Raw genomic sequence first — 56,247 nt, forward strand, 5'->3', positions numbered from 1 at the left:
CGTAACAAGGTAGCCGTAGGGGAACCTGCGGCTGGATCACCTCCTTAAAATAAAGCACGACAACATTAAAGCGCCCACACAGTTTGTTTTCTTAAGATGTCTTTTGGCTCGCAATCACGCAGAGCTGCTCGGGTCTGTAGCTCAGTTGGTTAGAGCGCACCCCTGATAAGGGTGAGGCCGGTGGTTCAAGTCCACCCAGACCCACCACCGCAAGCGCGAGCAAGATTGTTCAGATGAAAGCATTTGGTTGAATGTTTTCATCTGGGAAATCCGGACGTTCATTAACAATTTGGTAGATATTAAAGAGGCAGTTTTACGGACTTAGGTCTGTAAGACGACACAAGCGTCGTAGTCTGAGCTTTAGGGTTCAGGAGAAAACTACGAGAAACCTGGATTGTATGATCTCAAATTATTGAGGTTATATGGTCAAGAAGAGAAGCGCAAACGGTGGATGCCTTGGCAGTAAGAGGCGAAGAAGGACGTGGAATCCTGCGAAAAGCTCTGGTGAGCTGGAAACGAGCGTTTAACCAGAGATGTCCGAATGGGGGAACCCGGCCGCACTTGTGCGGTCATCCATAGCTGAATACATAGGCTATGGAGGCGAACTTGGGGAACTGAAACATCTAAGTACCCAAAGGAAAAGAAATCAATTGAGATTCTCTCAGTAGCGGCGAGCGAACGGAGAGGAGCCTGGTGTGATTTATGATGAGACGAAGTAGAACGGACTGGAAAGTCCGACCATAGGGGGTGATAGTCCCGTATACGGAAGTTTCATGAAGAACTAAGCACACGAAGAAGTAGGTCGGGACACGTGTAATCCTGATTGAAGATGGGTGGACCATCATCCAAGGCTAAATACTCCTTACTGACCGATAGTGAACCAGTACCGTGAGGGAAAGGCGAAAAGAACCCCGGAGAGGGGAGTGAAATAGACCCTGAAACCGTTTGCGTACAAGCAGTGGGAGCATGTTTTCGGACATGTGACTGCGTACCTTTTGTATAATGGGTCAGCGAGTTACTTTCAGTGGCGAGGTTAACCGTTTAGGGGAGCCGTAGAGAAATCGAGTCTTAATAGGGCGCGAGTCGCTGGGAGTAGACCCGAAACCGGGCGATCTAGCCATGTCCAGGATGAAGGTTGGGTAACACCAACTGGAGGTCCGAACCGGGTAATGTTGAAAAATTATCGGATGAGGTGTGGCTAGGAGTGAAAGGCTAATCAAGCCCGGAGATAGCTGGTTCTCCCCGAAAGCTATTTAGGTAGCGCCTCGTGAATGATTACCAGGGGTAGAGCACTGTTTCGGCTAGGGGGCTGTCATGGCTTACCAAACCGATGCAAACTCCGAATACTGGCTAATTGAATCACGGGAGACACACGGCGGGTGCTAACGTCCGTCGTGGAAAGGGAAACAACCCAGACCGCCAGCTAAGGTCCCGAAGTTATGGTTAAGTGGGAAACGATGTGGGAAGGCATAGACAGCCAGGAGGTTGGCTTAGAAGCAGCCATCCTTTAAAGAAAGCGTAATAGCTCACTGGTCGAGTCGGCCTGCGCGGAAGATGTAACGGGGCTAAAACCATACACCGAAGCTGCGGATGTGCACTATGTGCACGTGGTAGGGGAGCGTTCTGTAGGTCTGCGAAGGTGAACTGAGAAGTTTGCTGGAGATATCAGAAGTGCGAATGCTGACATGAGTAACGATAAAGAAGGTGAAAAACCTTCTCGCCGTAAGTCTAAGGATTCCTGCACGACGTTAATCGGAGCAGGGTGAGTCGGCCCCTAAGGCGAGGCAGAAATGCGTAGTCGATGGGAACCAGGTTAATATTCCTGGACTTTTTATAAGTGCGATGTGGGGACGGAGAAGGCTAGATGAGCCAGGCGTTGGTTGACCTGGTACTTGCATGTAGGCGGGAGAGTTAGGCAAATCCGGCTCTCTATTAACGCTGAGGTGCGAAGTGGTCCGGGCATTTCGGTGCACCGGGAAGTCATTGATGCCCTGCTTCCAGGAAAAGCCACTAAGCTTCAGCTTATAAGGAACCGTACCGCAAACCGACACAGGTAGACGAGTAGAGAATACTAAGGCGCTTGAGAGAACTCGGGTGAAGGAACTAGGCAAAATGGTACCGTAACTTCGGGAGAAGGTACGCCTTTTCTGGTGATATGCTTTACGCATTGAGCTGGGAGAGGCCGCAGAGACCAGGTGGCTGCGACTGTTTATTAAAAACACAGCACTCTGCAAATTCGTAAGAAGACGTATAGGGTGTGACGCCTGCCCGGTGCCGGAAGGTTAATTGATGGGGTTAACCGACCACCAGATTTTTTGCTAGACGAGGCGGACGACGATGAATCGAAGGAGCATACATCAGGTATGTGACTGAGATGAAGAGGAGTCCAACGAAGTATAGCGAGAAATGTGGTGGTCGGTGAAGCTCTTGATCGAAGCCCCGGTAAACGGCGGCCGTAACTATAACGGTCCTAAGGTAGCGAAATTCCTTGTCGGGTAAGTTCCGACCTGCACGAATGGCGTAACGATGGCCACACTGTCTCCACCCGAGACTCAGTGAAATTGAAATTGCGGTGAAGATGCCGTATACCCGCGGCTAGACGGAAAGACCCCGTGAACCTTTACTACAGCTTTGCACTGGACTTTGATAATGACTGTGTAGGATAGGTGGGAGGCTAAGAAGTGATGACGCTAGTTGTCATGGAGCCGACCTTGAAATACCACCCTGTGATTGTTGGAGTTCTAACTTGGTCCCCTAATCGGGGATGAGGACAGTGTATGGTGGGTAGTTTGACTGGGGCGGTCTCCTCCCAAAGAGTAACGGAGGAGCACAAAGGTACCCTCGGTACGGTCGGACATCGTACCAAGAGTGTAAAGGCACAAGGGTGCTTGACTGCGAGAGTGACGGCTCGAGCAGGTACGAAAGTAGGTCTTAGTGATCCGGTGGTTCTGAATGGAAGGGCCATCGCTCAACGGATAAAAGGTACTCCGGGGATAACAGGCTGATACCGCCCAAGAGTTCATATCGACGGCGGTGTTTGGCACCTCGATGTCGGCTCATCACATCCTGGGGCTGAAGCAGGTCCCAAGGGTATGGCTGTTCGCCATTTAAAGTGGTACGCGAGCTGGGTTTAGAACGTCGTGAGACAGTTCGGTCCCTATCTGCCGTGGGCGTAGGAAAATTGAGAGGAGCTGCTCCTAGTACGAGAGGACCGGAGTGGACGAACCTCTGGTGTACCGGTTGTGACGCCAGTTGCATTGCCGGGTAGCTAAGTTCGGACGGGATAACCGCTGAAAGCATCTAAGCGGGAAGCCTCCCTCAAGATGAGTTTTCCCATGAAGCCCGTTGAAGACGACGACGTTGATAGGCAAGGTGTGGAAGCACAGTAATGTGTGAAGCTAACTTGTACTAATTGGCTGATTGTCTTGACCATATAACCTGAATGATTTGCGTGTTTAGGTTGAAAAGAATTTAGGTGCGCTTGTGTAAAAGCCTTTTAATATCTACCAATGGGAATGAAGAACGTCCTTAATTCCCAACCCGTTTTCCTGGCGACCATAGCCGTTTGGAACCACCTGATCCCATCCCGAACTCAGAAGTGAAACAGACGTACGCCGATGATAGTGTGGGGCTTCCCCATGCGAAAGTAGGTCATCGCCAGGGTTTTATTCCGAAGCCAGATTAACCTCTGGCTTCTTTTGTCTGTAGTCATGAAAATATTTTATTGTCCAAGTGGAATCAGGGCAACATGTTTGGCTAGATAGGCAACTGGCTAAAAACAAAAAAAAGAAGTACAGTAGCAGTCCGAGAAGTATTTCGCTGGCATAGCTCAGCTGGTAGAGCAACTGATTTGTAATCAGTAGGTCCCGGGTTCGACTCCTGGTGCCAGCACCACCTAAAACATTGCTAAATACCTAAAAAGCTATTGACTTTAATTGTCTCATGAAAGAAAATGGCGTTCTTTTTGGAGGGGTTCCCGAGCGGTCAAAGGGATCAGACTGTAAATCTGACGGCTCAGCCTTCGAAGGTTCGAATCCTTCCCCCTCCACCATGCTAGATAGAAGGAACTAGAAATAAAATGCTAGAAAGAGTGAATGAACGTTTATCTAACTCTGGTTGTGGTTTCTGAGTTCTGGAGATTGCGGGTGTAGTTCAATGGTAGAACCTCAGCCTTCCAAGCTGATGGTGTGGGTTCGATTCCCATCACCCGCTCCAAATATTGAGAGAAGTAAGGCTGTAGAAGTCCTATGTTACTAAAGCCCACATAGCTCAGGGGCAGAGCACTTCCTTGGTAAGGAAGAGGTCGCTGGTTCAATTCCAGCTGTGGGCACCATGAAATCAATCACTAAATGTAATGGGGGAGATTTTCCGATGGCAAAGGAAAAATTTGAACGTAAAAAGCCGCACGTAAACGTAGGCACGATTGGTCACGTAGACCATGGTAAGACGACACTTACTGCTGCAATTACAACGATTATGGCGAAGAAGTATGGCGGCATGGCAAAAGCTTATGACCAAATTGATGCGGCTCCAGAAGAGCGCGAGCGTGGTATTACCATATCGACGGCTCACGTTGAATATGAATCAGCTGCACGCCACTATGCACACGTAGATTGCCCAGGCCACGCCGACTATGTGAAGAACATGATTACGGGTGCGGCCCAAATGGATGGCGCGATTTTAGTTGTATCTGCTGCTGACGGTCCTATGCCACAGACACGAGAACATATTTTACTATCTCGCCAAGTTGGTGTTCCTTATATTGTGGTCTATCTGAATAAGGCCGATATGGTTGATGATCCGGAGCTGTTAGAGCTAGTAGAAATGGAAGTAAGAGATTTATTGAGCTCGTACGAATTTCCTGGTGACGATATTCCAATCGTTGTTGGCTCAGCTTTGAAGGCTTTAGAAGGCGATACAAGTGATATTGGTGTACCTTCGATTGAGAAGTTGGTTGAGACGATGGACTCATACATACCTGAGCCAGTTCGAAACATTGATAAAGATTTCTTGTTGCCAATTGAAGACGTGTTCTCAATTTCTGGACGTGGAACGGTAGTTACCGGCCGGGTAGAAAGTGGAATAATTCACGTTGGTGATGAAGTTGAGATTGTAGGAATTAAAGACACCACTAAAACGACTTGCACCGGAGTTGAGATGTTCCGCAAGTTGCTTGATGAGGGCCGTGCGGGGGATAACGTTGGTGTTCTACTACGTGGTACGAAGCGCGATGAAGTTGAGCGTGGTCAAGTATTGGCTAAGCCAGGCACCATCAAGCCACACACAAAATTTGAAGCCGAAGTATACGTCTTATCAAAAGAAGAAGGTGGACGTCATACCCCATTTTTCAACGGCTATCGCCCACAGTTTTACTTCAGAACCACCGACGTAACTGGAACATGTGATTTACCAGAAGGTACAGAAATGGTAATGCCAGGAGACAACGTTCAAATGACCGTTAGCCTGCATGCTCCAATTGCAATGGATGAAGGCTTGCGCTTTGCTATCCGTGAAGGTGGTCGTACCGTTGGTGCGGGTGTTGTCGCTAAAATCATCGAGTAATCGTTTTGCTTGATGAATTGATGGCCTTCTTTAGTATAAATTGCTGAAGAAGGCATAATAAAGTTAGGCCAGTAGCTCAATTGGCAGAGCGGCGGTCTCCAAAACCGCAGGTTGGGGGTTCGATTCCCTCCTGGCCTGCCAGCTAAATGATAAGTATGAAAAAAATTGAAAATTCTACTTCTAAGATAATGGATATATTCTCGTGGTTGGGCATAGCGCTTATAACTGCGGCTGCGTTTATTGGAACTTATCATTACCATTTTACCGCACCGATTGTTGCGTTAATTTGGGTATGTTGGCTCGTTTTAACGTTTGTATTTGGCTATCTTACAAGCACTGGTAAAGCGGTGTTTGCATTTGCAAAAGAGTCGAAAGTCGAGTTACAAAAAGTCGTTTGGCCTACTCGCCAAGAAACAATTCAAACCACATCGATTGTTATGGCTATGGTAGCTGTGACTGGATTAATTCTATGGGGCATTGACGCCGCATTGATGTGGGTGATTGGTAAAATAACTCATTTAGGTTGACCAAGGTGGAAGAACATAAATCCAAACAGTGGTACGTTGTTCATGCCTATTCAGGGTATGAGAATTTTGTTATGCGCGAAATAAAGTCGCGTGCGCAGCATCATAATCTTGAAGATAAAATCGGTGAGGTGGTTGTTCCTTCCGAAGAAGTGGTTGAAATGCGCGCCGGCCAAAAGCGAAAGAGTACACGAAAGTTCTTTCCTGGCTACGTGCTGGTTAGCATGATTATGGATGATGAAACCTGGCATATGATACGGGCAATTCCGCGTGTATTAGGCTTTATAGGCGGAACAAGCCAAACTCCTACGCCTATTTCAGATAAGGAAGCTAATGCTATCCTTCAGCGCGTAGAAGAAGGCGTGACTAAGCCCAGGCCAAAAGTTCTATTCGAGCCGGGTGAGGTCGTACGCGTTAAAGAAGGCCCCTTTGTTGATTTCAACGGCGTAGTAGAAGAAGTGAATTATGAGAAAAACCGCTTAAGAGTGGCGGTGCTAATATTTGGGCGTTCAACACCTGTTGAGCTAGAGTTTAGCCAGGTAGAAAAAACCTAATTGACATTAATTTGGTGTCCCACTTGCTTGCAGTCGGATTAACATCAACGTGTTTGAACAATATAGCCTAGTAGCTTTGCTACTAGGCTTAACGTTATTTTGAGCGAAAACGCTCAGTTAACCGGGGAGCTTAAGTAACACGTAAAGTGTGAAATAGCGCGATACCCAAACGAGGAGTAAATATGGCTAAAAAAGTAGAAGCTTATATTAAATTGCAAATTCCTGCAGGAAAGGCTAATCCTAGTCCACCAGTTGGTCCCGCTTTAGGTCAACGTGGTGTGAACATTATGGAATTTTGTAAAGCATTTAATGCGAGCACACAAAATCTGGAACAGGGTCTTCCGATTCCTGTAGTAATTACTGTGTACTCAGATCGCAGTTTTACCTTTATTACAAAGACACCACCTGCCTCGGTTCTTTTAAAGAAAGCAGCTGGAATAAGCAGCGGCAGTGGAACACCCAATTCTAAGAAAGTAGCTAAGCTTCATCGTACTCAACTCGAAGAAATTGCTAAGACCAAAGAGCCAGATCTTACCGCTGCAAGTTTAGATGCGGCAGTTCGCAGCATCGCTGGTACGGCACGCAGCATGGGTATTGAAGTTGAAGGCTTGGAGGAGTGAGGTTTACCATGGCTAAATTAAGTAAAAAGCAACAGCAAATTAGAGAAAAAATTAAAGCGACCCACCTATATAAGGCAGAAGAGGCGGTAAGTCTTCTTAAGGAATTTGCTAGCAAGAATTTTAAAGAGGGTGTCGACATCGCAGTAAATTTAGGCGTCGATCCACGTAAATCCGATCAAATGGTTCGTTCATCAACTAACTTACCAAATGGTACTGGAAAAACCGTTCGCGTTGCCGTATTTGCACAGGGTGATAACGCACAGAAAGCAAAAGATGCCGGTGCAGATGTAGTCGGTTTTGAGGATTTAGCTGAACAAGTTAAAAATGGACAGCTTGATTTTGATGTGGTTATTGCTACACCGGATGCAATGCGTGTTGTTGGACAGCTAGGTCAGATTTTAGGTCCTAGAGGCTTGATGCCAAACCCCAAAGTTGGAACAGTTACAACCAACGTAGAGGGTGCCGTTAAAGATGCTAAGTCAGGTCAAGTCCGTTACCGTACGGATAAGAACGGTATTGTACACTGCACCGTTGGTAAGGTCGATTTTTCAGCAAAAGACATTATTGAAAACGTCGAAGCGTTAATTGCTGATTTGAAAAAAGCTAAGCCTTCCTCAGCAAAAGGCGTTTATATTAAGAAGATTACGTTATCTTCTACAATGGGTCCTGGATTAACTATTGATCCTGCTTCTATATCCGTGTAGAATTACCACCCATTTTTAAGTATTCACGGCATAGACATTGGTTCAATGCCGTCGAAGACCGCAGGTGCGAATGCTTAATTTCCTGCGCAGACGGTGAACCGGCTCTGGGATCTTTCCGAGGCGGCCACCATAACTGTCAAATCAATACGATTTGAACAACTTAGGAGGTCAGTAACGTGACATTGACATTAGCTGCAAAAAAAGCCGTTGTTGAAGAAGTAACTGGTGTTGCTTCGAAGGCTATTTCAGCAGTAGTTGCTGATTATCGCGGTTTAACTGTTAATCAAATGACTCACTTACGTGCAGAAGCACGTAAAGCGGGCGTATATCTGCGTGTTGTACCCAATACACTAACTCGCAGAGCATTTGAGAAAACAGATTTTGCCTGCCTCAATGACGTATTAGTTGGTCCTTTATTTATTGCTCTATCAATGGAAGCTCCCAGTGATGCAGCAAGACTATTAAAGGAATTTTCTAAAACGTATGACCGCTTAGAAATTAAAGCTTTATCCATTAGTGGGAAAGTCTTTGGCGTTGAGCAACTTGACTCGATTGCAAGCTTACCTACACGTGATGAAGCAATATCTAAGCTGATGTATGTGATGAAAGCACCAATTGAGAAGTTTGTTCGTACTATAAAAGAACCACATGCAAAACTGGTTCGTACGATCGCTGCCATTAAAGACAGCAAAGCAGCATAAACCGATAATCTTAAAATATTTTTAACTTAGGAGCTAGAAATGGCTGTATCAAAAAACGAGATCCTGGACACAATTGCTAATATGTCCGTAATGGAAGTGGTTGAATTAATCGAAGCAATGGAAGAGAAGTTCAACGTTTCCGCAGCTTCTGCTGCTGTAGCTGTTGCAGCCCCTGCTGCTGGCGCCGCTGCCGCTGCCGAAGAAAAGACAGAGTTTGACGTTGTAATGACAAGCTTTGGCGAAAATAAAGTTGGCGTTATTAAAGCAATTCGCACAATCACAGGTTTAGGCTTAAAAGAAGCTAAAGACTTAGTAGAAGGTGCCCCTTCTACCGTTAAAGAAGGCGTTGCTAAAAATGAAGCTGAAGAGATTAAAAAGCAACTTGAAGAAGCTGGTGCTGCAGTCGAAATCAAGTAATCTCAAGACTACATTTAAAATTGACCCAGCCATGGCTACATGGCTGGGTTTACGTGTTTGAAGACTTCACTAAAATTAAGAGGAAACACCATGGCCGAAGCAGTTGCTAACCCTCATTATTCGCATGCTGAGAAAAAACGATTTCGCAAGAGCTTTGGTAAACAAGCCGAAAAGATGGAGATCCCAAATCTCCTTGATATTCAATTGAAATCCTATCGTGATTTCATCGATGCTGACTCATTATCTAATCAGCAGCAGAATACTGGTCTACATGCTGCTTTTTCATCCGTATTTCCGATTGAAAGCTTTTCTGGTAACGCCCGCCTAGAATATGTTAGTTACAGTCTCGGTGAGCCTGCCTTTGATGTTAAAGAGTGTAAACTACGCGGATTAACCTATTCCGCACCCTTGCGTGTAAAAGTCCGATTAATCGTATTAGATAAAGACGCATCTGGCTCTGAAAAACCAATTAAGGACATTCGAGAGCAAGACGTATTCATGGGGGAAATTCCTCTCATGACAGATGTAGGTACATTTGTTATCAATGGAACAGAGCGCGTTGTCGTTTCACAGCTCCACCGCTCTCCTGGTGTTATTTTTGAACACGATCGCGGCAAAACCCACTCTTCAGGAAAATTACTTTACTCTGCTCGAATCATTCCCTATCGTGGGTCGTGGTTGGATTTTGAATTTGACCCGAAAGATTTAGTCTTTGTGCGTATTGATCGCCGACGTAAACTGCCCGTAACTATATTACTGAGAGCATTGGGTTATAGCACAGAAGAAATTCTTGCCGAATTTTTTGAAGCTACCCATGTCAAGTTAAAAAATGGTGAGTTTCATATTAATTTAATTCCAGCGCGTTTGCGCGGTGAAATTGCATCATTTGATATTAAAGCACCGAAATCAGACGAAGTTATCGTAGAAGAAGGCCGCCGTATTACTTCTCGTCATATAAATATGATGGAGAAGAACAAAATGACTGATCTGGTCGTGCCGCGCGACTATCTTCTAGGAAAAGTTCTTGCAAAAGATCTCGTTGATAAATCAACGGGTGAGGCTATTGCGCTTGCAAATGATGAAATCACTGATGAATTGTTGGATTCAATTATTGATCATGGGATTCATGAATTAGAGACAATTTATACCAATGAATTAGATCACGGCTCTTATATCTCAGATACATTGAGAATTGACCCTACATCAAATCAACTTGAGGCATTAGTCGAAATTTATCGCATGATGCGACCTGGTGAACCACCTACTAAAGAAGCGGCAGAAGCCCTCTTTAAAAACCTATTTTTCGCGGAAGACCGCTATGATCTATCCGCCGTTGGTCGCATGAAGTTTAATCGTCGCGTAGGTCGTAAGGATGACGAAGGTCCAGGCACACTAACACAAGAAGATATATTAGCCGTTATTAAGACTTTGATTGATATTCGTAACGGCATTGGCATGGTTGACGATATTGATCACTTAGGAAACCGACGCGTTCGAAGTGTTGGTGAGATGGCTGAAAATCAATTTAGAGTAGGACTGGTGCGTGTAGAACGTGCTGTAAAAGAGCGTTTAAGTCTTGCGGAATCTGAGAATTTGATGCCTCAGGATTTAATTAACGCAAAACCTGTTTCAGCAGCCGTTAAGGAATTTTTTGGTTCAAGCCAGCTCTCGCAGTTTATGGATCAAGTTAATCCACTTTCTGGCGTAACCCATAAGCGCCGTGTATCTGCACTTGGCCCAGGCGGTTTGACGCGTGAGCGCGCAGGATTTGAAGTCCGTGACGTTCATACCACCCATTATGGTCGTGTGTGTCCAATTGAAACTCCTGAAGGTCCAAATATTGGTTTAATTAACTCATTGTCCGTATACGCGCGAACAAACGAGTATGGCTTTATTGAGACCCCGTGTAGAAAAGTAGCAGATGGTCGCGTGACGGATGAAATTGAATACATATCGGCTATTGAGGAAGTTGATCAATACATTGCACAATCAAATGTGCCCGTAGATAAGAACGGTAAGATTAAAGCAGATTTAGTTCCTTGCCGTCACCAAAATGAGTTCTCGCTTACTACGCCAGACAAAATTAATTATATGGACGTTTCTCCCAAGCAGATCGTTTCAGTTGCTGCCTCATTGATTCCATTTTTGGAGCACGATGATGCGAACCGCGCATTGATGGGATCAAACATGCAACGTCAGGCTGTTCCAACCTTGCGTGCCGAGAAACCTTTGGTGGGTACTGGAATGGAGCGTGCTGTGGCTTCTGATTCTGGGGTTTGTGTGGTTGCGAAACGCGGCGGGGTGATCGATCTTGTAGATGCTGCACGCATCGTGGTACGAGTCAATGATGATGAGACCAAAGCCGGTGAAACTGGGGTCGATATCTACAATTTGACCAAATACTTTAGGTCGAACCAGGATACCTGCATCAACCAAATTCCAATTGTGTCTAAAGGCGATCGCATTACTAAAGGCGATATTCTAGCGGATGGTCCTTGTACCGATATGGGTGAGTTAGCACTAGGTCAAAATCTTTTAGTCGCATTCATGCCCTGGAACGGCTACAACTTTGAAGATTCCATTCTTATTTCAGAGCGCATTGTACAAGAAGATCGCTTTACGACGATTCACATTGAGGAACTGACTTGTATCGCTCGTGATACCAAGCTTGGAACTGAAGAGATCACATCTGATATTCCAAACGTAGGTGAAGCGGCTTTAGCTAACCTTGATGAGTCTGGCGTTGTTTATATTGGAGCGGAGGTTACAGCCGGCGATATTCTGGTCGGTAAGGTAACGCCAAAAGGCGAAACACAGCTTACACCAGAAGAAAAATTGTTACGCGCAATTTTCGGTGAAAAAGCTTCGGACGTGAAAGATTCTTCTTTACGCGTTCCTTCTGGAATGAATGGTACCGTTATTGATGTTCAGGTCTTTACTCGTGATGGGTTAGAAAAGGACGAGCGCGCTAAAAGCATTGAAGAAGAACATCTTGCACGCGTTCGCAAAGACTTAATTGATGAGCGACGAATTCGTGAAGAAGATATTTATCAGCGTGTCTATAATCTTTTGCTGGATAAAACCGCTACAGGCGGACCTGCTTCATTAAAGTCTGGGTCAAAAATCACAGCAAGCTACCTAGATAAACTAGAGCGCGAGAAGTGGTTTGATATTCGACTCAAAGATGATGATGCGAGTCAACAATTAGAGCAATCCTCTAAGCAGCTTGAATCACTAGAAAAAGAGATTGAGAAGCGTTTCAATGACAGCCGTAAGAAAATAGTTCAAGGCGATGATTTAGCTCCTGGTGTTTTAAAAATTGTGAAAGTTTATCTCGCTGTTAAACGCCGCATTCAACCCGGTGATAAAATGGCTGGGCGTCATGGTAACAAAGGGGTTATTTCAATTGTTGTTCCCGTAGAAGACATGCCTTATATGGAGGATGGTACACCGGTTGATATCGTCTTAAATCCATTGGGTGTACCTTCACGAATGAACATCGGCCAGGTACTAGAAACCCACTTAGGCCTGGCTGCTAAAGGCTTAGGTCTAAAAATTGGCAAGATGCTCGATGCGGATACTTCTTTGTCAGAAGTTCGTGATTACGTAAACAAAATCTACAACCACGACGAAGAGACTCGTGTAGCAATTAAAGATTTAAACGATGATGAGTTTAAAGTACTTGCTAATAATCTCAAAGGCGGCGTGCCAATGGCTACTCCAGTATTTGATGGCGCGAGTGAGTCTGAAATTAAAGCCATGCTTAAACTGGCTGATTTACCGCAAGATGGTAAGACCACATTGTTTGACGGACGTACTGGCCGTAAATTTGATAACCCAGTTACGGTCGGCTACATGTATATGCTTAAGTTAAATCACTTAGTCGATGACAAAATGCATGCCCGTTCTACCGGTTCCTACAGCCTTGTGACGCAACAGCCTCTAGGCGGTAAAGCACAATTTGGTGGACAGCGCTTTGGAGAGATGGAAGTCTGGGCTCTAGAGGCGTACGGTGCAGCCTACACATTACAAGAAATGTTAACGGTTAAATCAGATGACGTTGGAGGAAGAACCAAGATCTATAAAAACATTGTTGATGGTGATCATCGTATGGATCCAGGAATGCCTGAGTCATTCAACGTATTGTTGAAAGAAATCAGAGCATTAGGAATCGATATCGAACTCGAGCACGACTAAACAATACTGACTATTGACCAATTTTGGAGGCATTAACTTGGCTAATCTAAACAACGAATCAATTAAAAACGCCCCTGTCATGAGCGATCTGCTCGGTATGCTCAAGCAACAAGGTCAAAGCGAAGAATTTGATGCGATTAAAATCGCATTAGCATCGCACGATTTAATTCGATCCTGGTCTTATGGGGAAGTCAAAAAACCTGAGACAATTAACTATCGTACGTTTAAACCAGAGCGTGATGGATTATTTTGCGCAAAGATATTTGGACCTATTAAAGACTATGAATGCTTGTGTGGTAAGTACAAACGCTTAAAGCATCGCGGCGTAATTTGTGAAAAGTGTGGAGTTGAACTTGCACTTGCCAAAGTGCGTCGAGAGCGCATGGGGCACATTGAATTAGCAAGCCCTGTTGCGCACATTTGGTTTTTAAAATCACTCCCATCCAGAATCGGTTTGCTGTTGGATATGACACTGCGCGACATCGAACGGGTGTTGTATTTTGAGGCATTTGTCGTAGTAGACCCTGGCATGACAGAATTAGAGCGAGGTCAATTATTAAACGATGAGGCTTATCTCGATGCAATGGAGCAATATGGTGATGAGTTTGATGCGCGCATGGGGGCTGAAGCAATTCGCGATCTACTGCGTCAAATTGATCTTGACGAAGAAATCAAAATGCTTCGTGAAGAACTGCCTACCACTAATTCTGAAACCAAGATTAAAAAAATTACAAAACGGTTGAAATTGCTTGAGGCGTTCCATGAATCTGGTAACAAGCCAGAATGGATGATTATGAGCGTGCTACCGGTATTACCCCCAGATTTGCGGCCACTTGTTCCGCTAGATGGTGGACGGTTTGCAACGTCTGATCTTAATGACTTGTATCGACGTGTGATCAACCGGAATAACCGTTTAAAGCGGCTTTTAGACTTAAATGCACCCGATATCATTGTTCGTAATGAAAAGCGTATGCTGCAAGAATCCGTTGATGCACTACTCGATAATGGTCGTCGCGGGCGAGCCATTACGGGTACTAATAAGCGTCCATTAAAATCATTGGCGGATATGATTAAAGGTAAGCAAGGTCGTTTTCGTCAAAACTTACTGGGTAAACGCGTTGATTATTCAGGTCGTTCGGTGATTGTGGTTGGACCAACCTTGCGGTTACACCAATGTGGATTGCCTAAGAAGATGGCGCTTGAGCTCTTTAAACCGTTTATTTTTAGCAAGCTAGAGTTTCGTGGATTAGCCACCACCATTAAAGCAGCTAAGAAGATGGTTGAGCGCGAGGAGCCCGTGGTATGGGATATTCTCGAAGACGTGATCCGTGAACATCCAATTCTATTAAACCGTGCGCCTACTCTGCATCGTCTCGGTATCCAAGCGTTTGAGCCTGTCCTGATTGAAGGAAAAGCAATCCAGCTTCATCCCTTAGTTTGTACTGCTTATAACGCGGACTTCGATGGTGACCAGATGGCAGTACACGTGCCATTAACGATTGAAGCCCAATTAGAGGCTAGATCACTTATGATGTCTACCAATAACATCCTGTCTCCTGCTAGCGGTGAACCCATTATTGTTCCTAGCCAGGATGTTGTACTTGGTTTGTATTACTTAACGCGAGAAAAGGTAAACGCTTTAGGTGAAGGCAAAGTGTTTTCGAGCATACAAGAAGCTCAAAATTTCTATGAAAATGACTATTTAGATATCCACGCAAAGGTCAAAATTCGTATGCCAGCGGATAAAGAAACACACCCATCCGGCTATGAATTAGTAGAAACCACTGTAGGACGGGCCATTCTTGCTCAGATATTACCCAAAGGGATGCCCTTTTCTAGTGTTAATAAGCCTATGACTAAAAAAGCTATTTCACGAGTTGTGGATAGTTGCTATCGAAGCTTTGGTTTAAAGGAAACGGTTATTTTTGCAGATCAGCTGATGTACATGGGCTTTAAATACGCTACCCGTGCAGGTGCTTCAATTGGTATTGAAGATATGGAAATTCCAGATGATAAGGCTGATATTATTGAACAAGCAGACAATGAAGTTCGCGAAATCGAAGCACAATATCGCTCAGGCTTATTAACGAACGGTGAACGTTACAATAAAGTAATTGATATTTGGTCGCGGACCAACGAAATGGTTGCTAAGTCGATGATGTCTAAAATTGCGACTGAAGAAGTCATCGATAAGGAAGGCCACACTATTAGACAAGATTCATTTAACCCTATCTTTATGATGGCGGATTCAGGCGCAAGAGGATCGGCAGCACAGATACGTCAGCTAGCTGGTATGCGTGGTCTGATGGCCGCACCTGACGGTTCGATTATTGAAACGCCAATTACCGCAAATTTCCGGGAAGGACTAAACGTATTCCAATACTTTATTTCGACTCACGGAGCGCGTAAAGGTTTGGCGGATACCGCATTAAAAACAGCAAACTCTGGGTATCTGACAAGACGATTGGTTGACGTTGCTCAAGATGTAGTAATCACTGAAGATGATTGTGGCACAGAGCACGGTATTTTAATGCAGCCTCTCATTGAAGGAGGCGATATCGTAGAGCCGTTACACGAGCGTGTTCTAGGTCGCGTGGTCGCTATGGATGTTTACATTCCAAATCAAAATGAACCGGTTGTTACAGCGGGTACCTTGTTGGATGAGGAGTGGGTCGAACGTTTAGAGAAGATCGGTGTGGATCAAGTATACGTGCGCTCACCCATCACATGTGAAACACGCTTTGGACTATGTGCTAAATGTTACGGACGCGATTTGGCTCGTGGTCATATCGTCAATACTGGAGAAGCAGTCGGAATTATTGCAGCGCAATCAATTGGTGAGCCAGGTACTCAGTTAACCATGCGTACCTTCCATATTGGTGGTGCTGCATCTAGAGCAACTGCGGCGAATAATATCCAGGTTAAAAACAAAGGGGTTATCCGGCTCCACAATATTAAGACAGTGACCAATGAAAACAATAACTTAGTCGCTGTATCACGATCAGGCGAGGTAACGGTAGCCGATGAGTTTGGACGTGAACGTGAACGTTATAAGCTACCATACGGTGCTGTGTTAACCGTTCATGATAATTCACAAGTCGAAGCAGGCCAGGTCATCGCAACTTGGGATCCTCACACTCATCCTGTGATTTCAGAAGTAAGCGGTAAACTTAAATTCGTTGATTTGATAGAAGGCTTAACCATGAATCGTCAAACTGACGAATTAACTGGTTTAAGCAATATCGTCGTCATTGATGCTAAACAAAAGGGAACTGCAGGACGCGATTTACGGCCTATGGTCAAGTTGGTATCCGATAAGGGCGAAGAAATTTACTTAGCGGGTACGAACGTGCCAGCCCAGTATTACTTGCCGGTCGATGCAGTCATCAACTTTGAAGACGGTCATAAAGTGGGTGTGGGTGATGTGATTGCGCGTATTCCACAAGAGCGGTCAAAAACGCGTGATATTACCGGGGGTCTGCCAAGAGTAGCCGATCTGTTTGAAGCTAGAAAGCCGAAAGATTCTGCAGTTATGGCAGAGATATCGGGTGTTGTGAGCTTTGGTAAAGAAACCAAAGGTAAGCGCCGCTTAATTATTACTTCTTCAGAGAATCAAACACATGAAGAGCTAATTCCTAAATGGCGTCATATCTCGGTGTTTGAAGGAGAGCATGTCGCTAAGGGTGAGATTGTTGCTGATGGACCACCAAATCCACACGATATTCTCCGTTTACTTGGTGTCGGTGCTTTGGCAAACTACATTGTTAACGAAGTACAGGATGTTTATCGCTTACAAGGTGTAAAAATTAACGATAAGCACATCGAAACGATTGTACGACAGATGTTAAGAAAACGACTGATCACAAGCACTGGGGATTCCAAATTCTTAGTCGGTGAACAAGTTGAAGATACGGTGATGATGCAAGAAAACGATAAGTTAATTGCCAATGACAAAATGCCTGCTCAAGGTGAGCCTATACTATTAGGGATAACCAAGGCATCGTTGGCAACCGAATCGTTTATCTCTGCCGCATCATTCCAGGAAACAACCCGCGTTCTCACTGAAGCTGCAGTAAGCGGTAAAACCGATGAGTTACGTGGTCTAAAAGAAAACGTGATGGTGGGAAGACTTATCCCCGCAGGGACTGGTTATGCTTATCATCAAAGCCGCAAGGCAAAACGAGGTAAGAGTGGCGCTGGTGATCAAGCGGCACATACCGTTTCAGCAGTTGATGTAGAGCATGCACTGAGCGAAGCATTAAACGCTGATAATAATGATCAATAAATATTGATCGCAGGAGAGGTCGGATAAAAAATTCTGAATAGGAAAAATGCTGGTGTCCTATGACACCAGCTAATTCACTAAATCTTCTTAATGTGCGGTAAAACACGATTTCACTGAACACCTTAGGAAAAGTAATCAGGATTATACTTGACAAATTGGTCGTACCTTTATAGAATCCGGCCTCCTTATGCATACGAAATAATCTCAAGCTACAGTTTGGAGTTAAGAATAAATGGCTACTATTAATCAGTTGGTAAGAAAGCCTCGTGTGAACGCAAAGCGTAAAAGCAACGTTCCCGCATTGGAGTCTTGCCCACAGCGTAGAGGGGTATGCACCCGGGTTTACACAACAACACCAAAGAAGCCTAACTCAGCTATGCGTAAGGTTGCGCGTGTTCGTTTAACTAATGGGTACGAAGTAACCTCATATATTGGTGGTGAAGGCCACAATCTGCAAGAACACTCGGTTGTATTAATCCGCGGTGGTCGTGTTAAGGACTTACCAGGTGTGCGATACCATACGGTTCGTGGAAGCTTGGATACCTCCGGTGTGAGCGATAGAAAACAAGGTCGCTCTAAGTACGGTACCAAGAAACCTAAAGATAAGAAATAATTGATTGTAGGAATTTGCTATGCCAAGAAGAAGAGAAGTACCTAAAAGAGAAATATTGCCGGATCCAAAATATCATAGTGATTTACTGGCAAAATTTATTAACGTCCTTATGGTAGACGGCAAAAAATCAATTGCTGAAAAAGTCGTCTATGGCGCTTTAGCGCTATTAGAAGATCGCGTTAAGAAGATGAAAAAAGACGCGGATGAAGACGGAAGTGAAGGGTCATCAACCGGCGGTTCAGTGTTGAGACACTTTGAACAAGCGCTTGATAACGTGCGTCCTACTGTTGAGGTGCGCTCACGTCGCGTGGGTGGTGCTACCTACCAAGTTCCCGTTGAAGTGCGTGCTGAGCGAAGCATTGCTTTAGGGATGCGCTGGATTGTTCAAGCAGCACGATCTCGAGGCGAGCAAGGCATGATGTTGAGATTAGCCGGTGAGCTTTCTGATGCTTTTGAAAGCAAAGGTTCAGCCGTTAAGAAACGTGAAGAGACTCATAAAATGGCGAAGGCGAACCAAGCTTTTGCACATTTTAGATGGAATTAATAGAGAGGTAGCCGTGTCAACCACAACTACACCATTAGAGCTATACAGAAATATTGGCATTGCCGCACACGTTGATGCGGGTAAGACCACCACAACCGAAAGAGTATTGTACTATACAGGCCGCTCACATAAGATCGGTGAGGTTCATGAAGGTGCTGCGACAATGGACTGGATGGTTCAAGAGCAAGAGCGAGGCATTACGATTACATCGGCTGCTACAACTTGCTACTGGCCAGGAATGGATAAGCAGTACAAACCACATCGCATTAATATTATTGATACTCCTGGGCACGTTGACTTCATGATTGAGGTTGAGCGCTCATTGCGCGTATTGGATGGTGCTATTGTGGTGTTTGACTCCGTGTCTGGTGTTGAGCCTCAATCAGAAACGGTCTGGCGCCAATCAGACAAATACGGCGTTCCAAGAATCGTTTTTGTCAATAAAATGGACCGTATGGGCGCAAACTTTTTGCGCGTTGTGAAACAAATCAAAGAGCGTCTAGGTTCTAACCCAGTTGTTCTTCAGCTTCCAATCGGCGCAGAAGAAGAATTTAAAGGCGTTATTGATCTTGTAAAAATGAAGTCCATTTATTGGGATGAAGAAAGTCGTGGAATGACCTTTGAATACAAAGAAATTCCTGAGGCAATGCGATCTCAGTGCGAAGAGTTGCGCAGTCAAATTGTGGAAGCAGCAGCTGAAGATTCAGAAGAATTAATGGAAAAATATCTTGAAGGTGAAGAGCTTACTGAGGCAGAAATTAAAAAAGCACTTCGCAACCGAACGATTAATAATGAGATCGTTCCAGTATACTGCGGATCCGCCTTTAAAAATAAGGGTGTGCAAGCGGTGCTTGATGGTGTAATTGATTACTTGCCTTCACCTTTTGATGTGCCGCCAGTACGAGGCGTCGATGAAGACGGTGAGGAAGCGCATAGAAAAACATCATACGACGAGCCTTTTTCAGCATTGGCCTTTAAAATCGCAACGGATCCATTCGTAGGAACCCTAACCTATTTTCGTGTATATTCAGGTGTGTTGAGATCGGGCGATACCGTATATAACCCAGTTAAAGATAAAAAAGAACGTATCGGTCGTTTGCTGCAAATGCATGCCAATTCTCGAGAAGAGATTAAAGAGGTTCGTGCGGGGGATATCGCGGCGGCGGTTGGTCTTAAGACCGTTACCACCGGAGATACGCTTTGTGATCAGAACGCAGTGATTACTTTGGAGCGCATGGACTTCCCAGATCCTGTAATTGCTGTAGCAGTTGAGCCAAAAACCAAGGCTGACCAAGAAAAGTTGGGTGTAGCGCTCGGTAAGCTTGCACAAGAAGATCCTTCATTCCGTGTACATACCGATGAAGAGTCAGGTCAAACGATTATTTCAGGTATGGGTGAGTTGCACTTGGAAATCATTGTTGACCGCTTAAAGCGTGAGTTTATGGTCGAAGCAAACGTCGGCAAACCCCAAGTAGCTTACCGCGAAACGTTGAAATCTTCCGTTGAGCAAGAAGGTAAGTTTGTTCGGCAATCAGGTGGGCGTGGTCAATACGGTCACGTATGGCTTAAAATTGAGCCTCTTCCACGTGGTACTGGATATGAGTTCGTCAATGCTATTGTTGGTGGAGTCATTCCAAAAGAGTATATCCCAGCGGTTGATAAAGGTGTCCAGGAACAATTACAAAATGGTGTGATTGCTGGTTACCCCGTTGTGGATGTCAAAGTCACGTTGTTCGATGGTTCATTCCACGAAGTTGACTCGAGTGAAATGGCCTTCAAAATTGCAGGTTCTCAGTGCTTTAAACAAGGTGCGCTCAAGGCGACTCCTGTTTTACTTGAGCCCATAATGAAGGTTGAGGTTGTTACCCCTGAGGATTACATGGGTGATGTGATGGGTGATTTAAGTCGTCGCAGAGGCATGGTTCAAGGTATGGATGAATCACCAGCTGGACGCGTAATTCGTGCCGAAGTTCCACTTGCAGAGATGTTTGGATATTCCACTGATCTGCGCTCAGCTACCCAAGGCCGAGCTACCTATACGATGGAATTCGCTAAGTACGCAGAAGCTCCAGCCAATATTGCTGAAGCAATCATTAAGAAACAATAAAAGTTAACGAGGTTTTTGAAATGGCAAAGGAAAAATTTGAACGTAAAAAGCCGCACGTAAACGTAGGCACGATTGGTCACGTAGACCATGGTAAGACGACACTTACTGCTGCAATTACAACGATTATGGCGAAGAAGTATGGCGGCATGGCAAAAGCTTATGACCAAATTGATGCGGCTCCAGAAGAGCGCGAACGTGGTATTACTATATCGACGGCTCACGTTGAATATGAATCAGCCGCACGCCACTATGCACACGTAGATTGCCCAGGTCACGCCGACTATGTGAAGAACATGATTACGGGTGCGGCCCAAATGGATGGCGCGATTTTAGTTGTATCTGCTGCTGACGGTCCTATGCCACAGACACGAGAACATATTTTACTATCTCGCCAAGTTGGTGTTCCTTATATAGTGGTCTATCTGAATAAGGCCGATATGGTTGATGATCCGGAGCTGTTAGAGCTAGTAGAAATGGAAGTAAGAGATTTATTGAGCTCGTACGAGTTTCCTGGTGATGATATTCCAATTGTTGTTGGCTCAGCTTTGAAGGCTTTAGAAGGCGATACAAGTGATATTGGTGTACCTTCGATTGAGAAGTTGGTTGAGACGATGGACTCATACATACCTGAGCCAGTTCGAAACATTGATAAAGATTTCTTGTTGCCAATTGAAGACGTGTTCTCAATTTCTGGACGTGGAACGGTAGTTACCGGCCGGGTAGAAAGTGGAATAATTCACGTTGGTGATGAAGTTGAGATTGTAGGAATTAAAGACACCACTAAAACGACTTGCACCGGAGTTGAGATGTTCCGCAAGCTGCTTGATGAAGGCCGTGCAGGGGATAACGTTGGTGTTCTACTACGTGGTACGAAGCGTGATGAAGTTGAGCGTGGTCAAGTATTGGCTAAGCCAGGCACCATCAAGCCACACACGAAATTTGAAGCCGAAGTATACGTCTTATCAAAAGAAGAAGGTGGACGTCATACCCCATTTTTCAACGGCTATCGCCCACAGTTTTACTTCAGAACCACCGACGTAACAGGAACATGTGATTTACCAGAAGGTACAGAAATGGTCATGCCAGGAGACAACGTTCAAATGACCGTTAGCTTGCATGCTCCAATTGCAATGGATGAAGGCTTGCGCTTTGCTATCCGTGAAGGTGGTCGTACCGTTGGTGCGGGTGTTGTCGCTAAAATCATCGAGTAAGAACAATGAGTGCAAATCAAAACATTAAAATTCGTCTCAAGTCATTTGATCATCGAATGATTGATGCGTCAACTAAAGAGATCGTGGAAACAGCTAAGCGTACGGGTGCACAAATTAGAGGCCCTATACCTTTACCCATGAAGATGGAGAAGTTTACTGTTTTGACTTCTCCACATGTTAACAAAGATGCTCGGGATCAATACGAGCTTAGAACTCATAAGAGACTGGTCGTTATTGTTAATCCAACTGAAAAGACAGTTGATGCATTAATGAAACTTGATCTGGCAGCTGGTGTAGATGTCCAGATAAGCCTTGATGACTAATATAGACGGACTCTGGATATAAAAGAGGTGTTACAATGACCATCGGTTTATTAGGCCGTAAAATCGGTATGACACGAGTGTTTACTGAAGAAGGAATTTCTATTCCTGTATCAGTGGTAGAGGTTAACCCAAACCGCGTGTCACAAATTAAGACCGCTGAAACAGACGGATACAACGCCGTTCAGTTAGCAGGCGGTACAAAGAAGGCAAGCCATGTTAACAAGCCACTGGCAGGCCACTATGCTAAAGCTGAAGTTGAAGCAGGTGATATGCTATGCGAGTTTAGGCTGGATGATATAACGCAGTACAGTGCAGGACAAACGTTATCTGTAAGCGATGTCTTTAGCGACGGCCAAATGATTGATGTTGCTGCGATTTCAAAAGGTAAAGGGTTTGCAGGAACCGTCAAGCGACACAATTTTAGAACGCAAGATGCTACACACGGAAACTCTAGATCGCATCGGGTACCTGGTTCGATTGGACAAAACCAAACACCAGGCCGCGTATTTAAAGGTAAGAAAATGGCTGGTCACATGGGTAACAAGCGTTGCACCGTGCAAAGCCTGCAATTAGTCAAAGTAGATGGCGAGCGCAACTTGCTTTTAATTAAAGGCGCAATTCCTGGGGCTCCAGGCGCGAGAGTTGAAATCAAGCCTGCCGTTAAGCATAGAGAGAGGGGCTAATCATGCAGCTATCGACTAAAGACACGAACGCAAAATTAAAAGTAAGCGAAGAAATATTCGGCTACGAATATAACGAAGGTTTAGTCCATCAAGCCGTCGTTACCTATTTAAATAATGCCCGTTCTGGCAACAGTGCTCAAAAAACACGTTCTGAAGTAAGCGGTGGCGGACGAAAGCCATGGAACCAAAAAGGTTCTGGTCGTGCGCGAGCTGGAACGATCAGAAGCCCTTTGTGGCGTACAGGTGGAGTTACGTTTGCCTCAAAAAAACGTGATTATTCACAAAAATTAAACAAAAAAATGTACAAACGTGCATTGCGTAGTATAATCTCCGAGCTTCACCGCAATGAAAACCTAGTTGTTGTCAGTGATTTTCAATGTTCTAGTAACAAAACAAAAGACTTCATTAGCAAAATGAATGAGCTAGAACTGACGAATGCACTCATTGTAATGGCAGAAGTAGGTGAACAAGAGTACCTAGCATCTCGTAACTTAATTGACTTTGATATTTGCGACGTTACAGGCGTTGATCCATTCAATCTTCTAAGATTTGAGAAAGTTGTGATCACAGAGGATGCTATCAAGAAATTAGAGGAGCAGTTGCAATGAAACAAGAAAGACTGATGATGGTTCTTCGTGAGCCACATACCTCTGAAAAAACAACAGTTCTTGCCGATAGGTTAAAACAATTTACCTTTAAAGTGATGAAAAGCGCTACAAAGGATGAAATTAAGCAAGCTGTTGAATATATGTTTAATGTGAAAGTAAAAGACGTAACAGTGGTCAATGTAAAAGGAAAAAATAAACGTTTTCGCCAGCTAGCTGGTAAACGTAGCGATTGGAAAAAAGCGTTTGTTTCCCTTCAGCCTGGATACGATATTGACTTCACCGTGACGGAATAATAAGGCAGAGAAAGATGGCATTATTAAAATCAAAACCAACATCACCAGGAAAACGTGGTGAAATTAGGGTTGTGCACCATCATATTCACAAAGGTAAGCCATATGCAGGCTTAACTGAAAAAGTTAAAAAAACAGGTGGACGAAATAACCAAGGCCGTATCACGGTGCGACATATTGGTGGTGGGTCACGCAACCAATACCGACTGATCGATTTTAAGCGCAATAAAGACGGTATCGAAGCGAAAGTAGAGCGCATTGAATATGATCCAAACCGCTCTGCATTAATTGCTCTTGTAGTATATCAGGATGGTGAGCGACGTTACATCATTGCACCTGCCTCATTAAAGGCAGGCGATAAAATAGTAAGTGGCGAAGATTCACCTATTAGCACTGGTAACTGTTTGCCCATTAAAAATATTCCTGTGGGTACAACCATCCATTGCGTTGAGCTAAAGCCAGGCAAGGGCGCTCAAATGTTACGAAGTGCAGGCTGTAGTGGCCAGATCGTTGCAAAAGAGGGTGCTTATGCAACCTTAAAACTACGCTCTGGAGAAATGAGAAAGGTTTTAGCTTCTTGCAGAGCTGTGGTCGGCGAAGTGAGTAACAGTGAGCATAACTTACGTTCTCTAGGTAAAGCGGGAGCAAATCGATGGCGCGGTAAGCGACCAACCGTTCGCGGTGTTGCTATGAACCCAGTCGATCACCCACACGGTGGTGGTGAAGGCCGTACGTCTGGTGGTCGTCATCCAGTAACCCCATGGGGTGTGCCAACGAAAGGCTATAAGACTCGAAGCAACAAGCGAACAAATCGGTTCATTGTTAGAAGCCGTAAGAAAAAATAAATGTTAAGAGGATATTAAAGTGGCACGTTCTATTAGAAAAGGTCCATTTGTAGATCAACATCTGCTCAACAAAGTTGACGCAGCCGTTGAAGCTAAGTCAAAAAAACCAATTAAAACCTGGTCACGGCGTTCGACAATTACACCAGAGATGATCGACTTAACCATAGCCGTTCATAACGGTAAAGATCACGTACCAGTGTTTATTACCGATAATATGGTGGGTCACAAACTAGGCGAATTCGCCATGACTCGTACGTTTAAAGGCCATGCTGCCGACAAGAAGGCCAAAGGCAAGTAAGGGGCGATGATGGAAGTTATAGCAAAGTTGAAAAATGCACCATTGTCTGCACAAAAAGGCAGGCTTGTAGCGGATTTAATACGCAAAATGGACGTGTCAAGGGCGCGTGACGTTCTAAAGTTTACCCCTAAAAAGGGTGCTCAGTTAATGCTAAAACTATTAGAATCTGCAATTGCAAACGCAGAGAACAATAATGGTGCTGATATTGATGAGCTTAAAGTTGGAATGGTGTGTGTTGATGAGGCGCCGACTATGAAGCGCATCCGCGCGCGTGCAAAAGGTCGAGCAAACCGTATCAGCAAGCGCACGTGTCATATCACCATTAAAGTATCTGATGAGGAATAACAATGGGACAAAAAGTAAACCCAATTGGTATACGCCTAGGAATTGTTAAAGATTGGAATTCCAAATGGTTTGCCAACAAGAATTATGCTGAATTACTGAATCAGGATATAAATCTAAGACAAGATTTGAAGAAAAAACTTATGTCTGCAGCGGTTAGTAGAATTCAGATTGAAAGACCAGCGAATAATGCGGTTGTCACCATCCACTCGGCTCGACCTGGCGTAATTATTGGTAAGAAAGGTGGTGGAATTGAAACGCTACGTAGTGAAATCGCTTCAAAGCTAGGCGTTCCAGTTCATTTGAACATTGAAGAAGTTCGTAAGCCTGAACTGGATGCAACGCTAGTAGCTGAAGGTATTGCACAACAACTTGAACAGCGTGTTATGTTTCGTCGAGCGATGAAGCGCGCTGTACAATCCGCTATGAAGGCGGGTGCAAAAGGCATTAAGATTTGTGTAAGCGGACGTCTTGGCGGCGCCGAAATTGCTCGTAGCGAATGGTATCGTGAAGGAAGAGTTCCGTTGCATACCTTTAGAGCAGATATTGACTATGGTACGGCAGAGTCAAAAACAACGTACGGAATCATTGGTGTTAAAGTTTGGATCTTTAAAGGCGAAAGTGTTCCGCAAAAGAGCCGTAACTCGACAGCCGTCAGTGAGTGAGGATTTACAATTATGTTACAGCCGAAACGAACAAAATATCGAAAGCAAATGAAAGGCCGAAACCGCGGACTGGCTCAACGAGGCAGCAAAGTTAGTTTCGGTGAATTTGGTTTGAAGGCAGTTGAAAGAGGTCGATTAACTGCGCGTCAGATCGAAGCAGCACGACGAGCGATGACTCGCCACATTAAACGTGGTGGTAAAATTTGGATTCGTGTGTTTCCTGATAAACCAATTACTCAAAAGCCATTAGAAGTCCGACAAGGGAAAGGTAAGGGGAATGTTGAGTATTGGGTAGCACAAATTCAGCCCGGAAAAGTACTTTTCGAAATGGAAGGTGTTAGTAAAGAATTAGCAATCGAAGCATTTAATTTAGCTAAGGCAAAGCTTCCATTCAAAGTGACCTTCGAAGAGCGTAAGGTGATGTGATGAAAGATATAAGTGAATTAAGACAATTAAATATGGAAGAGCTAAAGCAGGAATTGCTACAGCTAAGAAAAGAGCAGTTCAATTTACGATTAAAAAGAGCCAGTGGGTCACTTGATAAGACTCATTTAATTACTGCCGTTCGTAAATCTATAGCTCGAATTAAAACCATTATGACAGAAAAGGCAGGTGCGTAATGTCCGATCGTGAAACAACCGCCAGAACCACCGTTGGTAAAGTCGTTAGTGACAAAATGGAAAAAACAATCGTGGTATTGGTTGAGAGAACTGTAAAGCATCCCAAGTATGGAAAAATGATTAAGCGTACAACAAAAATGCACGCGCATGATGAAAATCAAGTTTCTAAAATTGGAGATACCGTAAAGATTCGTGAGACCCGTCCGCTCTCTAAAACGAAAACATGGGAATTAGTTGAAGTAATTTCCTAAATTCACGATTCGATTTACTTTTAAAATACCAAGAGGCCTGATATAATCAGCAGCCTTTTTCTGGTCAAATTTTAGATCTGGAGAATAGAATGATACAAATGCAGACGGTGCTCGATGTCGCAGATAATAGCGGCGCGCGCAAAGTGATGTGTATCAAGGTGCTAGGCGGCTCTCATAGACGATATGCCCGTGTTGGTGACATCATTAAAGTTAGTATTAAAGAGGCGATACCCCGCAGCAAGGTCAAAAAAGGCGCTGTAATGAACGCTGTTGTCGTGCGCACCAGTCAAGGTGTACGACGTGATGATGGTTCATTAATTCGTTTTGACGGTAACGCAGCTGTGCTACTGAATAACCAGTACGAGCCTATAGGTACACGTATTTTTGGCCCAGTTACCCGCGAGCTTCGTGAGAGATTTATGAAAATCATCTCACTTGCCGCTGAAGTATTATGAGAAGGATGGTGTTATGAAACGCATTAAACAAGGCGATACCGTCATAGTAAACACGGGTAAGAGCAAGCAACATGTCGGCAAAGTTGTCCGAGTGGTTGATGACAGAGTTGTTGTTGAAGGAGCTAACTTAATAAAGAAGCATGTTAAGCCCAACCCTCAACTGGATCAGCGTGGTGGAATCATTACTAAAGAAGCACCTTTGCATGTTTCTAATGTTTCACTGTACAACCCGGTTACCAAAAAGGCTGATCGTGTTGGCTTTAAATTTATCGAAAAAGATGGCAATAAGGTCAAGGTGAGATATTTCAAGTCAAATGATGAATTAGTTGACCTTGCATAATTAGGTGATGGAAATGGCTAGACTTAAAGAATTTTATAGAACAGAAGTGGTCGATAAGCTGATGAAACAATTCGGCTACAAAAGTATCATGCAAGTGCCTAAAATCGAGAAGATTACTCTAAATATGGGAGTTGGCGAAGCCGTGGGTGATAAAAAGGTCATGAACTTTGCTGTTGAAGATCTTCAAAAAATCTCCGGGCAAAAACCGATTGTGACGAATGCAAAAAAATCAATTGCTGGTTTTAAAATACGTGAGGGATGGCCAGTAGGATGCAAAGTCACATTAAGACAAAACCGAATGTATGAGTTCCTAGATCGGCTTATCACGATTACCTTGCCAAGGGTTCGTGACTTCAGAGGCTTAAACCCTAAAGCTTTTGACGGAACTGGTAACTATAGCATGGGGATCCAAGAGCAAATCGTGTTTCCTGAAATTGATTTCGACAAGATCGATACAATTCGCGGCCTAGATATTTGCATTACGACCAGTGCTAAAACAAATGAAGAAGGTAGAGCGCTTTTAGAAGCCTTCAATCTGCCTTTAAGAGATAAAGATAGAAAATAAGAAGGGTATAACTGTGGCTAAAAAATCAATTATTGCACGCGAACTCAGAAAAAAAGAATTGGTTGATAAATATCGAAGCCGACGTGCTGAATTAAAAGAAGTGATCAAGTCATCTAATGACGTCGATGAAATAATGGAAGCGCAGGAAAAATTAGCTAAGTTACCTGTTAATTCAAGCCCAACACGACACACCAGACGTTGTCAGCAGTGCGGACGTCCTCATGCGGTTTACCGTAAATTTGGTTTGTGTCGTATTTGCCTGCGCGAGCAACTAATGACTGGAAATGTCACCGGCGGTAGAAAATCTAGCTGGTAATAACTATTTTAGTGGAGAACAATTGTGAGCATGCACGATCCCGTTGCTGATATGCTGACCCGGATTAGAAATGGCCAGCAAGCTAAGCACCAAAGTGTTACCATGATTTCATCTAATTTAAAAGAAGAAATCGCAAGGGTGTTGAAAGATGAAGGTTATATAACAGACTACGCCGTTGAGTCGTTAGACAATAACCAAAAAGCTATTACACTCACTTTGAAATATTTTAAAGACGCTCCAGTTATTGAGCGTATTAAAAGAATAAGTCGCCCAGGTTTGCGGGTGTATAAATCTTCTAAAGAATTATCCGCAGTTCCTGGCTTTGGTATTGCTATTTTATCAACCTCCAAAGGTGTTATGACACATATAGCGGCTAAAGCAAACGGTGTTGGTGGTGAACTTCTGTGTGAAGTGGCATAATACAAGCGAGGAACGATATGTCTAGAGTAGCAAAAGCCCCTATTAAGCTGCCTTCAAACGTTGAAATTACAGTAGGTAAAGATAGCGTTACCGTGAAGGGCCCAAAGGGCACTTTAATGCAGCATTGTAATCGATTGGTTAAAGTAACCAAAGATGAAGATAAAAAGCAAATTAACCTAAACCCAGCATCAAATGATCCTAATGCTTGGGCGCAGGCCGGCACGGCTCGTGCAATTATTAACAATATGGTAAAAGGCGTAACCGAAGGATTTGAGCGTTCTTTAGAACTAGTTGGCGTAGGTTATCGTGCTCAGGCTAAAGGAAAGTCAATTTCTCTTTCATTGGGTTATTCTCATCCAATTGAATATGCTTTACCTGAAGGCGTAGCCGTTGAAACACCAAGCAATACGACTATTGTACTCAAAGGTATTGATAAGCAGTTGCTCGGTCAAGTGGCCTCCGAAATTCGAAGCTTGCGACCACCTGAGCCTTATAAAGGGAAAGGGGTTAAGTACGCAGGTGAAACCATTATTCGTAAAGAAGCGAAGAAGAAATAAGGTAGAAGACATGAATAAGCAAACTGCCCGAAAGCGCCGCGGTCTTAAAACAAAATATAATATCCGAAGCTCTAATCGTTTAAGATTAGTTGTCTATCGAAGCGCATCTCATATTTACTCTCAAATCGTTGAGCGGACCCCGAATGGAGATAAAGTGCTTGCAGCTTCATCTACATTAGATAAAGAGTTGCGCTCAACTTTGTCCGGCAACAAATCTGAGCAAGCAGCCCAGGTTGGCAAGTTATTAGCTCAACGCGCAAAGCAAAAGAAGATCGAAGCAGTAGCTTTTGATCGATCTGGTTATAAATACCATGGCCGCGTTAAAGCATTAGCTGATGCAGCTCGTGAAGCTGGCTTAGAATTTTAAGGATTTATTATGGCAAATGAAGAAATACAAAAAACAGACGGTTACCAGGAAAAGCTGGTCTCGGTCACTCGAACTGCAAAGGTGGTAAAAGGTGGGCGTGTATTTGGTTTTGCCGTTCTGGTTGTCGTTGGTGATGGAAAGGGAAAGGTTGGTTTCGGCCGTGGAAAAGCACGTGAAGTACCAATCGCTATTCAAAAAGCAATGGATCAAGCTAAAAAGAATATGGTTTATATCCCTTTAGCAGGTAATACAATCCACCATGAGATTACTCAGAGTTATGGCGCTTCTAAAGTATTTATGAAGCCTGCAAGCGAAGGTACTGGAATCATCGCTGGTGGCGCAATGCGTGCCGTGCTAGAAGTATTGGGTGTGCAAAATATCTTAGCTAAGAGCATTGGATCAACTAATCCAAGCAATATTGTACGTGCAACCATCAGCGCACTAAAACACATTGGAACACCAGATTACGTGGCTGCCAAGCGTGGTAAGTCTGTACAAGAAGTGATGGCAGGGTAGACATGAAAAATAAAATTAAAATCACCTTGAACAAAAGCCTAATCGGTCGTATACCGGCTCATATCGAAATTGCTAAACAATTAGGTCTGAAAAAGGTAAACAGCACAGTGATTCAACCAGATAACCCATCCATTCGAGGTATGGTAAATAAAATTAATTATCTGGTTAACGTTGAGGAGAATGTAAAGTGAATTTAAATACTATATCTCCAGCACCAGGTGCTAAAACAAGTAAGAAGCGCGTGGGAAGAGGCATTGGATCTGGCTTAGGTAAAACCAGTGGGCGTGGTCACAAAGGGCAAAAAGCCCGAGCTGGCGGTTTTCATAAGATCAATTTTGAAGGCGGACAAATGCCTATTCAACGCCGATTGCCTAAAATGGGATTCAGTTCGCGCGTTGGTAAAACCGTTGATCAGATAACCTTATCTGAGCTTGGAAAAGTACAAGCTAAGACCATAGATTTGGCTGCTTTAAAAGAAGCGGGGCTCGTAAATAAGTCAATACTGGAAGTTAAAGTCATTCTATCTGGTGAGTTAAAGAGCGCTGTGACACTACAGGGCTTAAAAGTAACGAAAGGTGCGCGTAAAGTTATTGAAGACCTTGGTGGAAGCATAGAAGAGTGAATATGAGAAACCAGAAGCAAGGAATTGGCCCTTCATTAGGAGGATTAGCTGAGCTTAAATCTCGATTGATGTTTGTTGCTCTGGGAATCTTAGTTTATCGATTGGGTGCGCATATCCCAGTCCCTGGACTTGATCCACAGAAGTTAGCTAATTTTTTTAGCGAACAGCAAAACACGATTTTTGGTTTATTTAATATGTTTTCTGGTGGTGCATTATCGCGAGTGACGGTGTTCGCAATTGGGATAATGCCCTATATTTCTGCATCCATTATGATACAGTTGTTTACTGTGGTGGTGCCAAAACTTGAGCAACTTAAGAAAGAGGGTGAGTCTGGTCGACGTAAGATAAACCAGTACACACGCTACTTAACCATGGTGCTGGCAATATTCCAGTCGCTTGGTATGGCTCGATGGTTGGCAGCACAGCAAATTGCTTTACAACCCGATTTGGCATTTTATTTTACTGCGGTCGTTACCTTGGTAACGGGAACCATGTTCTTAATGTGGCTTGGGGAGCAGATCACTGAAAAGGGTGTTGGAAATGGTATTTCCCTCATCATCTTTTCAGGAATTGTGTCTAGTATGCCAGGAGCAATTGCATCTGTATTACAGCAAGTTAAAGAAGGTCAAATGCAAGCATTGACGTTGCTGCTCATAGCCGTCATTGTTGTGCTTGTTACAGGCTTTGTTGTGTTTGTAGAGCGTGGCCAGCGTCGCATTCGCGTGAACTATGCTCAAAGAACTCAAGGTCGAAAAGTTTATGCGGCACAAACCAGCCATTTACCATTAAAAATTAATATGGCTGGTGTTATTCCGCCAATTTTTGCATCGAGTATTATTTTATTGCCTGCGACGTTGGCGCAGTTTTTTGCTCGAGGTAAAGGAATGGATTGGCTATCTGATATTGGCATGGCGCTTTCACCAGGTCAGCCACTTTATCTAATTGTGTATGCTGCAGCGATATTGTTTTTTGCATTTTTTTATACGGCTCTTGTGTTCAATCCAAAGGATACTGCAGATAACCTTAAGAAGTCAGGAGCGTATATTCCTGGAATTAGACCAGGCGAACAAACAACACGATATATTGATTCGGTCATGACAAGGCTGACATTGGTTGGAGCAATCTATCTGGTTCTCGTTTGTTTGTTACCACAAATTATGATGTATACATGGCACGTTCCATTTTACTTTGGCGGAACATCATTACTGATTATTGTTGTTGTAATTATGGATTTTGTAGCGCAAGTACAGGCTCATTTGATGACACAGCAATATGACTCGCTGATGAAGAAGGCAAATTTTAAAGGAACGAAACTGCCTGGTCTATTATGATTTATATTGGAGTAAATGATGAAAGTTAGAGCGTCAGTTAAACGAATTTGCCGCAACTGTAAGATTATTAAGCGTGGTGGTACAGTCCGTGTAATCTGTAAAGATGCACGACACAAGCAAAAGCAAGGGTAACCCTCTTGATTTTAATCACTGAAACTAGTATTCTTCTGTCCCTTTCGGCAGAGCAAGTAAAGATCGGAGAAATAATTAATGGCTCGTATTGCAGGAGTTAATATACCGGATAATAAACATGTGGTAATCGCACTTACATACATATACGGTATTGGAAAGAAAACATCGATAAACATTTGCGAAAAAGCAGGTGTTGAGACCACCAAAAAAGTTACTGAATTAAGCGATTCAGAACTTGATAGCATTCGAAGCGAAATTGCTAAGGTTACTGTTGAAGGTGATTTAAGGCGTGTCGTTAGCATGAACATTAAGCGCTTGATGGATTTGGGATGCTATCGCGGTCTTAGACATCGTAGAGGGCTTCCAGTACGTGGGCAGAGAACGAAAACGAATGCAAGAACTCGAAAGGGCCGACGTAAAGGCGCAGTTTGATATTTCACTTAGGATTTAAAGATGGCAACAACTAAGTTAAAACAACAAAAGACACGTAAGAAAGTAAAGCGTCAAGTCTCGGATGGTATTGTTCATGTGCATGCCTCCTTTAACAATACAATCATTACCTTTACAGATAGACAAGGCAATGCCTTGTGCTGGGCAACCTCGGGTGGTTCTGGTTTTAGAGGATCACGAAAGAGTACACCGTATGCAGCACAAGTAGCTACTGAAAAGGCTGCTGCTGTTGCTAAAGACTATGGTATGAAATCTGTGGCTGTATTTGTTCATGGTCCTGGACCTGGTCGAGAGTCAACGATTCGAGAGCTCATCTCTCAAGACTTTAAAATTGTAGAAATCACAGACGTCACAGGCATACCGCATAACGGTTGTAAGCCGCCTAAGAAGCGTCGCGTATAGAATCAGGAGTATTCAATGGCTAGATACCTTGGTCCAAAGTGTAAGTTATCACGTAGAGAAGGGACCGATTTATTATTAAAAAGTGGTGTACGGGACCATAAGTCCAAGTGCAAATCAGAAAAGCTTCCTGGTCAACATGGCGATAAGCGCCCACGGTTAAGTGACTATGGTTTGCAGCTTCGTGAAAAGCAAAAAATTAGACGCCTGTATGGTGTTTTGGAAAATCAATTCCGTAATTACTATAAAGCCGCCGCAAGACAAAAGGGTGCTACGGGTGAAAACCTAATGGCATTGCTCGAGCGTCGATTAGATAATGTGGTTTATCGCATGGGATTTGCAAGCACTCGAAATGAAGCGCGGCAGATCGTTGCACATAAGGCAATCTTGGTTAATGATCAAGTCGTGAACATCCCCTCTTTTTTAGTTAAGCCTGGTGATGTTGTATCGGTACGTCAAAGAGCGCGTGAGCAAGGTCGTATCAAGGCAGCAATAGCGTTATCTGAACAACGTGCTTCATGTGATTGGCTGAATGTTGATTTGCCTTCATTTAAAGGCACATTTAGCACAACACCAACCCTGGAAGATCTTCCACCTGATTTTAACGTTAACCTGGTGGTTGAACTTTACTCAAAGTAAAATCGGAGATATAGCCGAATGTATACTGATATTAATGAAATGCTGACACCTAAGGTTCTGAAAGTTCAATCGGAAACCCCTAATCACAGCCGTATTGTACTAGAGCCATTGGAGCGGGGCTTCGGTCACACGCTTGGTAATGCATTGCGACGGATTTTAATGTCGTCTATGCCAGGCAGCGCTATTACTGAAGTTAGTATTGACGGCGTATTACATGAGTACAGCACCATTGAAGGTGTGCAGGAAGATGTAGTAAACATATTATTAAACCTAAAAGAAGTGGCAGTAAAGCTTTCTGTTGGTAACGAAGCGACGTTAAAGCTTAGCAAAAAAGGACCTTGTCAAGTAACCGCTGGAGACATTGAGCTTACTCATGGTGCTGAGATATTAAATCCAGAGTTTGTGATTGCTAATCTGAATGAAAACGGATCTTTGCAAATGACTCTAAAGGTCGAAAAAGGCATTGGATTTCGTTCAACTGAAACCTTTGTTCGTTTGCTCGAAGATGAAATGAAGGAAAAATCAGTCGGTAAACTGAAAATTGACAGCACCTTTTCCCCGGTTAAGAAGGTGGCTTATTTTGTTGATAACGCCCGTGTCGAAAACCGTACGGATTTAGATAAACTGACGATTGATTTGCAAACCAATGGCACCATTGATCCTGAAGAAGCAATTCGAATTTCTGCAAGTATTTTACAACGCCAGTTACACAGCTTTGTCGATATGAAGTTTGAAGAATCTCGCCATGATCAAAAGGAAAGTAATGAGTTTGATCCGATTCTTTTAAGACCAGTTGATGATCTCGAGTTAACGGTTCGCTCAGCTAACTGTTTGAAAGCTGAAAATATTAATTACATCGGTGATCTGGTCCAGAAGACTGAAAATGAATTGTTGAAAACCCCCAATCTCGGTAAAAAATCTCTGACTGAAATTAAGGACGTGCTAGCTTCTCGCTCCTTATCATTGGGGATGAAACTTGAGAATTGGCCGCCAGAGAATCTTGGCGAATAATATTAGGAGTTTTAGTTATGCGTCATCGTAACATCGGCCGAAATCTTAGCCGCACAAGCAGCCATAGAAAGGCAATGTTTTCAAACATGTGCAATTCACTTATTGAGCATGAATTGATTAAAACCACGTTGCCCAAAGCCAAAGAACTACGTCGTGTTATTGAGCCTTTAATTACCATCAGTAAGGAAGACTCAGTAACATCACGCCGTAGAGCGTTTGACCAACTACGTAGCAAAAGCACCGTAGGAAAGTTATTCACCCAACTAGGCCCACGCTACAAAGAGCGCCCCGGCGGTTATATCCGAATTCTTAAATGCGGATACCGTACAGGCGATAATGCTCCTATGGCAATCGTTGAATTGGTTGACCGACCAACGGACTTTAGCGAAGACTCTGAATGAGTGCTTGTTAAACACATAAAAAAGCCAGGGTATTCCTGGCTTTTTTATTACTCTTCTACAGCCACTTTTTTAATTTACTCAATTCCTAATTGTAAATTCATAAACTATACTTAAATCACAGGGCAAACGCATCTATTCTTAAACATGGCGCTTTTTTTTTGCCTACTTGCCCTGCTTTATGCAGGGCATCTAGTCGATCTTGAATGAAGTTTGGAGCTGGATTCCTCTCATAATGCGTGGAACATAGACATGTTGATTTCATTTAGTGCAATTAGATGCGTTTATTCTGACTTAAATTGCTATTCATAAAAGGAGAACGTAATGAAACGTTTCATGACAGGAGTCGCCGCATTAGCGTTACTAGTTGGTACAGCCTTTGCTGATACCAACGAGATAAGCAAACATTACAAGACGGTTACTTTGCAAACCAGTGATGGAACAAAAATTCACGCCGTCATTTCCCAAGATGAATTTGATAAATTGAAAGATAAAGATTTATCTAAGGGAGTCAGCGTTGAGCTACGGTGCCCATATGAGGCAAATGGTTGCTCGTAATCCCGACTATTGATTGAAATTAAAACCTGGATGATAGGATTTTCTTTTCATCCAGGCGTTGATAAGCAGATTAGCTACGCTTAATCTAAAATATGCGTTAACAGTTTAAAACGGAACATCATCATCTAAATCTTGGAATGCGTCGGGTTCGGCGACCGGTTGAGCGGGTTTTTGTGCACTTGTGCCATAGGATTGATTCGTACTAGGCTCAGAATAAGAAGGTGTATTCCCTTTTGAGTCGAGCATTTGAATATCAGAAGCGACAATTTCTGTTGTGTAACGATCTTGGCCTTGCTGATCTTGCCACTTTCGGGTGCGAAGGCTGCCTTCAACATAGAGCTTGGATCCTTTACGTACGTATTCTCCGGCAATCTCGCCAAGGCGATTAAAGCAGACGACTCGGTGCCACTCGGTGCGCTCTTGTTTATCTCCCGTTTGTTTATCTTTCCACGTTTCACTGGTGGCAACAGACAACGTCGTTACTGCATTTCCGTTTGGCATATAACGAACTTCAGGGTCAAGTCCTACATTGCCAACTAAGATAACTTTATTAATCCCGCGAGCCATATATTCTCCATTGTGCGATAGTTAAGGTAAGTTCGATAAGCCAAGGGCTTACTCGAACTGAATTCATGTAGTTAATGAATGATTATAACGAATTCTCGCACCGATTCGTAGGGTAAAGACGAAATCCTCTCCGTGCGGAATAAAAAACACGTAAGGTTTCGTTTTTACCTTGCCTTACGTGATAACGTCGCAATAACACGCTCAACGCTGCCGGGTTTATATTCTGCATGATTAAGGCGCAAATACACATTCTTTTCTTCAGGAATAAAGGTGGCTTCAACGACTCCAGGTATGGCGAGAAGTTTTGATTGAATAATCGCTTCAGATTCATCGGTTTTAGGCGATTTGATAATGAGTGTCGAAAAATAAAGATAAGGATTCATAAAGGAAGCAATCGCGAGCCATAAAAAACTAATCAACGCATTCACCGCAAAAAGGCCACGGCTATTTAAGCTTTGATAGACGAATCCAGCGAGGGCACCGCCTGCAAAAATACCTAAAAATTGACAGCTTGAATAAATACCCATTGCAGTCCCTTTGCTGGCTGCGCTGGCTTGTCTTGAAACGAGTGAGGGGAGGCTTGCCTCAAGAAAATTAAACGCAATAAAGTAGAAAAAGAGGAGAAGACAAATGCTAAGCCAATATGAATAAGTTACAGTTAATAACGTCTGGCATAATGCTATCACTAGAACAGCCGCCACAAAAATGGGTTTTATCATTCTTTTTCGCTCGGCTAGAATAATAAACGGTACCATAGCTAAAAAAGAAAACACCATCAGTGGCAAGTAAAAATGCCAGGACTTTTCGAGTAAGCCTGCTTCGATTTGTTGTTGTAAAAGAATAGGAATGGCGAAAAAGGTTGAGGTCAAGATAAAGTGCTGGCAAAAGATCCCTGCATTTAAACGCAATAAATGGGGGTTTTTTAGTGCTGGTTTTAATAAAGCAGGAGAGACTTCGCTATCGAGGTGAAACGGTTCTTTTACTGGAGTCGGAACGACACCAAAGACTAAAATTAAACCAAAACAGGCGAGAATGGCCGTTAAATAAAAAATGCCCGATAATCCAAAATAGTGTGTCATTGTTGGGCTAATAACCATGGCGATGCTAAACGATAGCCCAATGGTGGCTCCGATAACCGCCATGGCCTTGGTGCGGTGCTCATCAGGCGTAAGATCAGCCATGAGGGCAATTAATACACTGCCTATGGCCCCCATTCCTTGTAAAATTCGAGCAGCAATCATGCCATAGATTGAGTTGGTGACTCCACCCAGAAGACTTCCAGCTACAAACAATGATAAGCCAACCGCTAAGATTGGTTTTCGACCAAAACGATCAGACAACAATCCCATTGGTATTTGCAATAGGCCTTGGCTTAAACCATAGCTTCCTAGAGCAATCCCAATTAAGGCGGGAGTTGCATCCATCAAATTTGGTGCATAGATAGTAAATACAGGGATCAGCATAAATAATCCAAGCATTCGAAATGAGAAAATAGCAGCAATCGGAAGAACACAGTTCGTCCAGTTCAATTTCATTCGTACTTTCACCACGTAAAAACAGTGTGCAGATAGTACATAGTTTGAATGATAGAAACAAGGGCGAACATTGACAGAAATAAGGAATCAAGGTAGTTTGCAATGTTTTATTTCAGAGATTTTTATGACTCAAGCACTCGTTAACAAAGTGGCGCTTATTACCGGTGGAGCCCGCGGGATAGGTAAAGCCACTGCTCTAAAGCTTGCTGAAGCCGGATGTGATATTGCTATTGTCTATTTTAATAGCTCGGATGAAGCCTCGGCATTAGTTGCTCAAATTGAAGACTTAGGACAAAAAGCAATTGCCATTCAAGCCAATGTGGCTGACCATCAATCCGTTAAAGAAATGTATACGCAATTTCAAACGCATTTTAAGCGGCTTGATATCTTAGTCAGCAACGCCGCAAGTGGCGTCTTGAAACCTGCTACCAAAATGAGCACCAAACATTGGCGATGGTGCCTTGAAACCAATGCTTTAGCTTTAAATCACCTCGTTACAGAAGGCAAACATTTAATGCCCGTTGGTGGACGTGTTATTGCTTTATCGAGCCTTGGTGCCCAACGCGCCATTCCGAATTACGCGTTTATCGGCGCTTCTAAAGCGGCATTAGAGGCATTAGTACGGTCATTAAGTTTAGAGCTCGCAGAAGAGGGCATTAGTGTTAACACCGTTTCCGCAGGGGTAGTGGATACCGATGCTTTAAAGCATTTTCCAAACCGTGAGCAATTATTAGATGAATACCAAGCTCATGCGTTAGCTCCACGTGCGCTTACCCCAGGAGATGTTGCAAATGCCATTTATCTTTTATGTTTACCGGAGGCTGAGATGATTAAAGGCCACACGCTATTTGTTGATGCTGGATACAGCGTGGTTGGTTAGGACCGATGATCGGTTATCCCCCAGCCAGAGAAGTTTCTAAGATAGGTGACAATGGCTAACATTTTATCAGGGCAAGTAGGCAAAAAAAGCGTGTCAAGTGAAAAAATTAGATGCGTTTGCCCTGTCATTTTATGACTAACATAGCTGTATTCAGAAAACTTATGATATACTGCGAACATTTTGAAAAATGTTGGTATCACAGAGGAATAAAATGAACGTAGAACATGTTTACCCAAAGGTGCGGGAAATCGTTGCCGACGTCTTAGTAATCGATGAAGAAGAAGTTTCATTAAACAGCCGCCTCATAGCCGATTTAGGCGCTGAATCAATTGACTTCCTCGATTTAGTATTCCAACTTGAAAAAGAATTTAATATAAAAATCCCTCGTGGGCAGTTGGAAAAAAATGCCCGTGGTGATTTAGCAGAAGATGAGTTTGAAAAAGGTGGCGTCTTAACTGAAAATGGCATGAAAGCATTAAAATGCTACCTCAGTGAAGTACCCGCTGAACATTTTAAACCCAATTTGAAAGTCAATGAAATCCCTACTCTTTTTACGGTTGAAACCTTTTGTAAACTGATTGTCTCTGCCGTAAATGAACAAAAAACAGCTGAACCAGTAGCTTAATGCGGTTTTTATTTGTTGACAGAATTTTAGAGTTAACCCCCGGTCAAATGACTCGGGGGGTAAAACAAGTCACGAATAACGATTTTTACTTGACTCGCGCTAAAGATGGTCGCTCTTGTTTTATTCCTTCTTTAATTGGTGAAACATTAGGCCAGCTCGCAGCCTGGAATGTCATGTATTCTAATGATTTTACGGCTCGTCCTGTGGCAGGCATCGTTTCCAGCGCTCATTTGCTTCGGCCTGTGTATGTTGGTGAAACGCTGTTACTGGAATCCGTTATCGACGCATGGGATGAAACCTCTGTTCGTTATCATAGTCATGCCTATGTTGATGATGAAGAAGTGTTTCGAATTGACAGCGCCTTGGGCCCGATGTTACCCATGGCTGATTTTATTGACGATGCGACCATTCGAAACCAATTTTTTGAAATTCATAGTCAATCATCGAGCGATGAAAACTTAACTCCTAAAGAGAACAATACTTTAACCAGTATATACTTTCCAATGAGCTTTGATCGCGTCTTGGACTTAAAGCCCGGTGTGGAAATGGTTGCTGAAATGTATGTGAATCCAACCGCTCCTTATTTCCCCGACCATTTTCCTAAAAAACCCGTCTTGCCTATGACCGTTCTATTGGAATCGAAGCTTAATATGGCCAATGAGTTTATCCAACAATCAGCATTTGATAAGGCCTATTTAGTTCGCGAAATGCGAAAAATCAAAATGAATGAATTTGTTGTGCCAGGTGATAGATTGCTAAGTCATCTTATGGTTAAACACCAAGCCGATGATGAAATTACTTTAGGTTTTCGCAGTGAAGTAAATGGTAAGCGAGTTTGCGTATTAGAAGTGGTAATGACCGCGAAGGATTTATGATGAAAAAACGACGAGTTGCAATTACGGGGATAGGCGTTGTTTCCCCTTTAGGCCATGATGCTCAATCGACTTGGCAAAATTTAATGGCCGGAAAGTCTGGTGTGGCTGAAATTAAACAATTTGATGCCCATGCGTTTCCAACTCGTATAGCCGCGGAAGTCAAAGATTATACCCCTCCTTTAGAGCGCTTCGGCAAGCACAAGCGCTTTGCTATGTCCTTTACCAACTTTGCTCTAGATGCGGCCATTCAAGCGTTTGATGATGCTGGAATTTTACCGACTGAAACCAACGCGAATCGTTGGGGTGTTGTCACAGGCAGTGGCATGATGACGGCAGAATTTGATTATTTAAATCGTTTTCAAAAAGTTTGTGCTTCAGAAGGCGAAATTAATTGGCATGAATTGCACCGTCAGGAACAATCGTTTTATCAGCTTGTTGATTTTGGGAAAACCACATCAAATGCTGGCTTATCGTTATTAATCCAACAATTTAATATTCGAGGGTATGCAAGCTCTGTACATACTGCCTGTGCCTCGGGGGGCCAAGCATTAGGTCTTGCCCTGCAGGTGATTCGGCGAGGCGATGCAGATTTTATGTTGGCAGGTGGATTTGATTCAATGATTAATCCATTAGGGCTTTCAAGCTTTTGCCTTCTTGGTGCATTATCAACGTACAATGAAACCCCTGAAACAGCAAGTCGTCCTTTTGACGGCACAAGAAATGGATTTGTCTTAGGAGAAGGCGCAGCCTTTTTAGTGCTTGAGGAATGGTCTAAAGCCAAGGCGCGCGGGGCCCATATTTATGCCGAATTAGCTGGTGAGGGTAATACCTTAAGTTCTTATCGAATTACAGATTCCCATCCAAATGGTGATGGTGCGATACAAGCGATGCAACAGGCGATTCGCGATGGCGGTGTTCAAGTGAATGATGTCGATTACATTAATGCTCATGGCACATCGACAAAAATGAATGACTTAAGTGAAACGAATGCGATTAAAGCGGTGTTTGGCAATAAAGCGAAACAGATCCCAGTGAGTTCCACTAAGAGTCAAACCGGACACCTTATTGCAGCTGCGGGTGCTTTAGAGGCGGTTTTATCCATTCTAGCTATTCAAAAGGCCCAGGTTCCCAAAACAGCGAACTTAACGACGCCTGATCCTGATTGCGACCTAGATTATATTGTCGATGGACCGCGCGAAAAATCGTTAGGCGTGGTGCTCTCCAACTCGTTTGGATTTGGTGGATCAAACAGTAGTTTATTATTTAAGCATCCTGAGTTTGAAGGAGTGGGGCATGAGTGAGAATCATCGAGTATTTATCACAGGCTATAGCGCCTTGACTGCAAGTGGTGCGAATGCAGAAGAAACCTGGTCTTCTGTTCTTCAAGGTAAACAAGGTATTGATGAAATCAAAGAATGGGATATCTCTTCTTGGCCATGTCGGCTCGGTGGTGAGCTAAAAGCATTTCAGCCTGCAAAATTGTTACCCGATCGCAAATTAATGAAAGTAATTTCTCGTCAAGATGTGATGGGGATTAATGCCGCAATGCAAGCCGTGGAACATAGCCAGCTATTGCCTTACCGAGATGGGTTGGACCTATCTGAAGAATTTAACAACAGGACTGGAGTCTATGTTGGCTCGCCTGGCAATAAGTATTTTCAACAATATGATTTTTTGTCACTCGTGAGTAAAACTGGTGACAACATGCAAGCTTTTGCCGAGAAGCTCTTTGAAGAAGTTCACCCGATGTGGCTTTTGCGTATACTGCCTAATAATGTATTAGCTTACACAGGAATAACGTATGGATTTAAAGGCCCAAATCATAATATAACCAATCATGCGGTAGGTGGCTTACAAGCAGTCCTGGAAGCATATCATGCTATCCAACAAGGACTTATTTCTCGTGCCGTTGTCATCGCCTATGATATGGCTACAGAGCCGCAAGCGTTATTTTATTATGACAAACTCGGTGTAATTAGCTACCGCCACTTAAAACCCTTTGACGAGCAGCATGATGGCACTATTTTAGCAGAAGGGGCTGCTGCAATGGTTTTAGAAAGTGAAGCGAGCGCGAAAGCTCGCTCTGCTTCATGTTTTGCTGAAATCATCACAGGCTCAACGTCCACTGAAGCAGATGGGCTTTTTTCTGTAGAAGAAGGTGGAGTGCATTTAGCACAATCCATTAATCAGATGCTAGAAAGTCATCAGTTGGATGTCGAATCCTTCGGTATGGTGGTTGCCCATGGCAATGGGAATGTAAAATCAGATGAAACCGAGGCTAAAGCACTTACACAAGTATTTGGTCAATATTCTGTGCCCGTTACTGCATTTAAATGGTCTATGGGCCATACCGTTTGTGCGTCTGGATTAGTTGATGGGGTATTGGCTACAAAGTCGCTAGAAACTGGCACTATCCCGGGTATCGCTAATTTTGAAAAAGCAGCTGATTCTTGTAAGGTGCTTAATCTTTCACGTGAGCATCGCGAACTGGATAAATCTAAACCTTATTCGTTGCTCGTGAATCGAGGGTTTGGCAGTATTAATGCGAGTTTGATTATTAAGCGTTGTGATGACTAAAAATGTTGATGTCCGTAAGCTTCCTCTCAGTGTTGTGGGAAAGTTTTTTTATTATTTTTTGCCTTATAGAAAGCGCATCGTGCTCTCTAACATCAGGCAAGTCTTTGGCGATGATTTGTCAGAGAAAGAACAAATTCATTTGGCAAAGTCGTTTTATTCTCATTTAGCCACTTCGCTAAAAGAAACCTTTCAACTTCGTTTCATGAGTGAACGAGCTTTAAAAAACCAAGTTGAAGTTCGTGGCTATGAGCAGCTACTCAGCGTGGCCGGTGAAGGTCGAGGCGTACTCATCTTAACGGGCCATTTTGGAAATTGGGAGTTTGCGCCCATAGGTGGGATTTTAAATTTTAAGGAATTTCAGGGACAGTTTCATTTTATTCGACGAACCTTAGGTAATAAATGGCTTGAGCGGATCTTGTTTCGTCGTTATTACAAAGCAGGTCTTCATGTCATTCCCAAAAAAAATTCATTGCAGCAGGTCTGTGATGCATTAGAGCAAAATCACGCCGTGGTTTTTGTATTGGATCAACATGCCTCTATCGTTAATCGTGATGGAGTGGCTGTAGAATTTTTTGGTAAAAAAGCAGGAACCTATCGAAGTTTAGCGAGTTTTGCTCGTCATACTGGCGTACCAGTGATCCCGGCTGCAGGATATCGGCTAGGTAAAAAACATCATGTCTTAGAATTTCATGAACCCATTTATTGGCAGGATTACGGCAGTACCCAAGAATCGATTTACCAGAATACAAAAACCTATAATCAAGCGCTGGAAAAGATCATCCTAGCCCATCCGGAGCAATGGCTTTGGCTCCATAAACGTTGGAAACTAAAGGAGTCAGGAGTCAGGAGTCAGGAGTCAGGAGTTAGGAGTCAGGAATCAGGAATCAGAAATCAGGAATCAGGAATCAGGAATCAGGAATTGAATAGGGAAGATTCTTGATTTTATATCTTATTTTTGCCAAAACTGTCGTGAAAACAAAATGAGCAGCGAAAAAATTTCCAAACGCCCTGCAATCATAGCAAACATCAATAACCACTTGCTGGGAAGATTTAAATGATCAAAGGTCACGCTAATGGCTCCAATGCCTGCTCCTGCATTCGCTAAGGAAGCAACAATTGCTGAAAATGAAGTGACAAAATCATTTCCAAAGGCCATAAACAAGACCATCAATCCTAAAAATAAAGCAATAAACACGGAGATAAATCCCCACATCGATTGCAATACAGGCTCATCAAGAATATGTTCGCCAAACTTGATTGGAATAATGGCATTAGGATGTAGTAAGCGCGACATTTCGCGCTTGCTTTGTTTAAACAATAATAACGCTCTGAGTACTTTAACTCCACCACAGGTTGAACCGGCACACCCGCCTATAATAGCTAAGATCAAAATCATCACAGGGATAAACGTTGGCCAGGCACTAAAAGGAGAAGATATAAAACCGGTCGTGGTTGCTAGGGAGATAATGTTAAATAAGCTTTTTACAAATGCATGATGATTGGCCTCAAAATATCCATAAGTAATGAGACCTGCGGTAACGATGCAAGTTGCTAAGAATAATACTTTAATGTAAAACCGAAATTCCTCATCTTGCCAATAATGGGTGAAGGCGCGTTTTTTTATCGCTAAAAAATGCAATGCAAAATTGGTGGCGCCTAAAATCATAAAAAATGAAGCAATAAGCTCGATGGTGTTGCTGTGATAATATGCAAAACTTTGATCATGCAGAGAAAAGCCCCCTGTTGAAACGGTAGAAAAGCTTTCGCCCAAAGCATCAAACCAATCCATGCCAGCAGCCCAATAGCACAACATACACAGTAACGTCAGTAGAAAATATATAGACCATAGCGCCTTTGCCGTTTGTGCAATTCGTGGGGTTAATTTTGATTCTTTCATAGGCCCTGGAGTTTCTGCTCGATAAAGCTGCATTCCGCCGACGCGAAGCATAGGTAAAATTGCGATGGCCAAAACAATAATACCCATTCCGCCTAAAAATTGCAGTTGCTGGCGATAGTATAATACGGCGTGAGGCAAATCATCGATGTGGCGGATAATGGTAGCCCCTGTGGTGGTGAAGCCAGACACCGATTCAAACACCGCATCCGTTAGGCTGTGTGTTTCTTTATTTATCGCAAACACAAAGGGTAGCGAAGCAAACAAGCACAACACAAACCAAAATAAAACCACAATGAGAAAACCATCGCGAGTTTTCAAGTCATTGCGATGATTTTTGAAGCAAAACCAGAGTATAGCCCCAGTACCTAAGGTACAGAAAAAGGCCGCTATAAAAGGCCACCAGAAATCCTCATGAAAAATAAAATTAAAAATTAATGGCGTTAGCATGCTTAGGCTGAAAATCATTAATAACAAGCCAATTAATCGCAGAATGGTTTTAATTTGCATAATAAAAGGAACCTAATCTAAGAAACTTAAGTTAACTTGAAACAAAGACTCCACTTGACGTACATAGCGGCGTTTATGCAAGAGTAAAATGACGTGATCTTCGGGCTGTAAAGTGATTTCGCTACGAGCAATGTAAACCGTTTCTCCTCTTACAATCGCAGCAATGAGACAAGTAGGGGGCAAATCAATTTGATCTAAGGTGCGACCGATAACTTTTGAGGTGGTTTCATCACCGTGAATGATAAGCTCAATCGCTTCGGCTTCTTCATGTAAGCGATGAACTTTGACCATATTTCCACGTCGCAGTTTGGTTAGAATGCTGCCAATGGTGATTCGTTGTGGTGATATAGCGTGATCGATGTTGCTGTCATTAATTAAATCGACATATGTGCTGCGATTCACCAAGGCCATAACATGACGTGTCCCCAGCCTTTTTGCCTGTAGGCAAGACATAATATTTGCTTCATCGTCATTGGTTACAGCACAAAATACGTCCGTAAATTCAATGTTTTCGTTAACTAATAAATCACGATCCGCAATATCACCTTGTAATATTGTGGATTTATGTAATTGTGACGCGAGGTAATTAGCACGTTCAAAGTTATGTTCAATGACTTTTATACGATAATGGGACTCTAGGGCTTGAGCTAATTTGCTGCCAATATGTCCACCACCTGCGATGATTAAGCGGCGATTGGGGTGAGTATATCGACCTAATGCGATTAATACTTGCTGGATGGCTTGTGGGGAGGCAATAAACAAGACATCATCATCTTTTTCAATAACGCATTGCTCTTCCATTGGTAACGCAACATTATCTCGAAACACCGCTACTACCCCAGCCTCAATTGCGCTTAAATGATGATCCAGTTCTTTAATGGTTTTTCCAATCATGATTCCATCAGATTGAGGCTTAATCGTTACAAGAAGAACGCGACCGTCGGAAAAATCAAGGATATTGGACGCTCCTGGATAATCAATTAATTTCACAATGTGTTCAGTGACTAATTTTTCAGGGCTAATGCAAACATCAACTGGAATGTGTTCATGACTAAATAAATCAGGATATTGATAGTAATGCCTTGAGCGAATGCGCGCGATTTTATTCGGAGTACGAAACAAGCTATAGGCAATTTGACATCCCATCATGTTGATTTCATCGCTGTTCGTCACTGCAATAAGCATATCCGCCTGCTCAATTCCTGCATCAATAAGAATATTAGGATGTGAGGCACAGCCTTGAACCGTTTTAATATCAAGGCGGTGTTGAATATCACGCAAACGCGTACCATCGATATCAACTAATGTAATATCGTTGTCTTCATGAGCGAGATTACGTGCTAATGTTCCCCCAACCTGACCTGCACCCAGTATTACGATACGCATAGGTTTCCCTTCACAAACTTGCCATGAGGCGACCTTCATATACAAATAAGGCCGGTCCTGTTAAAAACAAATCATCTTCTTTGTTTTCCCATTCAACCCTCAGAGAGCCGCCAGGTAGATCAACTTGGATTTTGGGATCTAAACTGTGAAAAAGCCTTCCAACTGCTGCTGCTGCCACCGCACCACTGCCACAGGCTTGAGTTTCCCCACTGCCGCGTTCATATACCCTAAGTTTGATGTGATGGGAATTTTTAATTTCCATAAAGCCAATGTTTGCTTGCTCTGGGAATATTGGATGATGGCTAAGAAGTGGGCCGACTTCTTTAACGGGAGCTTCATGAACGTTATCCACTAAAAGTACCGCATGAGGATTGCCAACATGAATCGCATGAAACGCGTATTCTTCAGATGAAACAAGTTTTAATTCATAAAGTGGTTGCTCTTTTTCTGCAAGTAAAGGGATCGCTTCCGGATGAAGTTTCGGTTTCCCCATGTTGACGGTCACGGTGTTGTCGGGGTTTAAGTGTAAAACCATACGAGCAGTATGGGTTTCAACGGTAAGTTTCGATTGGTTGCTTAAACCATAATGCGCAATAAAACGAGCAAGACATCGTGCGCCATTACCACATTGACCAACTTCCTGACCATCTGCATTGTAAATGCGGTAAAAAAAATCAACCCCAAGGCGTTTACTTTTTTCAACGATCAAACATTGATCAAACCCAATACCAGTGTGACGACAACTGAGTGCTTTCACTTCTTTTGGGGTTAAAGTAATGGACTGGTGGATGCCATCCATAACGATAAAATCATTTCCTAAGCCATGCATTTTAGTGAATTGTATGCTCATGATTGTTTTGATTCCCCTTGATGAGGTTCAGGCAAATACAACGGTCCTTTTTGGCCGCAAGCGCCTAGCAAACAAATCAGTATAAAAAGCCCTATTGACCGCTTAAATAAATTGCGTAAGTGTTTGGCAGTAGTCATTGAATCATGAAGTTTTTATTACGAGCCTCAGAGTATACTACATCAAAGAGCTTAACACGTACCCCCTTAAGGGCCTGAATCTTCTACACATCACTGAAATCTAGTCCAGCTCTAGTCTTCTAGGTTCTGTGGCTTGGCCAGAGAATCCATAAGTACTGCGCTAAAACACTAGGCCACCGGTCAAGTCATGTGGCGTAGGCTTAAGATGTGATCAAGAGACAGCTTAAAGACGAATCCCTTCGTACGAACGAAAACATGGAATTTTTCGTGCAGATGAGATTCCAAAAGCGTTTCATCCAATTCTTGCTATGTGTCAACGCTTTAGCGATAATTTGCCTTTTTCCTTGGAGTAATGCGTTGAATTTTTACACCAGCGAGCCACAAGGCCCAGGAGTAGCATGCATCATATGGATGCATGGTTTAGGTGCCGATGCTCAGGATATGAAAGGATTGGCCCAGGAGCTTAATATTGAACAGCCCGTTCGCCACGTTTTTGTGGAAGCACCCATTCAAGAGGTAACGGCAAATAATCGTATGCCTATGCGCGCTTGGTATGATATTTATAGTTTTAACTTTAGAGATCAAGTGGATCGGTCTGGAATTTTATCTTCTGAAGCAACCATACAAAATGTTATATCTCAGCAATTAGAAGCTGGTTTCTCTTCTAAACAGATTTTTTTAGCCGGATTTTCCCAAGGCGGTTCGATGGCGTTATTTACTGGCTTGCGATATAAGAAGCCTTTGGGGGGCATTATTGGGTTATCGACTTGGTTGCCACTACACGAAGAATGCACCATTAACCAAGACGTAACTCTTCCCATTTTTGTAGGTTATGGGCAATTAGATGATTTGATTGTGCCCACTTTATCTGAGGCCACCATCGAGTGGTTAAAATCGCAAGGGTTACAGTCTATTTTTTCTCGCGCTTATTCCATGGGGCATGCGGTTTGTTACCCAGAATTAATCGATTTAAATCGCTGGCTAAATGAGCATATTTCAGCAAAGCCTTCCCAGGCAGGAGAGGATAAATGACCATTGTAAAACAATCACGAACCGTTCCTTATACCTGTGAACAAATGTATAACCTTGTCAATGATGTCGAAAAATATGAAGAATTTTTGCCGTATTTTTCAAAGAGCATTGTGCACCATCGCGATGAAGATGAGGTTCAAGCCACGTTAGTCATTTGTGCAGCGGGGATAAGTAAGTCCTTTACCACACGCAACCGTCTCCAAACCAATAAAATGATTGAAATAAGACTCGTGGATGGCCCATTTAGTCATCTAGAGGGTTTTTGGCGATTTGATGAGACAGAAGAGGGCTGCCATGTCTCGTTTGACCTAGAATTTGATTTTGCAGGACGTATGTTTTCAATGTTGCTTGGCCCTGTGTTTGAACAAGTCAGCAGTAAAATGGTGGATGCTTTTTGCGAGAGAGCGGAGACTATACATGGTAAAGGTTGAAGTGGTGTATGCTCCAGAAAATAAACCGTTAATTCACTTAAAACTCATGGTTAAACCAGGTAGTACGGTCAGAGAGGTGCTGGAGCAATCCGGCATAAAAAAAACCAATCCAGAAGTAGAGGGCCTTGAACTTGGCATTTTTTCTAAAAAAGTATTACCGAACAAGCTGGTGAAACCCGGCGATCGAATTGAAATCTACCGACCTTTATTAATTGACCCTAAAGAGAAAAGAAGACAAAGAGCGAAATAGTATCGATGTAAATCCAGTTCATGCTATTCTAAGTTCATCTATTGAAATAACCAACTCCCAGTAAAGCCAGTAAGGAAGGATTAATACATGGATTGCTCATGAACATGGATAGGTTAAACAATAATTTCTGTGATTCGATTCGTTTAAAAGACGATTTTGCCTTGCAGCCTTATTTTTATATCGCCATTTTAGATGCTAAACACATTGTGCGCGCTTTAAGTGAAAATTGGGATGAGCTTGGCTTAGCGAGTAAAGAAATTTTATTAAATCATTCCATAGGCAAGCTGGAAGAAAAAGACGCTCTCACGCTTAAAGAACACCTAAACCAGGGCAATATACGCCATTATCAAAGATTTCAAAAACAAGAAGATGACACGATTTGGCTAAGATCACAGAAGCTTGGTGAATTTATTCTACTTGAATTCGAAAAGGTAAACACCAAGCCTTTAATCCATGATTATAGTTCGTTTCTTGAATCGTACAATCAAATTATAACAGCGTACCCAAAATTACCAACTGAAAAGCAATTGGTCGACCATCTGGTTTCAACCCTATTCAAATACCTAGACTTTGATGTAGTGAGAGCGTATCAATTTAATCCCGATTTTACGGGGATTGTGATTGCTGAGAAAAAAGTAAAATCCGTAGCCTCTTATGAAGGTTATTATTTTCCTGATACCGATGTCCCACTGCCTGTTCGTGAATTATTCCATGATATTTTATATCGCTATCTACCAGATATTGATGCGGACAAAATACAAATCTCTTGCCAAAACGAGCCCTGCAACGAGTTACTGCTTAGGGCTGATGGTCGAGCCTTAAGCGGCGTTCATTACGATTATCTAAAAAACATGGATGCCGAGGCAGCCTTTACGATACCTGTTATTATAAATAATGCGTTATGGGGGTTAATCGCTTGCCAACATAAAACGACAAAATATGTTCACCCACAAGATAGATTTTACTGCCGGCTGCTGGTTGAGCATTTTATATTAAATAAAGTAATGATTGAGCAAGTGATGAAACGAGAAAAAAATGTATTAATGCTTGCTGAATACTCAAAACTTCATGCCTTGGCATTAAAAACAAACTCACTAGAAAAACTGTTTGCTCATAAAAAAATTAACCTAAATAAGATGATGGAAGCTGCGGGGTTTGTTTGTTTCCTTGACGAGGAATTTTACGCGGATGGGATACACCCTAGTCAAGAAGAAACCAGAGAATTAATACGCTGGTTAGAAAAAAAGAAACCGCATGAATTTTATTATTGTGATGATTTGCCTTTCCAATTTCCGAAGGTGGAACAGTTCAAGCATCCTTTTTGTGGTCTTTTTGTCATATCATTATCCTTGACCAAACCTTATTATCTTTTGTTTTTTCGAGAAGAATACATATCCACTATTACTTGGGCAGGAAATCCAAGGGAAGTTTTAAATAACGCGACAACAAAAGAAAATTATTCTCCTAGAAGCTCATTTAAAGCTTGGCAAGAGCAAGTGGCTCATCATAGCAAAGCCTGGAGCAGTGAGAATCTAAAATATGCTGAGATCATTAAGCGAATTTTGATAGATAAATGGGTGCAGTTAAAGTTCTATGAACAATCCTTTGTGGATGCATTGACCAAGGCGTATAACCGCCATTTTCTAAATGAATACATTCGTAAATTCGAAAAAAATCGGCGCAAAGATAAAAAAGTGCTGTGTGTCGCCATGCTAGATGTAGATAATTTTAAACTGCTTAACGACGAGTATGGTCATGCATTTGGTGATGAGGTATTGGCGAAGATTGTGGAACTCATTAGAAAGAAATTAAGAAAGACCGATATCATTATTCGGTATGGCGGCGAAGAATTCCTCGTCATCTTGAATGGATGCGATCTACCAGAAGGGAAAAAAATTATAGAAAATATTCTTAATGCTATCCGAACCCATCGTTTTTACACCCCATCGAGTAAATTGGTACCGGTTACTATTTCGGCAGGAATTGCACGAGCGGAGGTTGAACAAACAAAATTTACCCCTTTAGTTCGACAAGCGGATAAGGCTTTGTATCAAGCCAAACAAACCGGAAAAGATCGGGTGGTGCAATTTAATGAGTTCTGAATCATTGCCTTTATCAAGCTATTTAAAAGATCAAACGGCTATGCTACATCTTCAAGTTGAACAACATCCTTGGGTAATCCAATTGTTGAATGGCAGGTTGTCCATATCTAACTATGGCTTGTTGTTATATCTATTATTGGAAGTCTATGAAACTTTTGAATCAAACTTATCTTATGGCTCTAAGCATGTATTATATCGGGAAGAGCTCCTACGCACAGAAAAAATCAAACAAGATTTAAAAATCTTATCTGACTTAATCGATTTCAACTCATTAAAGAATTCAATTTTGGTAAATCCGTACGCCATATATTTAAAAAATGAAACACAACTAGAAACTTGGGTAGGGCATTTCTACACACGATATTTTGGGGATATTCAAGGTGGACAAATTATTAAACGGAACTTAAAAATAAACTATAACCTGCCCGAAGAAGCGTTAACGTTTTATGATTTCAGTGCGTTTAAAAAAAGATACCCTGAAGGAATTCATTATTTAAGAGCAATGATTAACGAAATTCCATTTTCAACCCAACAAAAGACAAGCGTCTTATCGGAATCAAAAAAATCCTTTCTCCTGTCAAGTCAACTGATGGATTTATGTTTATCATATGGTACATCCTAGCCAGGAAAAGATGCCTCCAAGGCCCAAAATATTTTTAAAGCATCACTGTACTCAAGAGGTTTGATAAAATGATCGCGCACATTTAAAGACTCCAGAGCCAGTTTTTCTTTTGTGGTAAATGTTCCGGTTAAGACAAAAACGGTGATGTCTGCGAATTCAGGATTCTCACGTAACTTTTTTAAAAATTCAATGCCATCCATGTTAGGTAGGTTCAGGTCCAACAAAATAATTTTTGGATGAATTGATTCTTCTTGATTTCGCCCACAGAGCTTATCAAACGCTTCAGCACCACTTTTAGCTGCTTCAACTTTAATTAAGGCATTGACCTTTTTAAAGGTGCGACAGGCTGATTTGATATCTACTTCATCATCTTCCACATACAAAATATCAACTGGAGCGTGGTTATCCATATACATCTCCTGCGGCAGAATCCTCCTGCCCTCGTTATTTCATTATTTAAAGTATAGTATTTAATGTGAGTTCGAGATCAAAAAAATTCAAATTTTTCTGATCTCGAGCGAGCTTATTTTGAATAGAGCCCGTAGAAAAAACTTCGCTTTTTACGGGATAACGTTCGTTTAGCACCAGAATAGTCATAAATGACTTTTCTGTCGAACTCACGTTATTTATTATTGCTTTCGAGTAAGCACTCTAATATAATACCCGCCAGTTTCTTTTTAGATTGAATTATAGGCACGTAGCTCAGCGGTAGAGCACCACCTTGACATGGTGGTGGTCGGTGGTTCGATCCCACTCGTGCCTACCAGATAACCCTGCTGTGCAGGGTTTTTTTTTCGATGGGCCACGCAAACGCTTGCGACTTAAACGCTCAGATCCAATTTGTGGTATATGAGGGAAAAATGCCAAATATTCAATTGCCTGACGGTAGCGTTAAACACTTTGAACATCCAGTAACCGTTGGCGACGTTGCATACAGTATTAGCCCAGGTCTTGCCAAAGCTGCAATTGCTGGTCGGGTGGATGGTCAATTGGTTGATGTGAGTTATCCAATCATTCAAGATGGTTCATTGGTTATTATTACCGAAAAAGACTCGGCTAGTTTAGACATCATCCGCCATTCAACGGCCCATCTTTTAGCCCAAGCGGTTAAGCAGTTATTTCCCAGCGCACAAGTGACCATTGGCCCTGTCATTGAGGATGGATTTTATTACGACTTTGCCTTTGATCGCTCCTTTACTCCTGAAGATTTAGACCGAATTGAGTCGAAAATGAAAGAGCTTGCAAAAGCAGACTATCCTGTCACGCGTCGAACTATGCAGCGAAATGATGCGATTGAATACTTTAAAAGCATAGGTGAGGAGTATAAGGCAAAAATTATTGCTGAGATCCCAGAAAACGAAACCATCTCGCTATACCGACAAGGTGATTTTGAAGATTTATGTCGCGGGCCCCATGTGCCCTCAACAGGGTTTCTAAAAGCATTTAAACTAACGAAATTAGCGGGTGCATACTGGCGAGGCGACTCAAACAACGAAATGTTACAACGGATTTATGGTACTGCTTGGGGCGATAAAAAAGCATTAGAAGCGTATTTGCATCGCATTGAAGAAGCTGAAAAACGTGACCATCGTAAGTTAGGAAAAACGCTGGGGTTATTTCATTTTCAAGAAATTGCACCGGGTATGGTTTTTTGGCATCCCAAAGGCTGGGCGATTTATCAAGTCTTAGAGCAATACATGCGCGGTCGTTTGGCCGACTATGGCTATCAGGAAATAAAAACTCCCCAATTAGTTGATCGTGTATTGTGGGAAAAGTCAGGTCATTGGCAAAATTTTCGCGATGAAATGTTTATCACTGAAACTGAAAATCGCCACTACGCGGTTAAGCCCATGAATTGTCCTTGTCACGTACAAGTATTTAATCAAGGACTTAAAAGCTACCGTGATTTACCATTGCGGTTCTCTGAGTTTGGAAATTGTCATCGCTGTGAGCCATCAGGAGCTTTGCATGGGTTAATGCGCGTTCGAAATATGGTGCAAGATGATGCGCATATTTTTTGTACCGAAGATCAAATTCAATCGGAGGTGGACAAATTATTGGACTTAGTGCAATCGGTTTATGCGGATTTTGGATTTGAAGACATTATTTATCGCTTAGCATTGCGTCCAGAACTGAGAGTCGGCTCTGATACAGTTTGGGATAAAGCGGAATCTGCTTTAAGCCAAGCAATGATCAATCGTGGAATTGAATACATTGATGCTCCAGGCGAAGGCGCATTTTATGGCCCTAAGATTGAGTGTTCATTAACGGATTGTTTAGGAAGAATTTGGCAATGCGGAACGATTCAAATTGATTTTTCTATGCCTGAGCGTCTAGGTGCACAGTTTGTGGCGGAAGATGGTTCCAAGCAAACGCCGGTTATGATTCATCGCGCTATTTTAGGTTCTTTTGAACGATTCATGGGAATTTTAATAGAGCATCACGCCGGTATAATGCCGACCTGGTTATCTCCCATTCAAGCTAGCGTGCTGACCATCACTGAAAAACACAACGAATATGCGCAAAAAGTGCATGAAATATTGCAAAAAAAAGGCATTCGTTCAAATTATGACTTGAGAAATGAGAAAATTGGCTTTAAAATTCGCGAGCATACTTTGCAAAAAGTGCCATACTTATTAATTATTGGCGATAAAGAGGTCGAACATAATCAAGTTTCCGTTCGCACACGTGAAGGAAAAGACCTAAGCGCCATGAGTATTGATGAAGTATACGAGACGTTACGTCAAGCAATTGAAGCAAAGCAATAACCAAGCGCGATTCGATTTTAAACGATTTCGTTGCTTAATGAATTTACAACCAGCAGGAGGATTAAACCATTAGTGCATCAAACAGACGTGACGCTGATCGCGCACGAATTAATGAACAGATCAATGTCCCAGAGGTACGTTTAATTGATGTAGATGGCAACCAGGCTGGAATTATATCGACACGCGAAGCACTGCGCGCTGCAGAAGAGAGTGGGCTGGATTTAGTGGAAATATCCCCTTCAGCTAAACCTCCTGTGTGTCGTATTATGGACTATGGTAAATATCTCTTTGAAATTAGTAAAAAACAAGCGGAAGCGAAAAAGAAACAAAAGCAAACGCAAGTCAAAGAGCTGAAATTCCGTCCTACGACGGAAGAAGGGGATTATCAGGTCAAGCTACGCAACCTGATACGTTTCCTTAATCATGGCGATAAAGTCAAAATCACCCTGCGTTTTCGCGGGCGTGAAGTGGCTCATCAAGATGTTGGCATGAAAATCATGGAACGCTTACAAAAAGATACGGAAGAGTTGGCTGTGGTTGAACAGCAGGCCAAGCGTGAAGGTCGACAGTTATTGATGGTGTTAGCGCCGAAGAAAAAGTGAAGTAGCGAAAAAGTGGTCTTTTATACCAGAAGGTATATTGGCCGACTCATTAAATGCGGAGTAGTTATTATGCCAAAGCTAAAAACCCATCGCGGAGCAGCTAAACGCTTCCAAAAAACAGCTAGTGGTGCGATTAAGCGTCGCGGTGCATACCGAAACCATATCCTCACTAAAAAATCAACCAAGCAAAAACGGCGTTTACGTGTTTCTGCAAACACTTTGAAGAAGTGTGATGCACGTTTGGCCGAACGTATGCTGCACGGTAGTTAAGAGGAGAATGAATTATGCCAAGAGTTAAACGCGGCGTTACAGCCAAAGCACGCCACAAAAAAGTATTAAAACAAGCCAAAGGATATTACGGCGCACGTAGTCGGGTGTATCGAGTTGCCAAGCAGGCGGTAATCAAAGCGGGTCAATACGCTTATCGCGACCGTCGTCAGAAGAAACGCCAGTTTCGTGCACTTTGGATCACTCGAATCAATGCACAGGCTAGAGAATGCGGCATATCTTACAGTCAATTGATCAATGGGCTTAAGAAAGCACAAATCGAATTAGATCGAAAAG

General features: G+C 42.9%; 64 protein-coding genes, 7 tRNA genes and 2 rRNA genes (1 of these 73 only partly in view). 66 read left to right on the forward strand and 7 right to left on the reverse strand.

Going from position 1 to position 56,247, the window contains the following annotated elements:
* Positions 1 to 130 precede the first annotated feature (130 nt).
* The 50 genes from E1O41_RS04010 (at position 131) to E1O41_RS04255 (ending at position 36,040) form a co-directional block, all read left to right on the forward strand.
* Positions 131 to 207 (forward strand) — tRNA-Ile (locus tag E1O41_RS04010).
* A gap of 217 nt (positions 208 to 424) precedes the next feature.
* Positions 425 to 3,433 (forward strand): 23S ribosomal RNA (locus tag E1O41_RS04015).
* Between the two features lie 114 nt (positions 3,434 to 3,547).
* Positions 3,548 to 3,663 (forward strand): 5S ribosomal RNA (rrf, locus tag E1O41_RS04020).
* Positions 3,664 to 3,818: 155 nt separating this feature from the next.
* Positions 3,819 to 3,894: transfer RNA gene (locus E1O41_RS04025), tRNA-Thr, on the forward strand.
* A 72-nt stretch (positions 3,895 to 3,966) separates the two neighbouring features.
* Positions 3,967 to 4,051 (forward strand) — tRNA-Tyr (locus E1O41_RS04030).
* Between the two features lie 90 nt (positions 4,052 to 4,141).
* A tRNA-Gly gene (locus E1O41_RS04035) sits at positions 4,142 to 4,215 on the forward strand.
* Positions 4,216 to 4,258: 43 nt separating this feature from the next.
* A tRNA-Thr gene (locus E1O41_RS04040) sits at positions 4,259 to 4,333 on the forward strand.
* 38 nt (positions 4,334 to 4,371) lie between these two features.
* Positions 4,372 to 5,562, forward strand: coding sequence for an elongation factor Tu (gene tuf / locus E1O41_RS04045; protein WP_131776039.1), 1,191 nt, complete (start codon positions 4,372 to 4,374; stop codon positions 5,560 to 5,562).
* Positions 5,563 to 5,627: 65 nt separating this feature from the next.
* Positions 5,628 to 5,703: transfer RNA gene (locus E1O41_RS04050), tRNA-Trp, on the forward strand.
* A 14-nt stretch (positions 5,704 to 5,717) separates the two neighbouring features.
* Positions 5,718 to 6,089, forward strand: coding sequence for a preprotein translocase subunit SecE (gene secE / locus E1O41_RS04055; RefSeq protein ID WP_131776040.1), 372 nt, complete (start codon positions 5,718 to 5,720; stop codon positions 6,087 to 6,089).
* A 5-nt stretch (positions 6,090 to 6,094) separates the two neighbouring features.
* Positions 6,095 to 6,640 (forward strand): transcription termination/antitermination protein NusG, encoded by a 546-nt coding sequence (gene nusG / locus E1O41_RS04060; RefSeq protein ID WP_165481113.1) that lies wholly within the window; start codon positions 6,095 to 6,097, stop codon positions 6,638 to 6,640.
* 182 nt (positions 6,641 to 6,822) lie between these two features.
* Positions 6,823 to 7,260: a 50S ribosomal protein L11 gene (rplK, locus tag E1O41_RS04065; protein WP_131776042.1), complete on the forward strand. Its 438-nt coding sequence runs from the start codon at positions 6,823 to 6,825 to the stop codon at positions 7,258 to 7,260.
* Between the two features lie 8 nt (positions 7,261 to 7,268).
* The gene (gene rplA / locus E1O41_RS04070; RefSeq protein ID WP_131776043.1) at positions 7,269 to 7,964 is read left to right on the forward strand and encodes a 50S ribosomal protein L1; all 696 of its coding nucleotides are present in this window, start codon (positions 7,269 to 7,271) and stop codon (positions 7,962 to 7,964) included.
* A gap of 176 nt (positions 7,965 to 8,140) precedes the next feature.
* On the forward strand, positions 8,141 to 8,665 hold the full coding sequence (rplJ, locus tag E1O41_RS04075; RefSeq protein ID WP_131776044.1) for a 50S ribosomal protein L10: 525 nt from the start codon (positions 8,141 to 8,143) through the stop codon (positions 8,663 to 8,665).
* Between the two features lie 39 nt (positions 8,666 to 8,704).
* Positions 8,705 to 9,082, forward strand: a complete 378-nt coding sequence (rplL, locus tag E1O41_RS04080; protein WP_131776045.1) for a 50S ribosomal protein L7/L12 — start codon at positions 8,705 to 8,707, stop codon at positions 9,080 to 9,082.
* A gap of 90 nt (positions 9,083 to 9,172) precedes the next feature.
* Complete coding sequence (gene rpoB, locus E1O41_RS04085) at positions 9,173 to 13,279, forward strand: DNA-directed RNA polymerase subunit beta (RefSeq protein ID WP_131776046.1); 4,107 nt, start codon at positions 9,173 to 9,175, stop codon at positions 13,277 to 13,279.
* A gap of 79 nt (positions 13,280 to 13,358) precedes the next feature.
* Complete coding sequence (gene rpoC / locus E1O41_RS04090) at positions 13,359 to 17,564, forward strand: DNA-directed RNA polymerase subunit beta' (protein WP_165481114.1); 4,206 nt, start codon at positions 13,359 to 13,361, stop codon at positions 17,562 to 17,564.
* 232 nt (positions 17,565 to 17,796) lie between these two features.
* Positions 17,797 to 18,177 (forward strand): 30S ribosomal protein S12, encoded by a 381-nt coding sequence (rpsL, locus tag E1O41_RS04095; protein ID WP_131776048.1) that lies wholly within the window; start codon positions 17,797 to 17,799, stop codon positions 18,175 to 18,177.
* 19 nt (positions 18,178 to 18,196) lie between these two features.
* A complete protein-coding gene (gene rpsG, locus E1O41_RS04100; protein ID WP_131776049.1) occupies positions 18,197 to 18,721 on the forward strand; it encodes a 30S ribosomal protein S7 in 525 nt (174 codons plus the stop codon).
* A 13-nt stretch (positions 18,722 to 18,734) separates the two neighbouring features.
* Positions 18,735 to 20,828, forward strand: a complete 2,094-nt coding sequence (fusA, locus tag E1O41_RS04105; protein ID WP_229669333.1) for an elongation factor G — start codon at positions 18,735 to 18,737, stop codon at positions 20,826 to 20,828.
* 20 nt (positions 20,829 to 20,848) lie between these two features.
* A complete protein-coding gene (gene tuf / locus E1O41_RS04110; RefSeq protein WP_131776039.1) occupies positions 20,849 to 22,039 on the forward strand; it encodes an elongation factor Tu in 1,191 nt (396 codons plus the stop codon).
* Positions 22,040 to 22,044: 5 nt separating this feature from the next.
* Positions 22,045 to 22,362 carry a 30S ribosomal protein S10 gene (rpsJ, locus tag E1O41_RS04115; RefSeq protein WP_131776051.1) on the forward strand — a complete coding sequence of 106 codons (318 nt, stop codon included), beginning with the start codon at positions 22,045 to 22,047 and terminating at the stop codon, positions 22,360 to 22,362.
* A 35-nt stretch (positions 22,363 to 22,397) separates the two neighbouring features.
* On the forward strand, positions 22,398 to 23,045 hold the full coding sequence (gene rplC / locus E1O41_RS04120) for a 50S ribosomal protein L3 (RefSeq protein ID WP_131776052.1): 648 nt from the start codon (positions 22,398 to 22,400) through the stop codon (positions 23,043 to 23,045).
* Between the two features lie 2 nt (positions 23,046 to 23,047).
* Positions 23,048 to 23,653: a 50S ribosomal protein L4 gene (gene rplD / locus E1O41_RS04125; RefSeq protein WP_131776053.1), complete on the forward strand. Its 606-nt coding sequence runs from the start codon at positions 23,048 to 23,050 to the stop codon at positions 23,651 to 23,653.
* Positions 23,650 to 23,946 (forward strand): 50S ribosomal protein L23, encoded by a 297-nt coding sequence (rplW, locus tag E1O41_RS04130; RefSeq protein ID WP_131776054.1) that lies wholly within the window; start codon positions 23,650 to 23,652, stop codon positions 23,944 to 23,946. Before rplD ends, rplW begins: the two co-directional genes overlap by 4 nt.
* A 14-nt stretch (positions 23,947 to 23,960) precedes the next feature.
* On the forward strand, positions 23,961 to 24,788 hold the full coding sequence (gene rplB, locus E1O41_RS04135; protein WP_131776055.1) for a 50S ribosomal protein L2: 828 nt from the start codon (positions 23,961 to 23,963) through the stop codon (positions 24,786 to 24,788).
* Positions 24,789 to 24,807: 19 nt separating this feature from the next.
* A complete protein-coding gene (rpsS, locus tag E1O41_RS04140; protein WP_131776056.1) occupies positions 24,808 to 25,086 on the forward strand; it encodes a 30S ribosomal protein S19 in 279 nt (92 codons plus the stop codon).
* Between the two features lie 9 nt (positions 25,087 to 25,095).
* The gene (rplV, locus tag E1O41_RS04145; protein WP_131776057.1) at positions 25,096 to 25,431 is read left to right on the forward strand and encodes a 50S ribosomal protein L22; all 336 of its coding nucleotides are present in this window, start codon (positions 25,096 to 25,098) and stop codon (positions 25,429 to 25,431) included.
* Between the two features lie 2 nt (positions 25,432 to 25,433).
* Positions 25,434 to 26,093 carry a 30S ribosomal protein S3 gene (gene rpsC / locus E1O41_RS04150; RefSeq protein ID WP_131776058.1) on the forward strand — a complete coding sequence of 220 codons (660 nt, stop codon included), beginning with the start codon at positions 25,434 to 25,436 and terminating at the stop codon, positions 26,091 to 26,093.
* Between the two features lie 12 nt (positions 26,094 to 26,105).
* Positions 26,106 to 26,519, forward strand: coding sequence for a 50S ribosomal protein L16 (gene rplP / locus E1O41_RS04155; RefSeq protein ID WP_131776059.1), 414 nt, complete (start codon positions 26,106 to 26,108; stop codon positions 26,517 to 26,519).
* The gene (gene rpmC, locus E1O41_RS04160; RefSeq protein ID WP_131776060.1) at positions 26,519 to 26,713 is read left to right on the forward strand and encodes a 50S ribosomal protein L29; all 195 of its coding nucleotides are present in this window, start codon (positions 26,519 to 26,521) and stop codon (positions 26,711 to 26,713) included. Before rplP ends, rpmC begins: the two co-directional genes overlap by 1 nt.
* Positions 26,713 to 26,964, forward strand: coding sequence for a 30S ribosomal protein S17 (rpsQ, locus tag E1O41_RS04165; protein ID WP_131776061.1), 252 nt, complete (start codon positions 26,713 to 26,715; stop codon positions 26,962 to 26,964). The genes rpmC and rpsQ overlap by 1 nt, the downstream gene beginning before the upstream one ends.
* An 89-nt stretch (positions 26,965 to 27,053) precedes the next feature.
* Complete coding sequence (rplN, locus tag E1O41_RS04170) at positions 27,054 to 27,419, forward strand: 50S ribosomal protein L14 (protein WP_131776062.1); 366 nt, start codon at positions 27,054 to 27,056, stop codon at positions 27,417 to 27,419.
* Positions 27,420 to 27,432: 13 nt separating this feature from the next.
* Positions 27,433 to 27,759 carry a 50S ribosomal protein L24 gene (gene rplX / locus E1O41_RS04175; protein ID WP_131776063.1) on the forward strand — a complete coding sequence of 109 codons (327 nt, stop codon included), beginning with the start codon at positions 27,433 to 27,435 and terminating at the stop codon, positions 27,757 to 27,759.
* Positions 27,760 to 27,772: 13 nt separating this feature from the next.
* On the forward strand, positions 27,773 to 28,324 hold the full coding sequence (rplE, locus tag E1O41_RS04180) for a 50S ribosomal protein L5 (protein ID WP_131776064.1): 552 nt from the start codon (positions 27,773 to 27,775) through the stop codon (positions 28,322 to 28,324).
* Between the two features lie 13 nt (positions 28,325 to 28,337).
* Entirely contained in the window at positions 28,338 to 28,640 is a 303-nt protein-coding gene (gene rpsN / locus E1O41_RS04185) for a 30S ribosomal protein S14 (protein ID WP_131776065.1), read from the forward strand.
* A gap of 30 nt (positions 28,641 to 28,670) precedes the next feature.
* Positions 28,671 to 29,060: a 30S ribosomal protein S8 gene (gene rpsH / locus E1O41_RS04190; protein ID WP_444543254.1), complete on the forward strand. Its 390-nt coding sequence runs from the start codon at positions 28,671 to 28,673 to the stop codon at positions 29,058 to 29,060.
* Positions 29,061 to 29,077: 17 nt separating this feature from the next.
* Entirely contained in the window at positions 29,078 to 29,617 is a 540-nt protein-coding gene (rplF, locus tag E1O41_RS04195) for a 50S ribosomal protein L6 (RefSeq protein ID WP_131776067.1), read from the forward strand.
* A gap of 10 nt (positions 29,618 to 29,627) precedes the next feature.
* Positions 29,628 to 29,984 carry a 50S ribosomal protein L18 gene (gene rplR, locus E1O41_RS04200; protein WP_131776068.1) on the forward strand — a complete coding sequence of 119 codons (357 nt, stop codon included), beginning with the start codon at positions 29,628 to 29,630 and terminating at the stop codon, positions 29,982 to 29,984.
* Positions 29,985 to 29,993: 9 nt separating this feature from the next.
* Complete coding sequence (rpsE, locus tag E1O41_RS04205; RefSeq protein WP_131776069.1) at positions 29,994 to 30,500, forward strand: 30S ribosomal protein S5; 507 nt, start codon at positions 29,994 to 29,996, stop codon at positions 30,498 to 30,500.
* Positions 30,501 to 30,502: 2 nt separating this feature from the next.
* Positions 30,503 to 30,691, forward strand: a complete 189-nt coding sequence (rpmD, locus tag E1O41_RS04210; protein WP_131776070.1) for a 50S ribosomal protein L30 — start codon at positions 30,503 to 30,505, stop codon at positions 30,689 to 30,691.
* Positions 30,688 to 31,122: a 50S ribosomal protein L15 gene (gene rplO / locus E1O41_RS04215; RefSeq protein ID WP_131776071.1), complete on the forward strand. Its 435-nt coding sequence runs from the start codon at positions 30,688 to 30,690 to the stop codon at positions 31,120 to 31,122. Before rpmD ends, rplO begins: the two co-directional genes overlap by 4 nt.
* Before the next feature lie 2 nt (positions 31,123 to 31,124).
* Positions 31,125 to 32,453: a preprotein translocase subunit SecY gene (secY, locus tag E1O41_RS04220; RefSeq protein WP_131776072.1), complete on the forward strand. Its 1,329-nt coding sequence runs from the start codon at positions 31,125 to 31,127 to the stop codon at positions 32,451 to 32,453.
* 18 nt (positions 32,454 to 32,471) lie between these two features.
* Positions 32,472 to 32,585, forward strand: coding sequence for a 50S ribosomal protein L36 (gene rpmJ, locus E1O41_RS04225; protein WP_010654813.1), 114 nt, complete (start codon positions 32,472 to 32,474; stop codon positions 32,583 to 32,585).
* A gap of 78 nt (positions 32,586 to 32,663) precedes the next feature.
* Positions 32,664 to 33,017, forward strand: a complete 354-nt coding sequence (gene rpsM / locus E1O41_RS04230; RefSeq protein ID WP_131776073.1) for a 30S ribosomal protein S13 — start codon at positions 32,664 to 32,666, stop codon at positions 33,015 to 33,017.
* A 21-nt stretch (positions 33,018 to 33,038) separates the two neighbouring features.
* Positions 33,039 to 33,437, forward strand: coding sequence for a 30S ribosomal protein S11 (gene rpsK, locus E1O41_RS04235; protein WP_131776074.1), 399 nt, complete (start codon positions 33,039 to 33,041; stop codon positions 33,435 to 33,437).
* 15 nt (positions 33,438 to 33,452) lie between these two features.
* Positions 33,453 to 34,073 carry a 30S ribosomal protein S4 gene (gene rpsD, locus E1O41_RS04240; protein WP_131776075.1) on the forward strand — a complete coding sequence of 207 codons (621 nt, stop codon included), beginning with the start codon at positions 33,453 to 33,455 and terminating at the stop codon, positions 34,071 to 34,073.
* 18 nt (positions 34,074 to 34,091) lie between these two features.
* Positions 34,092 to 35,084 carry a DNA-directed RNA polymerase subunit alpha gene (locus E1O41_RS04245; RefSeq protein WP_131776076.1) on the forward strand — a complete coding sequence of 331 codons (993 nt, stop codon included), beginning with the start codon at positions 34,092 to 34,094 and terminating at the stop codon, positions 35,082 to 35,084.
* 17 nt (positions 35,085 to 35,101) lie between these two features.
* Positions 35,102 to 35,485, forward strand: coding sequence for a 50S ribosomal protein L17 (rplQ, locus tag E1O41_RS04250; RefSeq protein WP_131776077.1), 384 nt, complete (start codon positions 35,102 to 35,104; stop codon positions 35,483 to 35,485).
* A 321-nt stretch (positions 35,486 to 35,806) separates the two neighbouring features.
* Positions 35,807 to 36,040 (forward strand): histone H3/H4 domain-containing protein, encoded by a 234-nt coding sequence (locus tag E1O41_RS04255; RefSeq protein WP_131776078.1) that lies wholly within the window; start codon positions 35,807 to 35,809, stop codon positions 36,038 to 36,040.
* A 105-nt stretch (positions 36,041 to 36,145) separates the two neighbouring features.
* On the opposite strand, the gene ssb is transcribed toward E1O41_RS04255, so the two are convergent.
* The gene (gene ssb, locus E1O41_RS04260) at positions 36,146 to 36,607 is read right to left on the reverse strand and encodes a single-stranded DNA-binding protein (protein ID WP_131776079.1); all 462 of its coding nucleotides are present in this window, start codon (positions 36,605 to 36,607) and stop codon (positions 36,146 to 36,148) included.
* A 164-nt stretch (positions 36,608 to 36,771) separates the two neighbouring features.
* The gene (locus E1O41_RS04265) at positions 36,772 to 38,142 is read right to left on the reverse strand and encodes an MFS transporter (protein WP_131776080.1); all 1,371 of its coding nucleotides are present in this window, start codon (positions 38,140 to 38,142) and stop codon (positions 36,772 to 36,774) included.
* Between the two features lie 124 nt (positions 38,143 to 38,266).
* On the opposite strand from E1O41_RS04265, the gene fabL reads away from it, so the two are divergent.
* The 6 genes from fabL (at position 38,267) to E1O41_RS04295 (ending at position 44,039) form a co-directional block, all read left to right on the forward strand.
* Positions 38,267 to 39,022 (forward strand): enoyl-[acyl-carrier-protein] reductase FabL, encoded by a 756-nt coding sequence (gene fabL / locus E1O41_RS04270; RefSeq protein ID WP_131776081.1) that lies wholly within the window; start codon positions 38,267 to 38,269, stop codon positions 39,020 to 39,022.
* 211 nt (positions 39,023 to 39,233) lie between these two features.
* Positions 39,234 to 39,647, forward strand: a complete 414-nt coding sequence (locus E1O41_RS04275; protein WP_131776082.1) for an acyl carrier protein — start codon at positions 39,234 to 39,236, stop codon at positions 39,645 to 39,647.
* Positions 39,647 to 40,522 carry an ApeI family dehydratase gene (locus E1O41_RS04280; protein ID WP_131776083.1) on the forward strand — a complete coding sequence of 292 codons (876 nt, stop codon included), beginning with the start codon at positions 39,647 to 39,649 and terminating at the stop codon, positions 40,520 to 40,522. The genes E1O41_RS04275 and E1O41_RS04280 overlap by 1 nt, the downstream gene beginning before the upstream one ends.
* The gene (locus tag E1O41_RS04285; protein WP_131776084.1) at positions 40,522 to 41,823 is read left to right on the forward strand and encodes a beta-ketoacyl-[acyl-carrier-protein] synthase family protein; all 1,302 of its coding nucleotides are present in this window, start codon (positions 40,522 to 40,524) and stop codon (positions 41,821 to 41,823) included. The genes E1O41_RS04280 and E1O41_RS04285 overlap by 1 nt, the downstream gene beginning before the upstream one ends.
* Positions 41,816 to 43,099 carry a beta-ketoacyl-[acyl-carrier-protein] synthase family protein gene (locus E1O41_RS04290; RefSeq protein WP_131776085.1) on the forward strand — a complete coding sequence of 428 codons (1,284 nt, stop codon included), beginning with the start codon at positions 41,816 to 41,818 and terminating at the stop codon, positions 43,097 to 43,099. Before E1O41_RS04285 ends, E1O41_RS04290 begins: the two co-directional genes overlap by 8 nt.
* Positions 43,092 to 44,039 (forward strand): lysophospholipid acyltransferase family protein, encoded by a 948-nt coding sequence (locus E1O41_RS04295; RefSeq protein ID WP_131776086.1) that lies wholly within the window; start codon positions 43,092 to 43,094, stop codon positions 44,037 to 44,039. Before E1O41_RS04290 ends, E1O41_RS04295 begins: the two co-directional genes overlap by 8 nt.
* A gap of 9 nt (positions 44,040 to 44,048) precedes the next feature.
* Here E1O41_RS04295 and E1O41_RS04300 read toward each other — a convergent pair whose 3' ends face one another.
* From E1O41_RS04300 to lptM, 4 genes are read right to left on the reverse strand one after another with little or no spacing between them, the layout of a single operon-like run.
* The gene (locus tag E1O41_RS04300; protein ID WP_131776087.1) at positions 44,049 to 45,503 is read right to left on the reverse strand and encodes a TrkH family potassium uptake protein; all 1,455 of its coding nucleotides are present in this window, start codon (positions 45,501 to 45,503) and stop codon (positions 44,049 to 44,051) included.
* 12 nt (positions 45,504 to 45,515) lie between these two features.
* On the reverse strand, positions 45,516 to 46,889 hold the full coding sequence (gene trkA, locus E1O41_RS04305; RefSeq protein ID WP_131776088.1) for a Trk system potassium transporter TrkA: 1,374 nt from the start codon (positions 46,887 to 46,889) through the stop codon (positions 45,516 to 45,518).
* Positions 46,890 to 46,899: 10 nt separating this feature from the next.
* Positions 46,900 to 47,739, reverse strand: coding sequence for a diaminopimelate epimerase (dapF, locus tag E1O41_RS04310; RefSeq protein WP_131776089.1), 840 nt, complete (start codon positions 47,737 to 47,739; stop codon positions 46,900 to 46,902).
* Positions 47,736 to 47,876 (reverse strand): LPS translocon maturation chaperone LptM, encoded by a 141-nt coding sequence (gene lptM, locus E1O41_RS04315; RefSeq protein WP_131776090.1) that lies wholly within the window; start codon positions 47,874 to 47,876, stop codon positions 47,736 to 47,738. Before lptM ends, dapF begins: the two co-directional genes overlap by 4 nt.
* Positions 47,877 to 48,233: 357 nt before the next feature.
* Between lptM and E1O41_RS04320 the strand changes: the two genes are divergently transcribed.
* The 5 genes from E1O41_RS04320 (at position 48,234) to E1O41_RS04340 (ending at position 52,313) form a co-directional block, all read left to right on the forward strand.
* Positions 48,234 to 48,908 (forward strand): alpha/beta hydrolase, encoded by a 675-nt coding sequence (locus E1O41_RS04320; RefSeq protein WP_165481101.1) that lies wholly within the window; start codon positions 48,234 to 48,236, stop codon positions 48,906 to 48,908.
* Positions 48,905 to 49,339: a type II toxin-antitoxin system RatA family toxin gene (locus E1O41_RS04325; RefSeq protein WP_131776092.1), complete on the forward strand. Its 435-nt coding sequence runs from the start codon at positions 48,905 to 48,907 to the stop codon at positions 49,337 to 49,339. The genes E1O41_RS04320 and E1O41_RS04325 overlap by 4 nt, the downstream gene beginning before the upstream one ends.
* Entirely contained in the window at positions 49,326 to 49,589 is a 264-nt protein-coding gene (locus E1O41_RS04330) for an RnfH family protein (RefSeq protein ID WP_131776094.1), read from the forward strand. The genes E1O41_RS04325 and E1O41_RS04330 overlap by 14 nt, the downstream gene beginning before the upstream one ends.
* 104 nt (positions 49,590 to 49,693) lie before the next feature.
* Complete coding sequence (locus E1O41_RS04335; RefSeq protein WP_165481102.1) at positions 49,694 to 51,691, forward strand: sensor domain-containing diguanylate cyclase; 1,998 nt, start codon at positions 49,694 to 49,696, stop codon at positions 51,689 to 51,691.
* Complete coding sequence (locus tag E1O41_RS04340; RefSeq protein WP_131776097.1) at positions 51,681 to 52,313, forward strand: biliverdin-producing heme oxygenase; 633 nt, start codon at positions 51,681 to 51,683, stop codon at positions 52,311 to 52,313. Before E1O41_RS04335 ends, E1O41_RS04340 begins: the two co-directional genes overlap by 11 nt.
* Here E1O41_RS04340 and E1O41_RS04345 read toward each other — a convergent pair.
* On the reverse strand, positions 52,310 to 52,723 hold the full coding sequence (locus E1O41_RS04345; protein ID WP_131776098.1) for a response regulator: 414 nt from the start codon (positions 52,721 to 52,723) through the stop codon (positions 52,310 to 52,312). The two genes, E1O41_RS04340 and E1O41_RS04345, sit on opposite strands and share 4 nt — an antisense overlap.
* Before the next feature lie 281 nt (positions 52,724 to 53,004).
* Here E1O41_RS04345 and E1O41_RS04350 point away from each other — a divergent pair.
* From E1O41_RS04350 to rplT, 5 genes are all read left to right on the forward strand, one after another.
* Positions 53,005 to 53,079, forward strand: a tRNA-Val gene (locus E1O41_RS04350).
* 94 nt (positions 53,080 to 53,173) lie between these two features.
* A complete protein-coding gene (thrS, locus tag E1O41_RS04355; protein ID WP_131776099.1) occupies positions 53,174 to 55,081 on the forward strand; it encodes a threonine--tRNA ligase in 1,908 nt (635 codons plus the stop codon).
* Positions 55,082 to 55,149: 68 nt separating this feature from the next.
* Positions 55,150 to 55,683 (forward strand): translation initiation factor IF-3, encoded by a 534-nt coding sequence (gene infC / locus E1O41_RS04360; RefSeq protein WP_131776100.1) that lies wholly within the window; start codon positions 55,150 to 55,152, stop codon positions 55,681 to 55,683.
* A 69-nt stretch (positions 55,684 to 55,752) separates the two neighbouring features.
* Positions 55,753 to 55,953 carry a 50S ribosomal protein L35 gene (gene rpmI, locus E1O41_RS04365; protein ID WP_131776102.1) on the forward strand — a complete coding sequence of 67 codons (201 nt, stop codon included), beginning with the start codon at positions 55,753 to 55,755 and terminating at the stop codon, positions 55,951 to 55,953.
* 14 nt (positions 55,954 to 55,967) lie between these two features.
* On the forward strand, positions 55,968 to 56,247 hold the 5' portion of the coding sequence (gene rplT / locus E1O41_RS04370; RefSeq protein ID WP_131776103.1) for a 50S ribosomal protein L20. Its footprint extends 80 nt past the window's final position; 280 of the gene's 360 nt are visible here — the first part of the coding sequence; it begins with the start codon at positions 55,968 to 55,970; the stop codon falls past the right edge of the window.

Origin of the sequence: Legionella impletisoli (genome assembly GCF_900639875.1) — a bacterium.
Lineage (GTDB): Bacteria > Pseudomonadota > Gammaproteobacteria > Legionellales > Legionellaceae > Legionella_A > Legionella_A impletisoli.

Coding starts and splice junctions, on each gene's coding strand:
- rpmD (WP_131776070.1), top strand. CDS start 30,503: ATGAAAAATAAAATTAAAATCACCTTGAACAAAAGCCTAATCGGTCGT.
- E1O41_RS04255 (WP_131776078.1), top strand. CDS start 35,807: ATGAAACGTTTCATGACAGGAGTCGCCGCATTAGCGTTACTAGTTGGT.
- rplQ (WP_131776077.1), top strand. CDS start 35,102: ATGCGTCATCGTAACATCGGCCGAAATCTTAGCCGCACAAGCAGCCAT.
- rplV (WP_131776057.1), top strand. CDS start 25,096: ATGGAAGTTATAGCAAAGTTGAAAAATGCACCATTGTCTGCACAAAAA.
- E1O41_RS04290 (WP_131776085.1), top strand. CDS start 41,816: ATGAGTGAGAATCATCGAGTATTTATCACAGGCTATAGCGCCTTGACT.
- rplX (WP_131776063.1), top strand. CDS start 27,433: ATGAAACGCATTAAACAAGGCGATACCGTCATAGTAAACACGGGTAAG.
- rpsH (WP_444543254.1), top strand. CDS start 28,671: ATGCACGATCCCGTTGCTGATATGCTGACCCGGATTAGAAATGGCCAG.
- rplP (WP_131776059.1), top strand. CDS start 26,106: ATGTTACAGCCGAAACGAACAAAATATCGAAAGCAAATGAAAGGCCGA.
- rplL (WP_131776045.1), top strand. CDS start 8,705: ATGGCTGTATCAAAAAACGAGATCCTGGACACAATTGCTAATATGTCC.
- rpsE (WP_131776069.1), top strand. CDS start 29,994: ATGGCAAATGAAGAAATACAAAAAACAGACGGTTACCAGGAAAAGCTG.
- lptM (WP_131776090.1), bottom strand. CDS start 47,876: ATGACTACTGCCAAACACTTACGCAATTTATTTAAGCGGTCAATAGGG.
- fabL (WP_131776081.1), top strand. CDS start 38,267: ATGACTCAAGCACTCGTTAACAAAGTGGCGCTTATTACCGGTGGAGCC.
- rplK (WP_131776042.1), top strand. CDS start 6,823: ATGGCTAAAAAAGTAGAAGCTTATATTAAATTGCAAATTCCTGCAGGA.
- rplC (WP_131776052.1), top strand. CDS start 22,398: ATGACCATCGGTTTATTAGGCCGTAAAATCGGTATGACACGAGTGTTT.
- E1O41_RS04295 (WP_131776086.1), top strand. CDS start 43,092: ATGACTAAAAATGTTGATGTCCGTAAGCTTCCTCTCAGTGTTGTGGGA.
- tuf (WP_131776039.1), top strand. CDS start 20,849: ATGGCAAAGGAAAAATTTGAACGTAAAAAGCCGCACGTAAACGTAGGC.
- rplB (WP_131776055.1), top strand. CDS start 23,961: ATGGCATTATTAAAATCAAAACCAACATCACCAGGAAAACGTGGTGAA.
- rpsC (WP_131776058.1), top strand. CDS start 25,434: ATGGGACAAAAAGTAAACCCAATTGGTATACGCCTAGGAATTGTTAAA.
- E1O41_RS04275 (WP_131776082.1), top strand. CDS start 39,234: ATGAACGTAGAACATGTTTACCCAAAGGTGCGGGAAATCGTTGCCGAC.
- rpsG (WP_131776049.1), top strand. CDS start 18,197: ATGCCAAGAAGAAGAGAAGTACCTAAAAGAGAAATATTGCCGGATCCA.
- dapF (WP_131776089.1), bottom strand. CDS start 47,739: ATGAGCATACAATTCACTAAAATGCATGGCTTAGGAAATGATTTTATC.
- rpsQ (WP_131776061.1), top strand. CDS start 26,713: ATGTCCGATCGTGAAACAACCGCCAGAACCACCGTTGGTAAAGTCGTT.
- E1O41_RS04265 (WP_131776080.1), bottom strand. CDS start 38,142: ATGAAATTGAACTGGACGAACTGTGTTCTTCCGATTGCTGCTATTTTC.
- secE (WP_131776040.1), top strand. CDS start 5,718: ATGAAAAAAATTGAAAATTCTACTTCTAAGATAATGGATATATTCTCG.
- rpoB (WP_131776046.1), top strand. CDS start 9,173: ATGGCCGAAGCAGTTGCTAACCCTCATTATTCGCATGCTGAGAAAAAA.
- E1O41_RS04300 (WP_131776087.1), bottom strand. CDS start 45,503: ATGCAAATTAAAACCATTCTGCGATTAATTGGCTTGTTATTAATGATT.
- rpmJ (WP_010654813.1), top strand. CDS start 32,472: ATGAAAGTTAGAGCGTCAGTTAAACGAATTTGCCGCAACTGTAAGATT.
- thrS (WP_131776099.1), top strand. CDS start 53,174: ATGCCAAATATTCAATTGCCTGACGGTAGCGTTAAACACTTTGAACAT.
- secY (WP_131776072.1), top strand. CDS start 31,125: ATGAGAAACCAGAAGCAAGGAATTGGCCCTTCATTAGGAGGATTAGCT.
- rpsM (WP_131776073.1), top strand. CDS start 32,664: ATGGCTCGTATTGCAGGAGTTAATATACCGGATAATAAACATGTGGTA.
- rplR (WP_131776068.1), top strand. CDS start 29,628: ATGAATAAGCAAACTGCCCGAAAGCGCCGCGGTCTTAAAACAAAATAT.
- E1O41_RS04280 (WP_131776083.1), top strand. CDS start 39,647: ATGCGGTTTTTATTTGTTGACAGAATTTTAGAGTTAACCCCCGGTCAA.
- rplA (WP_131776043.1), top strand. CDS start 7,269: ATGGCTAAATTAAGTAAAAAGCAACAGCAAATTAGAGAAAAAATTAAA.
- E1O41_RS04340 (WP_131776097.1), top strand. CDS start 51,681: ATGAGTTCTGAATCATTGCCTTTATCAAGCTATTTAAAAGATCAAACG.
- E1O41_RS04245 (WP_131776076.1), top strand. CDS start 34,092: ATGTATACTGATATTAATGAAATGCTGACACCTAAGGTTCTGAAAGTT.
- E1O41_RS04325 (WP_131776092.1), top strand. CDS start 48,905: ATGACCATTGTAAAACAATCACGAACCGTTCCTTATACCTGTGAACAA.
- trkA (WP_131776088.1), bottom strand. CDS start 46,889: ATGCGTATCGTAATACTGGGTGCAGGTCAGGTTGGGGGAACATTAGCA.
- tuf (WP_131776039.1), top strand. CDS start 4,372: ATGGCAAAGGAAAAATTTGAACGTAAAAAGCCGCACGTAAACGTAGGC.
- rpmC (WP_131776060.1), top strand. CDS start 26,519: ATGAAAGATATAAGTGAATTAAGACAATTAAATATGGAAGAGCTAAAG.
- E1O41_RS04335 (WP_165481102.1), top strand. CDS start 49,694: ATGGATAGGTTAAACAATAATTTCTGTGATTCGATTCGTTTAAAAGAC.
- E1O41_RS04345 (WP_131776098.1), bottom strand. CDS start 52,723: ATGGATAACCACGCTCCAGTTGATATTTTGTATGTGGAAGATGATGAA.
- rpsK (WP_131776074.1), top strand. CDS start 33,039: ATGGCAACAACTAAGTTAAAACAACAAAAGACACGTAAGAAAGTAAAG.
- rpmI (WP_131776102.1), top strand. CDS start 55,753: ATGCCAAAGCTAAAAACCCATCGCGGAGCAGCTAAACGCTTCCAAAAA.
- rpsJ (WP_131776051.1), top strand. CDS start 22,045: ATGAGTGCAAATCAAAACATTAAAATTCGTCTCAAGTCATTTGATCAT.
- E1O41_RS04330 (WP_131776094.1), top strand. CDS start 49,326: ATGGTAAAGGTTGAAGTGGTGTATGCTCCAGAAAATAAACCGTTAATT.
- rplF (WP_131776067.1), top strand. CDS start 29,078: ATGTCTAGAGTAGCAAAAGCCCCTATTAAGCTGCCTTCAAACGTTGAA.
- rplD (WP_131776053.1), top strand. CDS start 23,048: ATGCAGCTATCGACTAAAGACACGAACGCAAAATTAAAAGTAAGCGAA.
- rpsD (WP_131776075.1), top strand. CDS start 33,453: ATGGCTAGATACCTTGGTCCAAAGTGTAAGTTATCACGTAGAGAAGGG.
- ssb (WP_131776079.1), bottom strand. CDS start 36,607: ATGGCTCGCGGGATTAATAAAGTTATCTTAGTTGGCAATGTAGGACTT.
- rplN (WP_131776062.1), top strand. CDS start 27,054: ATGATACAAATGCAGACGGTGCTCGATGTCGCAGATAATAGCGGCGCG.
- rplE (WP_131776064.1), top strand. CDS start 27,773: ATGGCTAGACTTAAAGAATTTTATAGAACAGAAGTGGTCGATAAGCTG.
- E1O41_RS04285 (WP_131776084.1), top strand. CDS start 40,522: ATGAAAAAACGACGAGTTGCAATTACGGGGATAGGCGTTGTTTCCCCT.
- rpsL (WP_131776048.1), top strand. CDS start 17,797: ATGGCTACTATTAATCAGTTGGTAAGAAAGCCTCGTGTGAACGCAAAG.
- rpoC (WP_165481114.1), top strand. CDS start 13,359: ATGAGCGATCTGCTCGGTATGCTCAAGCAACAAGGTCAAAGCGAAGAA.
- rplW (WP_131776054.1), top strand. CDS start 23,650: ATGAAACAAGAAAGACTGATGATGGTTCTTCGTGAGCCACATACCTCT.